We start from the raw sequence: 57,671 nt of genomic DNA on the forward strand, positions 1-57,671 counted from the left end.
TTTTCCGTCGTCGCCCCGATAAGGATGATGCTTCCTTTTTCTACAAAGGGTAGGAAGGCGTCCTGCTGGGCCCTGTTGAAGCGGTGAATTTCGTCGATAAAGACGATGGTCCGCTGGCCAAACCGCGTCTGTTCATCCGCCCGCTGCATGACCGCGCGGATTTCCTTGATGCCGCTGGTCACAGCCGAAAAAGTGATGAAACTGGCTTTTGTCGTATGGGCGATGATCTTTGCAAGGGTTGTCTTTCCCACGCCGGGCGGGCCCCAGAAAATCATGGAAGAAATCTGGTCCCTTTCAATCAAGTTGCGCAGGACTTTGCCTTTACCCAGTAGGTGCTGCTGCCCCTGGAACTCATCCAGCGTCTTGGGTCGGAGCCGTTCCGCCAACGGTTCATGGTGAGGGGTCTTAAACAGACTGTCTTCTTCCATGGCCATACCTCCTTATGTTTCGTACTTTTTATTATAACATAGGAAGGCAGCGAAAAACGCAGGGAATCCAGAAGGAAGGTTCATGACGAAAAAACCCTGCGGCAGCCGCAGGGGAAAAACCTTATTCTTTTTCTTGGGTCTTGAGCAGGCCAGTCAGGTCTGAGATCCGTGCCTCGTTAGGGAGAATGTAAAGATAATCACCTGGCATAAGCACAAGGCTGGCGTCGGGGATGAGGGTACTGTCACCACGCCGCACGGAAACCACCAGGGCTTTGCCAGGAAACTTCAACTCCTTCAAGCTTTTGCCTTCAGCAAGGGAACCGCTTTCCACAGCAGCTTCATAAACATAGGGATTGCGCTGCAGCTGGTCCTTTTTGGCCGTTTTCGGGAAGCGGACCTTAAGGTCATCTTCGAGAATAGCGTCAAAGATGGGCCGATCGCGGAGCAGTTCACCTGCAGCATAGGCAAAAAGTGTAACGATACCGAGGGGAACCATATGATAGAACCGGCCTGTCAGTTCCAAGAGAAGCAGGATCCCCGTAACAGGAGCCCTGACAGAGCCCGTGAAAAAGCCGGCCATGGCAAAGACCACCATATGGAGCCGATATTCCGGCGGCAAAAGGCCAAGGCCTGCAGCAAGGTTACCGTAAAGGCCTCCGCAGATGGCCCCTAGTACGAGCATAGGCTGAAGGGAGCCGCCTGGCGCGCCGGAACCGGTACTGAACATGGTAAAGGCAAATTTCCCGACAAGGAGCAGGATGATGAAGGGAACCGTTCCCTTAAGTTCCACCATATCTTCTATGACCCCATCCCCGGCCCCCAATACGTAGGGAAAAAAGAACGTGAGAGGGATGGTAAGAAGGAGCGGGAAAAGGAGCTTTATCCACGGTGCCTTGAAAAAAGAGAGGCCATAGAAACGCCCCATGTTCAGGGATGCCTTATTGAAAAGCACCCCGATTGTCCCCGTAAAAAGCCCCAAAAGGGCCAAATGGGGCAAATAGGCCGCATCGAGGATGGGCATACGCGGAATAGCAAAAACCGTTTCCGTGCCAAACACGAAGTGAGCCACTACAGCGGCCGTCAGGCTGGCCATAAGGGTTGGCAGCATGACAAGGGCGGAAAGGTTTTTATGGATGACTTCCATCGTAAAAAGGCAGCCTGCCATCGGCGCATTGAAGGCGGCGGCAAGTCCGGCCCCCGCACCACTGCTGATGAGGGCCCGAGTCTCCACATTGGAGTTACGGAAGAGTTTGCCTATGCCCTGACCTGCCATACCGCCAATCTGGACGGAAGGTCCTTCCCGCCCCATGGACAGCCCCGCTCCAATCCCCAGTGCGGTTGTGATGAGTTTGACCACGATGACACGAAACCAATGGAGGCTGGAATAAACGCCAATGACGATACCGCGCACTTGAGGGATGCCGCTGCCGCCAGCGATGGGGACCCATTTAACAAGGCCGCTGATGACAAGGCTCGTCATCACAAGGGCAAGGACCCAGAAGAAGGCGTAGGTCATGGAGACGTTCTGCAAAAAAGCCACCATGAGGGAGCGCCGTTCCGAAACGTATTCAAGGCAGCTGCGCAAAAGGGCAATACAGCCACCGGCAAACAGGCCAACGAGAATTCCTTCAAGGGCAAGGCGCAGGTTCAGTGTCGGGATATGGATCATCCCTTCCAAGGTTCTTTCCGTGTCATTTTTCTTCATCATTCCACTCCATCAAAAAGACCAGTAAAGTCGAGGGTTGCAAAATAGTCTTTCGGAGTCTGGGCGCGGCGGATCATCTTGACGGTTCCGTCTTCCTGGAGCAGGAGTTCTGCGCACCATAGCTTACCGTTATAATTGTAGCCCATGGCGTAGCAGTGGGCGCCGGCATCATGAAGGAAAAGATAGTCACCTTCTTCAATTTCCGGCAGCATCCGGTCAACGGCGAACTTATCATTGTTTTCACAGAGGCCGCCCGTCACGTCATATTTATGATCGCAGGGGGCATTTTCCTTGCCAAGGACCGTAATATGATGGTAGGCTCCGTACATGGCAGGACGAATCAAGTTGGCCGCGCAGGCATCAAGACCGACATATTCCTTATAGATATGCTTGAAATGGATGGCCCTTGCGATAAGTGCTCCATAAGGCCCCGTGACAAAGCGGCCCATTTCCGTCATGAGACGCACGTCTGTCATGCCTTCAGGACCAAAGACCTCATCATAGACGCGGTGAACCCCTTCACCAATGGCCAGGATATCATTTGGCGTCTGGTCCGGACGGTAAGGAATGCCGACGCCGCCGGAAAGATTGATGAAGCTGACGGCAATCCCCGTTTCATGTTTGACTTCCACGGCCAGTTCAAAAAGCTGGCGGGCCAGTTCCGGATAATATTCATTGGTCACGGTATTGCTGGCAAGGAAGGCATGGATGCCAAACTCCTTGGCGCCCTTCTTCTTGAGGATCTTGAAGGCTTCCATGAGCTGGGCCTTGGTCATCCCATATTTGGAGTCGCCAGGATTATCCATGATGTCATTGCCAAGGGCAAAGGTACCGCCCGGATTATAGCGGCAACAAATTGTTTCCGGGATACCGACGAGACGCTCTACCGTGTCAATCATGGTAAAGTCATCAAGGTTGATGATGGCTCCCAGTTCAGCGGCCAGGCGATAATCCTGGTCCGGTGTATCATTTGACGAGAACATGATGTCACGGCCGGAAAATCCGCAGACCTTACTCATCAAAAGTTCCGTGTAGGACGAACAATCGGTCCCGCAGCCTTCTTCTTGGAGGATCTTCAAAATATAAGGGTTGGGCGTTGCCTTGACAGCAAAATATTCCTTATAGCCCTTGTTCCAGGAAAAGGCTTGGTTGATTTTCCGTGCCGTTTCGCGGATACCTTTTTCATCATAGATGTAAAATGGCGTTGGATAAGTCTTTGCAATTTCCTCGACCTGTGCTTTCGTAACAAATGGTACTTTCTTCATGGAAGTCATGTCCCCTCTCGTTCAATTATTGATCCCAGATCAGCCCAGGATCATTCGATCATTATCAAGTTCTTCTCCCGAGGCCTTTTCAAAGAGATTCAGGAGGTCCGGGATGGTCAGCCGCTTTTTTTCTTCGCCGCCCACATCGACAACGATGCGGCCGGCATTCATCATGACGAGGCGGTTGCCAAAACGCAGGGCATCCCGCATATTGTGCGTAATCATGAGGCTTGTCAGATGGTCCCGGGCAATGACTTTTTGCGTCAGGGCAAGGACCTTTTCGGCCGTTTTTGGATCAAGGGCCGCCGTGTGCTCATCAAGAAGGAGCAATTTAGGATGGTTCATGGCGGCCATAAGGAGCGTCAGAGCTTGGCGCTGTCCGCCGGAAAGCAGTCCCACCCGAGCAGTCAGGCGGTCTTCAAGTCCTAGGTCCAGTTCCTTTAACAGTTCCCTGAAATGGGAACGTTCCTCTTCCTTAAGGGCCCAGGAGAGCCCCGGCCTTTTGCCGCGGCGGCTGGCTATGGCGAGATTTTCTTCAATCATCATGCCGGCTGCCGTACCCATCATGGGATCCTGGAAAACGCGGCCAATATAGCGGGCCCGTTGATGTTCCGGCATCTGGGTAAGCTCCACATCATCAATGGTGATGGATCCTTCATCAATGGGAAAGACACCGGCAATGGAATTTAGGAGTGTCGATTTCCCCGCACCATTGCCACCGATGATAGTGATGAAATCCCCCGTTTCCATATGGAGATCGACGCCGCGCAAAGCTTTTTTCTCATTGATGGTTCCGGGAAAAAAGGTCTTACTGATATTTTTCAGTTCCAGCATGGTCAGCCCACCTTTCTTCTCTGGACCTTATCCCGCATCATGGGCAGAGCAAGGGCAATGACGACAAGCACACTCGTAAACAGCTTGAGATCGTTGGGTGGCATTCCCATCTGGAGCACGATGGCAATGACAAAACGGTAAACGATGGATCCGAGGATAACGGAAACCAAGCTGTTCTTGAAACTCCGCGTGCCAAAGAGGACTTCCCCAATGATGACAGATGCAAGGCCGATGACGATGGTGCCTACGCCCATCCCCACATCGAAAAAGCCATTGTTCATGCCAATGAAGGCGCCAGCCATGGCGGTGAGGGCATTACTCAGGAAAAGCCCCAAAAGAAGCATGACATTGGTATCGATGCCTTGGGCGCGGATCATTTGCGGGTTAAAACCCGTGGCCCGGATGGCGGCTCCGATTTCCGTACCAAAGAACCAGTAGATCAAGGTCCCGATGACCACCGTGGCCAAGAGCCCTACGATAAAGACGGACTGGGCATAGTCAAGGCCCAAGGTTTCCATATAGGTAAACGCTGTTTCCTTTCCCAAAAGGGAAACATTGGCTTTACCCATAATACGCAGGTTGACGGAATAAAGGGCAATCATGGAAAGGATTCCTGCAAGCAGCGACGGGATGCGAAGCTTCGTGTGAAGAAGTCCCGTCACGATGCCTGCAACGCCGCCCAAAAGACCAGCGGCAAGCAGGGCCAGCAAGGGATGATGGTCCCGGATCAGGAAATAGACACAAATGGCGGCACCCAAGGGAAAGGACCCTTCGACGGTCATATCGGCAAAATCAAGGACCCGGAACGTGATGTAGACACCAAGAGCCAAGAGGGACCACAAAAGTCCTTGGGAGAGAGTGGGAATTATCAAATCAATCATAACGGATGCTGCCTCCTTTATCGCTCATAAATCAGAACGAAGCTGCAGTGCTCTTACCAGCTGCAGCTCCGTCATGGATCTTTTTTGACCCATTTTCTTCTTATTGGACAACATCGGCACCGTTACGGATGGATTCCGGGATGGTGATTCCCAGAAGTTTAGCTGCCGTATCATTGACCGTTGCCTTGACATCCTTTTGGGTTTCAATGGGCATATCCTGGGGTTTTGCTTCCCCGCGAAGCACCTTCACGGCCATCAGTCCCGTCTGGTAACCTAGTTTGTAGTAGTCGATCCCGATGGTCGCAAGAGCGCCCTTCCGGACCTCCCCCGGTTCACCGGCAATCACAGGAATCTTGGCAGCGTTGGTCACCTTTGTAAGAACCGGTACGGCCGAAGCCATGACGTTATCTGTCGGGATATAGATGACGTCGACCCCTTGGGCCACAAGGCCTTGGGCAGCCTGCTGGATATCATTGACGTTGGTTACCGTCGCTTCCTTGACGGTCAGTCCCTTTTCCCCGGCAATCTTCTTCATGATGGAAACTTGGAGCTGGGAATTGACTTCGCTGGAGCAGTACATGACACCGACCGTCTTGGCCTTGGGCAGGAGGGTCTTTAAGAGGTCAACCTGCTTATCAATAGGGTTCATGTCCGTCGTGCCCGAAACATTGGTCCCCGGCTTTGCGTTATCCTTGACGAGCTTGGCTTCTTTGTAATCCGTAATGGCCGTTCCTAAAATAGGGATGGTCTTTGTTGCATTAGCTACGGTTTGGGCAGCCGGCGTTGCAATGGCACAGATCAGGTCCACTTTGTTGTTGACAAAACGCTGGGCAATGGTCTGCAGATTGGATTGGTCAGCCTGGGCATTTTGCTGGTCCACTTCAAGATTCTGCCCTTCTTTGTAGCCATTGGCTGCAAGGGCATCGATAAAGCCTTTATTGGCAGCATCAAGGGCATCGTGGGTCACGAGCTGGACAACGCCAATCTTGGCACTGTCTTTTTGGGCTGGTGCGGACCCCTTATCGCCCCCACATCCTGCCGTAAGGCCCAAAACAGCAACGGCAAGGAGGATCAAGCCTTTTTTTGCATTGGTCAAGTTTTTCATACTTCCCATCCTTCTTTCCTTCTTTTCTACTGTGGTCAGTCAAGTTCCATAATGAACTGCTGTATTTGGTAATCATACCATATTCCGTCTTAGGGTACAACAGAATGATTCCTTTTAGAGAAGAATATAAGAAAAACTGCTTCATTTTGTTAACTTTTATATAGTGCAGAAGAAATTGATTTCCCAGCACGGCACATAAGGGTGGCGGCGGAGATAGATACGATACTCCGGTACCAGCTGCCAAATGGATAGGGGCAGGCGCCACAGGTCATCATCATGATGGTAGCCAGCAATGAGCATCTTGGGATGCCACGTATGGATGCTTTCCGCACCACCCAAAAGGGCCTCTTTTTCCGCGCCTTCCACATCCATCTTGATATAGGTGACGCGCTCCTTCCCCACGATTTCATCAAGGCTTACCCCTTCCGTGACGGTTTTTCCCGTCTGCGCAAGATAGGACATCCTGCCGCCCTTGGCAGCGAGCGGCAAAGAGGTCATCCCGCTCCAAATAGCCTTTTGATGGAGGGCGCATTTGCGAATCTGCTGGGATTCCACAAAGATCCGCAGTTTCTTAAAGTTCTTCGGGTCCGGCTCTACGGCATCCAGATGCTCATATTGACCATCCGTAAGGGCAAGGAACTCCCGCAGTGTATCGCCGTTATAGGCGCCAAGATCCACATAGCGTTCCCGGTCGGACCAGGAAAAAAGGGTCAAAAGATCGTCCCACCGCCGTGAGACCCCTTCCAGATAGGTCAGTTTCCCGCTGAGTTTATAGTCAAGGATATCGCAAAAAACACGGCGGCTCTTGCTGTCGGCAAGGCGTTCATAGACAGCTTCCAGTTCCGTTTCATGGGCAAGGAGCCAAGCCGGCGAGACCACTGATTCATCGCCAAATAAAGGCAGATGGGGTGCGTAGGTCTCATGCTGACGGCTGATGGCAAAAAAGCGGGCAAGGATCTCAGGCCGCTCGCTAGCAAAGGCAATGAGCACGATGGCGTCCGGATAGGCCGCGTGAACCTTGGCGTAGGTCAAGACGGGAAACCCCCGGAAAACCTGCCCCCGGACAAATTCATCGCTGGCAAAGACGGCATTGACGGGAATATCCAATCGGTCCAAGCGATCAAGAATGGCATCCGCCCCATTTCCCATGCCATAAAGGACGATGGGACGCGTCTGCTTTTTCAGGTACTGCCAAAGGGTTTCATGTTCTCGTAAAGGCACCATGGTGAGTCCTCCTTAGGCTGCTTTTTTAAGAGGCGGATGGATACTGACTGCTTTTTGCGCCTTTTGCCGATCAGCCGCAGCTGCCGCCCATTTCTGGAGCTGTTCCGTAATGCGCATCGCTCCATCACTGAGGCTTTCTCCCAGCGCGCGGTCACTGTCATAAAAACGCAGGATGCGGATATCCTCATAATAGATATCACTTGAGCGGTCGCTGTCAATGGAAATGAAATGAGTCCCGTCCACAGGGCCTCTCTTTTCGACCAGATACAGGGCCCCTGCCATGAGGCGGGCCCGATAAAGGGGCTTATCATAGCCATTGGCTTTGCTGAATGTATAGGAAAACGCCCCATCAGATACAGTGGCACTGCCATCTGCATTTTCCGTTACTTTTTCCGGCAGATGAAGGGCGTCCACCTCTTTGAGGGCAGCTTTAAGACGGGCTTCCGGTTCTGGATGGGATGAATAAAGACCATACTCGGGATTGCCATAATCCTTGGCAAGGTCTTCGAGTTTTGCCATCGTAACGGCAGCACCATAGGGATTGAAGCCAGCTTCTTTCACAAGACGGAAGCCCTCCTGATCGGCTTCCCGCTCATCTCCCCGACTGTAGCTTGCCATGAGGGCCGAACTGACCGTGGAAGCAAGGGCCAGTCCTGCGCCAGGATCCCCGCTGGCCGCGCCAGCAAGGATGGTAAGAAGGGACAGGGCCATCTGTTTTTCAATCTGATGGACGGTATGGCGCTTTTCAATGTGGCCAATTTCATGGCCCAAGACAGCGGCAAGCTCATCATCACTGGTCATGGTATCCACAAGGCCCTTATAGACATAGATGAAGCCGCCGGGACAAGCAAGAGCATTGACGTCCTGTGTATTGAGGACTTTGAAGGTATAGGGAATCTGCCGCGTCGAATGAGCGGCAAGGGCTTTTCCGATGCGGTCGATGCGGCTTGCCACTTCATCATCCTGATAGAGTCCATATTGGGCTTCCAGGGCTTTTCCCGCCCTTTCCCCCATTTCAATTTCCTGTTTTTCACTGATCATAGCCGCTTGGGCCGTCGGGACAAAAGAAAGTCCAAAAACAAGGCAAAAAAGAAGCAGGATCTTTTTCATCATCGAGGTGTCCTTTCCTAGGTTCTTCCCCTATTATACACGACGAAAGGGCAAGCGTCATGATTTGTCCTTTTTTCTTCACAAACCGGGCCGGGCCCCTTTTTTTGCCTCCCAAAGTAGGCTATACTAAGGAAAGCAGTTCCATTCCATAAAAAGAGGTCATGACCATGAAATCCTTTTGTCTTACCTTATCCGCGTTTTTTGTTGCCTTGGGAACCCTTACGGCGGGTCTTTTCTATATCCCCGTCGGCGTCAGCAAATGCTTTCCCATGCAGAGCCTTATCAACTGCCTGGCTGGTGTCCTGATAGGTCCCAAGAAAGCCGCTATTGTGGCCTTTCTCATTGCCCTTTTGCGCAATCTATTGGGGACCGGCTCCCTTCTGGCTTTTCCAGGAAGCATCGTCGGGGCGTACCTTGCAGGAATGTTCTTTACCCGCACAAAAAAAGAGGGAGCTTCCCTTCTGGGTGAAATGATCGGTACGGGTCTTGTTGCCGCGCTCATCGCCTCGTTCATGAGTACCTACCTCATGGGAAAGACCGTACCCTTTTACTTTTTTGTCATTCCCTTTGGCATGAGTGCCTTAGGCGGTGCCCTGCTAGCGGGACTCATCATGAAGTCACCCCTGATGACGGCCGTAAAAAAAAGATTAGAAAAATGAGCTTGGGCCCTAGAATAACGACCCGGACAAGCGGCTGCCGTTCCTTTTTATTGATGAAACCATAAAACCACAACAGACGAAGAAAGGGCTTCGAAGAGATGATTGGCTCATTTTTTCACAGCCCTTTTCTTTTTTCCATGTACAGAAAGGATGGGTATCATGCGTTTTCTCCACACATCGGACTGGCATCTGGGGCGCATCTTTCATGGCCTTCATCTCCTTGAGGACCAGATGGCGGTCCTTGGCGAGCTTATGAGCATCATCAGGGAGGAAAAGATCGATGCCCTCTTCATTGCAGGCGATATCTATGACCGCTCCGTCCCGCCCACGGAAGCCGTACGCGCCCTTGATGAAATCCTCGTCCAACTCATCCTTGGAGAAAAGATCCCGACCGTCATCATTGCAGGCAATCATGACAACCCTGACCGGCTTAATTTTGGCAGGGCCCTGTTTGCGTCGGAAAACCTCTTTATCACAGGGCCTGCAAGTGCCAAGCCAAAACCGGTCATCCTTTCCGACAAAACAGGTCCCATCTACGTGGCCCCGCTTCCCTACTGCGAGCCCCTTACGGCAACGGAGCTTTCGGGGGATAAAAAGACCACCCACGAAGCTGCCCTTTCCTGGCAGATTGCAGGGATTCTTTCGGAAATCCCGCAGAAGTCACGCAAGATTGCCCTGTCCCATACTTTTGTCACGGGGGCGCAAGTCACCCCTGACTCGGAGCGGCCCCTTGCTGCCGGTGGCTCCAGTTCGGTTGCCCTTTCCTTATATGACGCTTTCCACTATACAGCCCTGGGCCATCTCCATGCCCAGCAGCGCCTGTCAGACCGGGCCTTTTACTGCGGGTCCCTCATGAAATATTCCTTTTCTGAAGTAAGCCAGAAAAAAGGGGTCATCATCGTCGACATGGACGCAGCAGGAAATGTCACGACAACCCCGCTTGTACTCACGCCCCCTCATGAGCTCTCTGTCCTCAAGGGGCGCTTTGAGGACCTTTTGACTCATCCCCGTCTGGAAGAAAGGGAGAATTACCTTAAGATCGTCCTCACGGACAGTACGCCTGTCCTTGACCCCAAAAGCCGCCTGGAAGCCGTCTATCCCCATATCCTGCAGCTGGGGTATGAAGGACTTTCCAAAGAAAAGAAAGAAGATCCGGCTAGGCAGCGCAAGAACCTTACGGAAGTAGAACTTTTTGAACACTTTTTTGAAACCATTCAGAAACGGTCTATGGATGACAGGGAACAAAGCCTCCTTGCCGAGGTCCTTGACGAAACACGACGCGAAGGGAGGAACGCCTGATGAAACCAAGACGACTCATGATGCAGGCCTTTGGGCCCTATGCGGACAAGGAAACCATTGATTTTACAGTCCTTAAGAATCATCAGCTCTTTCTTATCACCGGTCCCACGGGAAGTGGCAAGACGACCATCCTTGATGCCATGACCTTTGCCCTTTATGGAACCGCCAGCGGCGACCTGCGGGAAAACCGCTCCTTACGGAGCGACTATGCGTCCCCCAAAGTAAAAACCGAGGTCCAGCTTGTTTTTACGAACCAGGATCGCACCTATGAGGTGACAAGGACGCCGGAACAGGAACTTGTAAAACAGCGCGGCGAAGGAACGCGGAGCGTTCCTGCCGGAGCTTGCCTTGTTGAAATCGATGATAAGGGGGAACGCACGCTCCTTGCGTCAAGCTACGGCGCCGTCACAAGGGAAGTAGAAGCCATCTTAGGCTTCAAGGCGGCCCAGTTCCGTCAGCTCATGGTCCTTCCCCAAGGTGAATTCCGCCGTTTCCTCATGGCCGATTCCAAAGAGCGCCGCATCATCTTGGAGACCCTCTTCAAGACCCAAGCCTACCGAAAACTGGAAGAAGCCCTCGACGCGCGGGCAAAGGCCCTCAAAAAAGACTACGAAGAAACAGCCGCCCAAAAGACTCATCTGCTGGAACAGGCCCAAACCGCGTCCCTGGAAGAACTGGTCCAGGTGCTCAGCGAAAATAAGCGCCTATTGAAGGAAAAGGAAAAAGAAGCCGCAAAAGCCAATGCCGTCCTTAAAAAAGCGACAGCAGCCCTTGAAGGGGCAAAAAAGCAGCAGGTCCTCTTTGCCTCCTACGAAGCGGTCTGTGCGCGCCGCAAAGCCCTTGAAAAAAAAGAAGGGTCCATCGAAAGTCTGAAAAAGAAGCTGAAACTCCTTGATGAAGCACAAAAACTCCACGCCCCTTATGACAGGGCCTGGCAAAGCCTCAATCGGGCGCGTCAGGCGGAAGCTCTCGAAAAAGAAGCGGAAAAGGACCATGGGCGCGCCCTTTTAGAAGTCACGGCTCGTTCCCAAAAAGCAGCAGGCACCAATACGGCCCTGCTCCAAGAAGAAGTAGCCCGGGCGCGGGAAGAACTGGCCCGCATGAGGGCAGTTTCAGGCGAAATGGTCCGCCTTGCTGGAAGTCTTGAAAAGGGGAAACCATGCCCCGTCTGCGGCTCCCTCACCCATCCCCATCCAGCTACCCAGACCCAGGAAGAAAAGGCCCGTCTGCAAAAAGAGCAGCACGATCTTGAAGAAAAAATCGCGGCCCTGAAAAAAGAACAAGACGCCCTTGAAAAGGCCCAAGGTGCGCTGAAAAAAGCAGCCGGCAGCCTGGAAACGGCAAAGCGTTCCGCAAGGGAAGCCCATCAAGCGCTCAATCAGGACAAAGAGTCCTTCAAAAAGGCTCTTGAAGCCTCTTCTTTCCCCGATCAGCCCGCCTTTCTTGCCGCCCATCATGACCTTGCCCAAAAAGAGGCCATGCAAGAAGAAGTGACCCGTTTTGAAGCGCAGAAAGCCAGCACGGAAGGGGAACTGAAGATCCTTCAGAACGAAATCAGAGGGAAGGAAAAACCCCTGTTGGCGCCATTTGAAGAAAAGGAAAAGGCAGCCCGCAGCTATTATGAAGCCCTGGCAACACAACGAGGTGCCCTTGGCGAGCGCATCGCCCGCGAGGAAAAGGAAAGGGATGCCCTGAAAAGCCTTGAAGAAAAAATTGCAAAACTCCAGGACGACTATGGTCCTATCGGCCTTCTTGCGGCCACAGCAAAGGGGCAAAACAGCGAGAACCTGTCCTTTTCTGCCTACGTTCTCCAATCCATCCTCGACGCTGTTCTCAAGGCAGCCAACCTGCGCCTTTCGTCCATCAGTGAAGGCCGTTATACCCTCTATCGCCGGGAAGGCATATACGATGCCCGGAAGGAGCAGGGACTCGACCTGGAAATCCTTGACGCGTACACGGGACAGGCACGGTCCGTCCATACCCTGTCAGGCGGGGAAAGCTTCTTCACCTCCCTTTCCCTTGCCCTTGGTCTTTCAGATGTCCTTGAGTCCTATGCCGGGGGGCTTCATCTGGATACCATCCTGGTCGATGAAGGCTTTGGTTCCCTTGATCCGGAAACCCTAGACAAAGCCATGAACACGCTCATGGACCTCCAGAAAGGGGGCCGCCTTGTCGGCATCATTTCCCACGTGGCAGAGCTCAAGGAACGGATTCCCGCCCAGCTCATCGTCACGGGCGGGGTTATGGGGTCCCATGCTTCATTCCGGGTCTAGCCCGTTTCATGGGGGTGGGGAAAGACCCCCTCTCCCCCTTTTTTCTTGACAAAAGGACAATGATTCGGTATTATTTATTTGCGTGTGCAAGCAATTTAAAAATTCATTCATTGTTAAAGGAGAAATTTCTTATGACCACTGAACTCAGTAAGCTTCCAGTTCCTGACCGGGCAGAACGCAATGCCTTTTTCCCTTCCGAATACTCCCTGAGCGTCTATACAAGCAAGGTCACCGATTTCAAGGGATACGGCGGCATCACCCCCTATGAAGGGCCCACCAAAAAAATCCTTGTTGTCGCAAGTGATGAACGCTACGTCCTTACGAAAAAGGATAATTTCTTTTCCACGGGGAACCATCCTGTTGAGACCCTGCTCCCCATGATGCATCTCGCCCATGCGGGTTTTGAAATCGAGGTAGCTACGCTCTCCGGAAATCCGGTCAAATTGGAGCAATGGGCCATGCCGACAGAAGACAAGGCTGTCATGGGCTACTATGACAGCATCCTGCCAAAGTTCAAGGAACCTAAACGCCTGTCTGACATCATTGGCGAAGTAACAAAACCTGAGAGCTGCTATGTCGGAGCCTTCTTTCCAGGCGGCCATGCAGCCCTTGTAGGACTACCGTTCAGCCTCGACGTCAAACGCGTCCTTTTGTGGGCCATGAAGGAAAACAAGGTCCTGATTTCCCTCTGCCATGGACCGGCGGCCTTTCTTGCTGCGGCCATTGATGAAAAACCGGAAGATTATCTCTTCAAAGGGTTTGATATGGAAGTCTTCCCCGATGCCCTTGACGAAGGGGCCAACCAGGACATTGGCTACATGCCGGGGTGCCTCCGCTGGCTTCTTGCCGCAAGCCTCGAAAAGCTTGGGGTCCATCTCCTCAATTCCGACATTACAGGGGCCGTCCATGTGGACCGCAATGTAATCACCGGTGACAGTCCCCTTGCTGCCAATAAGCTCGGTCTTGTGGCAGCAAAAGAGCTGGTCATCCGCATGAAGGCATAAAGCTATGGCAACGTTAGCAGATTGGCTTAGCTTCCGCTGCCGCCATGAAGAAATCAAGAAAGCCCTTGAAAAAACCCTTCTTGAGTGTGAGCACAGTGTAAGCCTCAACGAATTCTACACCCTCTACTTTTTAAGTAAAAGTGAGGATAAGGCCCTTGCCATCCAGGACCTTTCCCAGAAAGTCGGACTCAGTCCCAGCGCCACAAGCCGCATGCTCCAGCAGTTTGAGCACTCCTGCGGCGTCATTATGCGCACCACCTGTAAGACAGATAAGCGGTCCACCTTCATCCATCTGACGCCTCTTGGGACAAAACGTCTTGCCATTTTCCTAAAGGCCATTGACCCCGTTCTTAAGCGCTACGATGCGGACCTTACAGCCCTCAAAAAATCATGATTCAAAGGGCCCTGCCGGGAATCATCTCTTGGCAGGGCCCTTTTACTGCTAGTTTTGAATTGTAGGGTGTGCGTTGTCAGTTGTTACGGGGAGGGTAAAGAAGAAGCTTGTCCCTTCCCCCACCTTGCTTTCGGCCCAGAGTTTTCCGCCATGGCTTTGGACTAGCTGACGGGCCAGGGCAAGGCCGATGCCGCTGCCGCCGCTCTGGCGGTTCCTCGAGGTTTCACCGCGGTAGAAATACTGGAAAAGGTGCAGCAGCTTATCGGGCGGAACGCCGTCCCCCGTATCCCGGATTTCCGTAAGGAGATAGGCGTTTTTCCCATCCATCTGGCTAACTGCGGAAATAAAGAGGGCGCGCCCCTGTGGGACATAACGCACAGCGTTGCCCAATAAGTTATAGATGACCTGGTTCATGCGGTCCCGGTCAAACAGAAGATCCGGAAGAGAATCTTCAAGGGACAGGGTCACGGACAGCTTTTTTTCTTCAAAAAGGGGTGCCATCATGGCGACGGCTTTTTTGATGAGCACGACTAGGTCTCCTTTTTCCTTATGGAGCTCCAGTTGCCCCACTTCGGCAAGGGATAGGTCCCGCAGGTTCTGGATCAGGCGCCCCATGCGCAGGGCTTCGTCTTCCATGGAAAGAAGACGTTTCTTGTCAAGGGGAAACACATCGTCAATCATGCCTTCAAGATTGCTGCTGATGATAGCAAGGGGGGTCCGCAGTTCATGCGCCATATTTGCAAAAAGCTGCCGTCTTCCTTTTTCCGCTTCATCGAGGGCGCGGGCCATTTCATTGAAAGTCTCCGTAAGAAGCCCGACTTCGTCATAAAAATAAACCGGAACGTGCTGGTCATAGCGGCCTTTCTTGATGGATCGAGCCGCCTGCGTAAGGTCCTTAAGAGGACGCAGGGCTTCCCGCACCATGAGAAAGCAGATCAAGGCACTTAACAGGGCCATGCCAAAGCCCAGCCAAAAAAGGCTGCTATGGACGGAAGACAGATAGACAGTTTCAGCCGGTCCATGCATCATGCCGTGCATGCCTCTTGCTTGCCCCATCATATGGGATGAATTATATAGGTATTGGGAAAAATGGGCATCCATCTGGAACTTTGTAAGAAACATCATGGCCCCAATGGTCACAAGGAGCAAGACAAGGACCATGACGGTCAAACGAAAAGCAAGGCTGTTTTTATGCTTCATGGTTCGCTCCCTGGAATTTATAGCCAACTCCGTAAACGGTCACAATATAGATTGGTTGGGACGGATCCGGTTCCAGCTTCTTTCTGAGGTTCCGGATATGGGTATCAATGGTCCGTTCCGCACCTTCGTAATAGGCGCCGCCCATGGCCTTTTCCAAGAGCTGCATGCGGTTAAAGACACGATCCGGTGCAGAGGCAAGGATATCAAGCAGGCTGAATTCCGTTGGGGTAAGGGAAATCCACGCCTTTTTCCGGCGTACTTCAAAACGTTCCTTATCAATGAATAGGTCCCGGATCTCGTAGGAAACGACCTGGCTGAGGACTTCCCCGCGGCGGCGCCGGAGAAAGCTTTTTACGCGGGCAATCAGTTCCCGTACATGAAAAGGTTTTACCACATAATCATCAGCCCCCAAATGGAGCCCAACGAGCCGGTCGGCTTCATCGTCCTTGGCAGAAAGGAAAATGATAGGAATATCTGTAAATTGCCGCGCCCTGCGGCAGACTTCAAAGCCATCGATTCCGGGCATCATGATGTCAAGGACCATGATATCGGGATGATCTTCCTTGAGGCGCTTGAGGGCTTCCCCCCCATCGCGGGCCAGATAGACAGTAAACTGCTCGTCCTTGAAATAGGAAAGAAGGACGCTGAGAAGCTTCTCATCATCATCAGCAATGAGTATGGAATTTGCAGGCATCGTGCCACCTCCTTCAGTGCCTGTAATGATAGCATAGGATGGAAAAAAAGAAAATGACCCTTCCCTCGTAAGCCTAGAGAGAAGGGTCGATTCCCAAAGGGATCAGTTGTTATTTTGGTTCTGGTACTGCCAGCCCGGGCAGCCGCCATAGTTTCCATTGCCACCACGATACCCACCCCAACAATAGGGAGCGCGATCAGTCTGCGCCGTGTTGTTAGACGCTGGGCTTTCTGCAGCAAGGACACTGTAGGTCGGAATGGCAAATAGGGTCAAGAGGGCCAGAATCATAATTTTTTTCATCGCTTCCATCTCCTTTCTGCTTCTCCTATATTGTAGCAGATGTCCTTGATCAAGGGGTGGAGAAAATGTGAAGATAATGTCAAGATGGATCAATCAAAAGAAAGGGCCATGAAAAAACGACGTCCTCATTTTCCCATGGCCCCCGGCCTTAATGATTTTGGGCAATAACCTTAAAGAGCGTCCCCACAACGAGGATGGACAAAGAAAGAAGAAGGACAGTCCCCCACTCCCCTAAGGTAAGCGGTACGACTCGCAGTACGCGGCCGCCTACATAGGTCATGATGACCTGAATGACGATGATCATGGCATTGATTTCGATGAAGCCCCGATTCTTTGTGAGGTGATCGAAAAGATTGACAGAATCAACACGCACATTGAACGCGTTCATGACGGCAAGGAACACATAGGTGCAGAAAAATCCCGTATAAAGGGGCAGTGCTTCTGCATGGGGCCGGAAAAGATCCTTCAAGGGCCCCCACAAGAACAGCATCAGACTGAGAAGAGTCGTGTAAGCCCCGCCCAGGATGATCTTCGTCAGCATGGACGAGCTGACAATGGGCGCACTCCGCTCCTTTGGTGCTTCCTCCAAATACCGGTCAAGGGCAGGCTCGCCGCCAAAAGCAAGGGCTGCCAAGGTATCCATGATGAGGTTGATCCACAGGATCTGGATGATGGTCAGCGGCTTTTCAATTCCTAAGAAAGGCGCCAGCAGGTTGATGGCTACAGCCGAGAAATTGATGCTCAGTTGGAAGACAATGAAGCGGCAGATGGAGTTGTAAATGGTCCGTCCGTAAAGAATGGCCTGCTTGATGGATAAGAAGTTATCATCAAGGATCACAATATCGCCGGCTTCCTTGGCAACTTCCGTGCCGCTGCCCATGGCAAAGCCCACATCGGCTTTTTTAAGGGCCGGCGAATCGTTGACACCGTCTCCGGTCATCCCCACGACAAGTCCCATTTCCTGCCCAATCCGGACAAGGCGGGATTTATCCATCGGAAGAGCTCGGGCCACAACACGTAGATGGCGAAGGGATTCCCGCACCTGTTGGTCAGAAAGGCGGGAAAGATCATCACTGGTCCAGACAATATCGGTATCTTCCTTCAGAATGCCTGCATCGCGGGCAATGGCCATGGCCGTTTCCCGGCGGTCACCGGTAATCATGACAACCTGGACACCGGCGCGTTGGACTTCCTTGATGGCCTTTACGGCTTCTGGGCGGACATCATCACGGATACCGACGATGCCGACAAGAATCAGCCCGTTTTGAGGGACCTTTTCACCGGCAATCGCCCCTTCACGGATGAAAAGTCCCAACATGCGGATGGAGTCCTTGGCATAGCCCACCATGGTTTCATCAAGGGACTTTTTCATGTCCCCCGTAAGGACGGCTTTCTTTCCTTCTGCGTCAAGGTACTGGTCAGCGGCGGGAAGGAGTTTTTCCGGAGCCCCTTTGACAAGGCACAGATCATAGGTCCCCGTCACATGGGCCCAGGAATATTTATTGGTACTGTTAAAAGGTACAAAATGGGTCCGTGTCACACCAAGATCCGTCTTATAGCCTTCCATATAAGCGCTCAGGGCCGTTTCCGTCATGTTCCCGCCAATGATCTTGCCCTCTTCGTTCACAGCAGCTGACGTATTGATGACACAGTTGGCATAAGTGGCCTTGCGGAGCATTTCCGGAAGAGCCGTAAATTCTGTGTAGACCGTGCCATCGCCGGCAAGAAACGTGACAACAGTCAGTTTTCCCTTGGTAATGGTTCCTGTCTTATCTGTAAAAAGCAGGTTCAGGCTGCCCGCCGTTTCGATTCCTACAAGTTTGCGGACAAGGACATTATCCCTGAGCATCTTGCGCATGTTGAGGCTCGAAACAAGGGCGACCATAAGGGGAAGCCCTTCAGGAACGGCCATGACGATGATGATGACACCGAGGATGACGGCCTGAACCAGATCCTGGACGAGGGCGCCGCCGCTTGTGAGGTACGCGCCAAGACTCGGGGCCTGCAGCATCTTATGGATCATGACGGCAAGGGCAATGAAGACCCCGCCCAGATACCCGATGCGGCTGATGACGGCAGCCAGGATGCGCAGTTTGTGCTTGAGCGGGGTTTCCCGTTCATTGTCCTTGAGTTCCTGTGTCAGTTTTCCATAAACGGACAGATCCCCAATGCAGTCAGCCCGCATAATGCCTTCACCCTCAAGGACGACGGAACCGCGGTAGACGGCATAGGTCTGGAGAAAATCGACTTTTTCCGGGTCAAGGATAAGGGAAGGATTCCCCGGAATCTTAGGAGCTTCTTCACTTTCCCCGTTGAGGACGGACTGGTCCACCTTGAGGGTGCCGGCGAGCATGACCCCATCGGCAGGGACCTTATCACCCGCCTGGAGGATGATGGCGTCTCCCTTTACGATATCGGCAATGCCTACTTCCTGGGGCTCCCCATCCCGATAGACCTTGCAGAAAATCCGAGAGGCTTCTTCCTGGAGTTTCTGAAAGGCGTTTTCGTTGGCATATTCCGAATAGGTGCTGACAAGAGTCGCCAGAAGGATGGCAAGAAAGATTCCCACCGTTTCCAGCCAGTCTCCATGTCCCGTATAGACAAAGATGATATTGATGACAAGGGCGGCCGTGAGGATCCGGATCATGGGATCTTTGAGGTTAGCGGCAAACTTTTGCCAGAATGTCTCCTTGGGAGGACGGGACAGTTCATTGCGTCCATACTGGGCACGCGAGGCTTCTGCTTCCTGAGTGGTCAGACCATACTTTTGCGACAAGGCAGCATCGCTCCTTTCTTTATATTGTTTGATTATATCATGTTTCAAGGAATAACGGGGAAATTCAGAAAAAGAGTTTACAAATTCTATACAAAAACGAAAAGGCCGATGGATAAATCGTTCCATCGGTCTTAGCAAAGGATTCCTACCGGATGAGGTAAGGCAGGGAGATCTTGGCAAGTCCCAAGAAGATGAAGAAGCCGCACACATCCGTAAAGGTCGTGATGAAAATGCTCGAGGCAACAGCGGGATCGGCATGACAGGCTTTAAGGACCACTGGGATGACAAAGCCAACAAAAGCCGCAATCATCATGTTGGCCACCATGGCCACAAGGATGATGACGCCCAAATAAGGATTGCCATACATGTAGGAAACAACAAAGGCCGCAAGGATGCCACAGACCATACCATTCATAAAGCCCACGAAAATGCTTTTCAGGATGCGTTTTTCATTGCCATGAAGCTTGATGTCCCCAATGGCAATGCCGCGAATGACCACAGCCAGGGTCTGGGTAGCCGCGTTTCCGCCCATACCGGCTACAATGGGCATGGAAGCGGCAAGGGCCACGACTTGAGAAATGGTATCTTCAAACATGGAAACCGTGGCGGACGCCAAAAAGGCCGTCACGAGATTGACAAGGAGCCAGGGCAGCCGCATATGGACCGATTCCAGGGCAGAACTGTCCACATCTTCTTCCTTGTTGACACCGCCCAATTTGAGCATGTCTTCCGTATTTTCTTCTTCAATGACATCGATGATATCATCAACGGTGATGATGCCGATGATGCCCATCCGTTTATTGACAACCGGAATGGCGTGCAGGTCGTATTTTGAGACGAGTCTGGCAACGTCTTCCTGGTCCGTTTCCGGTTCAACGGAAATGACATTGTCTTCCATGATGTCCTGCAGGGTATCATAGTTTTGGGCAACAAGCAGTTCCCGCAGTGAAACGGTTCCAACGAGCTGTTTCTTCTCGTTGGTAATATAAAGGATATTGATTTCTTCCGTTTTGGGGGCGATTTCCTTAACTTTTTCCAGCGCCTGGCTCACCGTCAGTGTATTGCGCATGGAAATGAATTCCGTCGTCATGATCCCTCCGGCGCTCGTTTCCGAGTAACCGAGGAGGTTCCTGATGACCGTTTGGTCACCGCTTTTCATGAGCTTCAACAGTTCCTTACGGCGGTTGACGGGCATATTGCCCAGGATATCGACGATATCGTCCTTTGACATGAACTGGAAGACAGCGAGGATGCGGTCCAGGTCAAGGAGCTTCATGATCCGTATCTGCAGATCCTCTTCTGCCTGTTCCACGATTTCGGCCAGCTGCTCAGCCGTGACCAAACTGTTTAAAAAGAGGATGTCGCTGTCAGAGACCTCTTCAAGGGCAATGGCAACGTCTATAGGGTGGGCTTCCTCCAATAAGGTTGTTACCGCGTCACGATCCTTGCGGTCAAGGGCTGTCGTAAGGTCGTTTTCCACTTGCTCTTCCAAAAGTTCCTGATTGGCTTCATTCTGAGCCGCGACTTCTGAACCCATTTCTTCATGCTTCTCCATCCCTGAAGTGCCTCCCTTTCCTCGGTATTCTGCTGGGAAAATGTCTTTCCCTCTGCCGTCCAGTACGGCTTTCCCCTAGGGGATCTCAGCGTTTTCCTAGAACCACGGTATCTGACACGAGCCACCCCACGGCCCCGTCAAAGCGAATGACAAGATTATAGGTCTTACCTTCGGTTTCATTGCGGCTCTGATTGATGGGCACAAAAAGCGTGCCTTTAGGATAATACCCCATCACGAGGGCGTCCTTGTTAGGTTCGGCAAGGAGTACGGCATTATCCTGGGTCGTCATCATGACAATGCGGGACTGGTGGTAGCGCTGCTCCGTTGTCAGTGCCGCTGCTTCAAGCCGGGGAAGGAATGTGCTTCCCATGACGGTAAAAAGTGCAGTAAGCGCCATGATCATACGTTGTTTCATCGCGTTTTTCCTTCTTTCCTAGACAACCTGAAATAGGTAGAATTTAAGATAGTCCGTTTCGGGCACATTATACAAAATAGGATGATCCGGGGCCTGTTGACGGGCCTCGATTTGGCGCAGGCTCACCTGGGCATCGTGGGCCGCTTCATGAAGCATCTTCACAAAAAGGGCATCTTCCATGAAGTGAGAACACGAACAGGTTGCCAGATACCCACCTCGAGGCAAGAGTTTCATGGCCTTGAGGTTGATTTCCTTATAACCGCGGAACGCACTGCGCACAGTGGAACTTGACTTCGTAAAGGCCGGCGGATCAAGGATGATGAAATCATAGGGAGCATGGCCCTGCGCCTTGAGTTCCGTCAATAGCTCAAAGACATTGGCTTCCCGGGTCGTTACGACATCCACCAAATGATTCCGTAGGATATTTTGCTGGGCCGTCTTCAGGGCCTCACCGGAAATATCGACAGCCGTTACAGAAGCGGCGCCGCCGCGGGCTGCATTCAGGGCGAAAGCCCCTGTATGGGTAAAACAGTCAAGGACATGCTTACCTTTGGCAATACGGGCTACGGCCTGACGGTTATATTTTTGGTCAAGGAAAAATCCAGTTTTCTGTCCATTGACCACGTCAACCATATAGGAAAGGCCATTTTCAACAATGATGGGCATCAGGTCAGCTTCCGTCAGTTCATTTTCCGGAATCTGGGCAATTCCCTTCTTTTCGCTCATACCTTCCAGCTCACGGATCTTGACATCATTGCGTTCATAGACACCTTTGACGCGCTCGCCCATTTCCCGCAGCACGCGCAGGAGAAGGGAAAAGATCTGGTTTTTATGGCGTTCCATCCCAAGGGACAGGACCTGGGCGACAAGGACGTCGTCAAAGCGGTCCACCGTCAACCCAGGAAAGCCATCGGCTTCGCCAAAGATCAGGCGGCAGCAGGCAAAATCCGCACCGGGCATAACGGTCTTGCGATAGTCCACGGCATACCGAACGCGGCGCTCAAAAAAGGCCTCGTCAAAGCGGTCATTGGCATTATAGGAAAGGAGGCGGACCCTGATCTTGGAATGGTCATTGTAAAAACCTGTGCCGATGTATTTGCCTTTTTCACTGACAACATCGACAAGACTGCCATTTTCCGGTTTCTCCGATTCCTTGAGGACTTCTCCCTCAAAGACCCACGGATGACCCATACGGGCCCGATTTTCGCCTTTTTTGGTGATTGTAATCTGAATGAAATTGCGCATGGCTTTCTATCCTTCGTTTTTCTTGAATTACTTCCTTATTGTAACATATGAATCGGAGGGATTAAATAAAAATCTCGTAAAAACATGGCCCCATAAAAGAAAAGACTGTCCCTGCCCGCTTTGAAAAGTTCCCTGAATCTAAGGAAAAAAGAAAGCGTCCCTCCATTTGCAGTCACGTGGACATATCAGATATAATAGAAGAATGATTCTGTATTTTTTACGTTAAAGGCAGGCGATTCCCGCAATGGCTCAAGCAAAAACAATGACAAAAGATATGACCCAGGGCAGCATTCCCAAACTGCTTCTTGAATTTGCCCTCCCCTTGATGGTGGGCAACATCTTTCAAATGCTCTACAATACGGTTGACTCCATTGTAGTGGGAAACTTCGTCGGGACAAACGCCCTGGCAGCCGTCAGCTCCACAACGATGGTCACAAATATGTCGGTCTTCTTCTTTAATGGATTTTCCATCGGAGCCACCGTCATCATCGGGAAATATTTTGGTGCCGGCGACCATAAAAAGCTCCACCGTGCCGTAGAAACGACCATGGCAGCGACCTTTTTGCTCTGCCTGCTGTTTACGGCCTTCTTTCTTTCTGCCAATGATTTTATGCTCCGCTTCATGAAAACACCACCCGACATTTTTGGGGAAGCCTCCCTGTATCTGAGAATCTACTTTGCCGGTGTGACAGGCCTGCTCCTTTATAACATGGGAAGCGGCGTTCTCCGCGCCGTGGGAGATACGAAACGACCCCTTTATTTCCTGGTCCTCACAAGCGTCCTCAACATCATCTTGGATCTTATTTTCGTGCTCCAGTTCCATATGGGCATTGCCGGCGTTGCCTATGCAACCATTCTTGCCCAATTCATTTCGGCCGCGGCGACCATGGCGGTCCTTATCCGTACGGATGACATCTACTGTTTCCGTCTTGGGGACCTCTGCCTTGATTGGGGCATTCTTAAGGAAATTTTCTGTGTAGGCCTTCCCGCCGCCATTCAAAGCGTCATCACCTCTTTTTCCAACATTTTTGTCCAGTCCTATATCAACTTTTTTGGTCCCACCACCATGGCCGGATGGGGCTGCTACAACAAGATTGACCAGTTCGTCATGCTCCCCGTCCAGTCCATGGCCATGGCCTCCACCACCTTTGTGGCTCAAAACGTCGGTGCCCAAAAAGACAAGAGAGCCGATGAAGGCACCGTTTCTTCCATTATCCTGAGTCTTGGCATCGTTGGCGTCATAACAACTCTTCTCGTGCTCTTTGCCGATACGGCCCTGCGCCTTTTTACAAGCGACGAAGGCGTAATCCTGTCGGGAGTCGATTTTATCCACGTGAACCTCTTTTTCATGCTCTTTAACTGCGTGAACCAGGTCCTTGCCGGCGCCCTCCGCGGCCGCGGGGATTCAGTTGCGCCAATGGTCATCATGCTCTTTTCCTTTGTCCTCATCCGCCAGATTTACCTTTTTGTCATGAGCCGCTTTATCAGCAATACGCCTCTTACCATGGGTTTTGGCTACCCCGTGGGCTGGATGACCTGCTGCCTTCTTGAAGTGGCTTACTTCTATTTGTTCTGGAAACATCGGCCGCGGTAAGGGGCCTTTTTTTTCTTTATTTTACTCAGCCCAAAAAACAAGCTGATTTGATGAAGTACGTATGTCCATTGCTTTGAGAAAGATTAATCTGAAGCAATGGGCTCATGGCCTCTCGTACAACAGTGCCCTTCACGGTTGGGGATAGCTATCGCCTGGGCGCTTTCTTTCCTAACCTTCCCTTTTTTTAGTCGCTGCAGAAATCGCGCCGAGTAAATGCAGTTACTTGCCATCCTTGCTTGAGAAATGATTCTTTTGAGAGCAAGGATGGCATGACGATTCGCAAGAAATTACCTACCACAATCTCATATTAAAGTCGCCCGAAAGATGCCTTCGGCGAGCAAGCCACTTCTTGAAATTTTTTCGGATGATCCAGGAAACCTTTTTCGCCTACGGCCCATATCGATCCATCTGCATTGTCAAACGCGGCAGGCTTCCTAGAAGTACCCAAATCTTGTACGACGTCATCAGCCTGCTTCGCGTTTTTCCTAGCATCCGGGCCAATCTGGAACCATATTTGAAAATGGTAAATGGAAAAAGGCAACGGCCTTGAAGGGTAAGGCCCAACAAAAAGCAGGCTGGAAAGAAAGGCAGCCTCCTTTCTTTCCAACCTGCTTTTACTTTTACTTAGAAGCGGTCTACCAGTTTATAGCCCTTCCCCATGAGGAACGTTTCCGTTTCTGCTTCATCGGTCTGCATCACCACAATAGGATTCGATGTCTTGCGGTCAAAGGAGATATAAAGATAGCGGATATTGACATTGGCCTGGTTGAGGCTGTCTAAGATCTTGTTCAAGGTTCCAGGGGCATCAGAGGCCATATCGACAGCAATGACAAAATCAATGCGGCACTGATAGCCGGCCTTGGTAAGCAGGTCCTTGGCCTTATTCGCATCATCTACGATGATGCGAACAATGCCAAATTCCGCACTGTCTGTTGCCAACATGGTATAGATATTGATCCTACCTTTTGCCAATTCGTCCGTCATCCTGCCCAAGGCACCCTTGGCATTGGCGGCAAAAATAGAGATTTGTTTCAGCATGAATATACGCTCCCCTCTCAGCCTTGGACGCGGCCGGCCAGTTCCTTGATGAGGGCTTCCGTCTTTTCCCAGCCCAGGCAGGGATCGGTGATGGATTTCCCGTAGACACCTTCTTCAATGGACTGACTGCCATCTTCCAAATAGCTTTCAATCATGATTCCTTTGACCAGCTTTCGAAGATCCGGATTCATATGGCGGCTGTATAGAACATCATTTGCAATGCGAACCTGTTCCAGGTATTTTTTCCCTGAATTGGCATGGTTGGCATCGATAATGACCGCTGGATGGGAAAGGCCCCGCTTTCCATAGGATTCATGGAGACGGACCAGGTCTTCGTAATGATAGTTGGGCAGACTCCGGCCAAACTGGTCCACATAGCCGCGCAGGATAGCGTGAGCGAGCGGATTGCCCTTGGTCCGCACTTCCCAGCCTCGGAAAAGGAACTGCTGCTCATGCTGGGCCGCCGCAATGGAATTGAGCATAACGGAGATGTCTCCACTGGTAGGATTCTTCATCCCCACAGGAATGCCCACACCGCTTGCAATCATGCGATGCAGCTGATCTTCGACAGAACGGGCCCCAATGGCAGCATAGGAAATCAGGTCCGACAGATAGCGATGATTTTCCGGGTAAAGGATTTCCTCGGCACAAGTAAAGCCCGTTTCCCGAATAACCCGTTCATGCATCTTGCGGCAGGCAAGAATCCCCTTGAGCATGTCCTCCCCACCGTGGGGATCGGGCTGATGAAGCATACCTTTATAGCCAACACCAATGGTGCGCGGTTTATTGGTATAGACGCGGGGAATGAGGAAAAGCGTCTCCTTGACTTCTTCTTGGACGCGGGCAAGGCGCGTGCAGTACTCGGTGACCGCGTCTTCGTTATCAGCAGAACAAGGTCCAATGATGAGAAGGAACCGGGCATCCTTTCCTGTCAGGATGTCCCGGATTTCCTGATCCCGACGCGTTTTGATCTGATAAAGGCCCGGATCCACAGGGTGCTCCATTTTAAGCTCCTGAGGTGACGGCAATTTACGGATGAACTCCATTTCAAGTTCCATAGAAAGCCTCCCTGAAAAAAGTTGGACGTATTATACCATATCTATGAAAAAGATTCATGAATCTGTCCCTAAGAGGTTGTTGTCCCCCACTTTCCGACCCGAGAATGTAACCATTGTTCCAAAAAAGTCACCCCCACTGCGGAAAGGTTCCGCAATGAGGGTTCACTCTTTTATACGATAAGGCCTCCACTCGGTCTTAGAAAGCCGGGATCACAGCGCCTTTATACTTTTCTTCAATGAATTTCTTGACTTCCGGGCTCGTCAAGGCTTTTTTCAGGGCCTGAATTTCCTTGCGGTTTTCATCGCCCTTTCGAACGGCGACGATATTGGCGTAAGGTGAATCCTTCGGTTCGATGAATAGGGCATCCTTCGTCGGATTCAGCTTAGCTTCCATTGCGAAGTTGGAATTGATGACGGCAAGGTCCACATCATCCAAGGTGCGGGGCAGCATCGCAGCTTCTGCTTCGGTGATCTTGAGGTTCTTCGGATTTTCCACGATATCCCCGACCGTTGCCGAAATGCCGACGCCATCCTTTAGTTTGATGAGGCCTGCTTTAGCAAGGATATTGAGGGCACGGCCGCCGTTGGTCGGATCATTCGGGATTGCGACTTTGGCCCCGTCGGGAACGCTCTTGATGTCTTTCAGTTTCTTGGAATAGACCCCCATCGGTTCGATATGAACGGCAACAAGGTTCACCAGGTCAAGCTTACGGTCAGCAGCAAACTTCTTCAGATAGGGTTCATGCTGGAAGAAGTTGGCGTCAATTTCCTTGTCGTTCAAGCTGAGGTTCGGCTTGACGTAATCCGTAAATTCAATAATCTGGAGATCGATGCCATCCTTGGCAAGGAGCGGTTTGATCTCATTTAGGATTTCCGCGTGCGGAACCGGCGTGGCACCGACTTTCAGCACGACTTTCTTGTCACTGCTTTGGGCTGCTTCTTTCTTTTCACCGCTGCATCCGGCAACAAGTGCGCCGAGGGCGAGGAGGCCAGCGAGGGCCCAAACTGTTTTCTTCATTGTCATCAACATCCTTTCAGTGGTCCCCGTCTGGGGCTTTGTCTGCATTATGATGTGATTATACCGTTATGCATGAAAAGGCACAAATACATATAAGTTATGTCTTGTTATGCATTCCAGTTATGGAGAACTCGTTCAGCCGCTTCCTTCTCGATATCCTGCACTTCCCGTTTCAGGCGGGCAATGCCCGCACTCATGGCCACTTTTGCCACAGCGCCGGCAATAGCCGGTACAATACGGCGGTCAAACGCTCCGGGGACAACGTAGTCCTCGCGCAGTTCATCCTCAGGAATGAGGCCGGCAATGGCACGAACGGCAGCCACCTTCATCTCTTCCGTAATGGCAGAGGCGCGGACAGCGAGGGCCCCGCGGAAAATACCAGGGAAGACGCAGACATTATTGACTTGGTTCGGAGCATCGCTGCGGCCCGTTCCCGCCACAAGTACGCCGGCAGCTTTGGCTTCTTCATAGGTCGTTTCAGGAACGGGATTTGCAAGGGCGAAGACAACCGCCTTGGGAGCCATACTTTCCATGATATCCTTCGTGAAAAGACGCGGTCCCGATACACCGATAAGGACATCCGCACCCTTGGCGGCCCCGGCAAGGTTTCCTTTATAGTGGGCCTTATTGGTGACGCTTGCCAGATACTTTGTTGCCATGTCCATGTCCCCGGGACGGCCCTCGTAGACCGCACCGTCAATATCGATCATCGTCAGGTCTGTTACGCCCAAGCGATAGAGCAGTTTGCCAATGGCAGAACCTGCGGCGCCGCAGCCGTTCACCACAACCTTGACCTTTGTAATGTCCTTTTTGGCAAAGCGCAAGGCGCCAAGGACGGCAGCGCAGGCAATGATGGCGGTTCCGTGCTGGTCATCATGGAAAACCGGGATGGAGCAGCGTTTGATGAGTTCATTTTCAATCCAGTAGCATTTTGGTGAAGCAATGTCTTCCAAGTTGATGCCGCCAAAAGAAGGCTGGAGTTTTGTGACAATGTTCACAAATTCTTCCGGATCTTTGGTATCGATACAGATGGGGATAGAATCAATATCGCCAAATTTCTTATAAAGGACGGACTTGCCTTCCATGACAGGCATGGCCGCCTCCGGACCGATGTCCCCCAGCCCCAGGACACGGGTGCCATCACTGATGACGGCGACCATATTGCCCCGACAGGTGTACTCAAAGGAAAGGTCAGGGTTTTCCTTGATCTTGCGGCACGGCTCGGCAACGCCCGGCGTATAGGCAAGGGCAAGGTCATGGCCATTTTCAAGGGGCGCCTTGCAGCGCACTTCCAGCTTCCCATGGAATTTCTTGTGAAGCGCCAGGGCTTCGGCATTGATTTTTTCCGTATCTGCCATAAGGGATTCCTCCTTTTCCAAGAGGCCTAGGGCCTTTTACAGCGAAAGGACCCAAGGTCCTTTCTGGTTCAGTAGTTATTTGGCGAGTTCCCGCACTTCAAAGAAGGGGGCTCTGCCCTTTTCGAGGGTTAAGATACCATAGGTCGGCACATCGCCCCGCGGTTTGGCTGCACTGCCGGGGTTGATGACAAGGATTCCGTCAATCACTTCATTGACAGGTGTGTGAATATGGCCAAAGACAACAACCTGGGCGTTTTTTTCCTGTCCCCAGTAAATGAGATTGTCCCAGCGGGAACGGGATACATAGCGGTTGCCATGCACCATGGCAAGAGTCGTTCCTTCAAGTTTTGTGACAAGTTCCACAGGACCCCGGTCCTCATAGACGTCGCAGTTGCCGCAGACAGCATAGACAGGTACGCCGGTCTTTGCTTCCAGATAAGGTGCGTCCTGACTGTAATCACCGGCATGAAGCCAGAGATCGACCTTTCCCGCATCAAGGATGACGCGGTCCATGGCCTTTTTGACGCCATGGGTATCACTGATGACTCCAATCCTCATTTCATCTTTCTCCATTGGCTGACAAGTTTTTTTGCCGCTTTAGCGCGGTGACTGATGCCGTTTTTTTCTTCCATAGTAGCTTCTCCCAACGGTTTATGGAGCTCCGTCGACCAAAAAAGCGGATCGTAGCCAAAGCCATTGGTGCCATGGGGCTCATGGAGCAGGATACCATCACAGATGCCGCTTGATTCAACGACAATCTTGCCTTCGGGACTTGCAACGGCAAGGGCACAGAAAAAACGGCAGTTGCGACGAACCTGCATCTTCATGTTAGCAAGGAGGAGTTCGTTGTTTTCCTCGTCCGTGGCCTCTTCGCCTGCATACCGGGCAGAACGGACACCGGGTGCACCCTTGAGGCTTAGGACCTCAAGTCCGGAATCATCAGCCAGGCACATCCGGCCTGTTGCTTTGGCGTAGTATGTAGCCTTCAGGCGTGCATTGGCGGCAAAAGTCTTCCCTGTTTCTTCCGGTTCGGGGATATCCGGGAAATCATTGAGACAGCAAAAATCAAGTCCCAAGGCTTCAAGAAGAACCTTGAATTCTTCCATCTTGCCTTGGTTATGGGTCGCAATAACGACTTGTTGCATGTATGGTTCACCCACTTTCTATACGTTATATTGTAACTGGTTTTGGGGGGATTGACAACAAATTAAGAAGGAGGGGAAGAAAGGGTGTCCGCTGGTACGCTTTTTCAATAATGTTGACTCAGCCCCAGAAAGTGGGCTGGGTTGAGGCAGTGTGTAAGGCCTTTGCGTAAAGAAAAGGCCTTGAGCAGACTCAAAGGCGCGGCGCCAAACTGCCCTCACCTTTCCCTTTTTATTTGGCGCACAAAATGCGCCGAGTCAAAAGAAAGGGGCCGAGTAAAAAACAAAGCCCCCGCCAAAGCGGGGGCTATCCATTAGCGGATGAAGTCCTTGATGATGCAGATAGGAGTCTTCTGGCTGGCGTTGCCGAAGGGGTTGTCGATGAGGATCTTTTCCACAAGACGGGGATCGACGCCTTTGGTTGCGCCCAAAACGCAGGAACGCTTGAGGTCGTTGACGTCAGCTACAGCTGCGCCAAAGCAGCCCAAACCGCGTTTGATGCTTTCCGCCACTTTGGAAGCATGTTTCGGACCCAAGACAATGTGCTTGTCATACGGTGGCATAGTTCCTGTAATATCATCGACGAGACGGGCCTGTTCCCCGCCTAGGCGGTAGAACCAGCCAGCCTTGCCGATAAGTTTCATGAAGAAGCCGGCAACGACGGCAAAGGTGATGCGCAGCGTGCCTTCTTCATTGATAAGGCTCTGCATGGCACTCCAGTTAGAAATGCTGCCATAACCAGGAAAGAGCTGGGAAAAGACTTTGGCCGCAAAGCCAATCTTCAGCGTTTCCGGACGGATGGCCCGATTTTGGGTAATAGCCACGACACTTTCCGCCACGCAGACCACATCGCGGGGGCCAATCATGGAACCGCCAAATTCCTTGATGGCATCGACGATATTATCATGGACCGTCAGGATACGGGTCGGCACAGGAAGGATTTCATATTTCTCAGCCATGGTAAGCACCTCCAACCAATTTCTTGACATCTTCCGCATAGATCGTTTCAAAAGCCTTGCGGACGTAATGATCTTTGCGGCCCACACCAGTCAGGTAGATGCAAAGGTCCATGTCGACCATATGACGCAGGGTATCGCGGATATTCTTTCCATTGCGAGCTTCAAAGAAAAGGGTCACGACAAGGGTCCGTTCCACACCGGGGTTCATGATGACCGCTTCAAAATAGTTGTCATCGCGGCGGGCCGTATCAAGTTCCAATCGGCCCCAGCACATGGCATCGGGGAACTGTTCCCGCGGCAGATAAGGACGCACAAACGCATCCGTAATGGCTGCAATCTGGTTGCTCGTGTTCCGCATAGGTACGGTGAAACTAAAGACAGCGCGGTCTGTTTCGATTTTCTCGAGTTTCAAGGCCGATCGTTCATCGACGCAGACGTGAGTGTCGTCCGTCGGTTTCAAAAACGCGTAGACCGTCATGACCAAAGCTCCCAGGACGCACAGGCCCAGGATGAGATAAATAAAATTCAGCATTCCTTTCTCGTCTCCCTTTCTTCTTCCAGCATTTTATTCAAACGTTCCATATAGGAATCACTCAGCCGCGCAACCTTTCCTTCGGCCGTCGTGATGCCGTTTGTGGTCTTTCCTTCGGCAAGGAGCACGCCATCCTTGGCACGCAGGGCTCGATAGGAAAAGCTGAGCTTTACTTTGCTGAGTTTTTCAAGGACAGTTTCAATAATGACTTCATCATCAAAACGGGCCGACTGACGATAGCGGCAATTCACATCGACAATAGGAACCATGAACCCTTCCCCCATCATCTCATTGAGGTCAATGCCCGCCTGCCGCAAATATTCCACCCGTCCCATTTCAAACCAGCGCAGGTAATTGGCATGGTGAACAACACCCATGAGGTCGGTTTCATAGAACCGGACCTTGAGTGAGAAAGATACCATCGTGTCATCTCCTTTACCCTGGAACACGTAAAACAACAGAAATCCCCATAAAACGCTGTGGCGATTCATGGGGTCAAATCCAATATGGTACGCCTGGGCGGAATCGAACCGCCGCACACGGCTCCGGAGGCCGTTGCTCTATCCACTGAGCTACAGGCGTATGTCATGTCTGACGGAGGCTATTATAGCATAAATGATGGGCTTTATCAAATTCTTTTCGCTTTAGCTCCAAAAAAGTTTTTGTAAAATAGTCTCTCTCCCGCCTCTTACCGTTTCATGAGGGAAAGGAAGCGCTCCACGGGAAGGAGCCGGTAAAAGACAAGACAGATTACAAGGTTTGGCAAAAGATAGGTCAGGTTGGTCACAAAGGAATAGAGATAGATCGAAGTGCCTGCCGGAGCGTAACTGCCAAAAAAGACCACGCCCGAAAGAAAATGGAAAAAAAGCCGTACCGCCACGGCGGCCGTGATGCCTGCCATGTGGTGCCGAGGGAAACAGCCTGCAAGACCCAAGGCCATAAAAGGCAGGGGATAGTCGAAAAGGACCTGAACAGGATGCAGGATATATGGTGCCATCACAAGGTTCATGAGACTGTAGGCAAAACCTGCCAGCATGCCCACTTCCGGTCCATAGGCAAAGCTTATGAAAAAAAGGGGCAGCATGCCGCCAAGCGTAACCGATCCGCCATTCGGCATGCGGTAAAATGGAAAGGCCGTAAGGATCACAGCCATGGCAAGCATAAGGCCACTACTTGCCGCCATGGATACAGACAGCCGCACCTGTTTAATCTTTAGGAGCGCTACCAGCAGGAAAAAAAGGGCAAAAAGGCAAAGGGCTGCACTCGGCACCTTCATGAGCTGCGTCAAAAGTTCCATCTTACTTTGCTGCCTCCTGCCGCATCATGTCAATTTCGTGGGCATAGCCCGAAAGTTCATTCGGTGTTTCAAGGATAAAGGGCAGGCCCGCTAAGGAAGGATGGCGGACGACGCGGGAAAGGGCAACCTGTCCGATCATGCCTTCGCCGATTTTTTCATGCCGATCCTTATGGGCACCTAAGGGATTCTTGCTATCGTTCAGATGGATGGCTTTCAGCCGGGACAGGCCAATGACGCGGTCAAATTCGCGGATAACACCATCAAGGTCAGAGACAATATCATAGCCCGCATCCCAGATGTGGCAGGTATCAAGGCAAACGCCGACCTTATCCTGAAGTGCAATACGTTCCAAGATGGCGCGGATTTCCTCAAAGCTGCGCCCCACTTCCGTACCCTTGCCAGCCATGGTCTCAAGAAGCAGCGTCGTCTGCTGTTTTTCATAAAGGACGCGATTGAGGCAGGCCGCAATGAGTTCAATACCGATTTCCGCGCCCTGTCCCAGGTGGTTTCCTGGGTGCATGTTGTAATAATTTCCCGGCAGGGCCTCCAGTTTATGAAGGTCATCGGCAATGGTTTCAAGGGCAAACTGACGCACTTCTTCCTTCGTAGAGCAGGGATTTAAGGTATAGGGTGCATGGGCCACAAGGGGAACTGTCCCATAAGGGGCCCATGCCTTTTTGAAAAGATCCGCATCCTTGGGATCAAAGGCCTTGGCCTTGCTGCCGCGCGGATTGCGAGTAAAAAAAGCAAAGGTATCTGCCTTGATACCGCGGGCCGTCTCCCCCATGGCCGCAAAGCCTTTGGAAGAGGAAAGATGGCAGCCAATATGTAACATAAAGAAAGATCTCCTTTCAGTTTCTGGCATGACAAACGGCAAAGGCCGCTCATAGGCCCCATTGTACGCTAAAGCGCGGGCCCATTTCAATGGGGCCGCGCTCGGCTGTGTATTTACTTTTCGATGAAGGTGGTTAAGGTATGGAGCAGGTTTTCCTTTTCAAGGGGTTTCCGGATCTGACCGTTCATGCCGCTTGAAAGGGCCTCTGCCACGTCTTCGGAAAGGATGTTTTCTGTAAGAGCCAAGATAGGAATGGTCTTGGCATCCTTGTGGTCAGCCATGCGGATGAGGCTTGCCGCTTCGCAGCCATCGACACCAGGCATATCAAGGTCCATCAAAATGGCTGCATAATAGCCTTCGGGACTCTTGCCAAACATCTCACAGGCTTCCCGCCCATCGTGGGCCCGTTCCACGAGGATGCCCGTGTTGGTCAGGAGCTTTTCCAGGACTTCCATGCTCAGGTCGTTGTCATCAGCAGCAAGGAGGCGTTTTCCCGCAAGGGGCATAAGCTTTTTATCACTTTCCGGAAGCTGGTGATACGTAAAGGGCAGTTCCATGGTAAAGCGGATACCCTCGCCGCTTTGGTTGTCAGCCTTGATGAGCCCACCCAGGATGTGGACAAGGTTATGGGTCACGACGAGGCCCAGACCGCCGTGGAAGCTGGACCGTTCTTCCAGCTGGGAAACCATTTCAAAGGGCAGGAATACCTTATCCATGAGGTCCTCAGGGATACGCTTTCCTTCACAGGTGACGACCACTTCCAGAATCACTTTGCGTTTTTTCTGTTCCCGCCGACGAATCTCACAGCGCAGCTGATGATGCTCGCCTGTAAAGAGCATGGCATTGGCCAATAGGTTCATCATGACCTGCTCGAAACGGACCCGGTCACCATCAAGGGACAGGTGCTTTACGCCGTCTGTTTCCATGGTAAATTCAATCTGGCGGCGCTGCGCTTCCTGACTAAAGAGCGACTCAATGCGGCTGAGGACCCCATCGAGTTCAAAGGGTTCGCTTTTAAGCGACAGGGTGCCATTTTCCATGGCGGAAAGGTCAATGACGTCGTTCAGGACCGAAAGGAGATAGCGGACCTGATCCTGACTTCCTTTCACGTAAGCCCGGCGCTGGTCCACATTGTCTTCTTCGCCGGCAAGGGTCAGGTAGCCCATGATGGAATTGAGGGCTTCCCGCGTGTCGCGGCTGATGCGGCTCATGAACTTACCTTTTGTTTCTGCATCATCACGGGCTTGGCTCATAGCCGAATGCAGCTGGGCACGGCGCTCCATTTCAAGGCTCTTCTGATCATCGATGCGGCGGCGCAGGAAGAGTACGTCCCGATGATGGCTGCGCCCTTTTTTCACGCCCTGAAGCAGGAAGCTGGCCCAATGATAGGTGCCATCCCCGTCCTTGACGCGGGCCATGAATTCATAAGAGGAACAGGTCTTGCGCGTCCGTTCCAGATTTGTCTGGAGCACTTCCTTCGTGTATTTCAGCTGGTCGCTGGGATGGAGCTCGCCAAAAATGGCATCCACTGAATCAATGGGTACAGCCTTGACCGTAACTTTTTCTCCCTCATCTTCATAGCAATAAGCTGTATGATGGTTAAGATCTAGCTCGGCTACCCGGTCATAGGTTTCCACAAAATAGCCAATGAGACGACTAATCCGATAGCGTGCCTTCCGTTCCCTGCGGACCTGCCGGGTCCGAAAAAAGTAAAGGAGTGCAAAAAAGGCAATGAGGACCACCGCGGCCACGAGAAGATGACCGGCATTACGTTCAAGGAACACAGACGCGGACGCTTCTGCAGGAAGGATGGCGGAAAGCGATTCCAGCCAAGATTTGATGAGATTCATAACGACTCCTTTCGGCGATTACTGGGAAATGACCGTTTTCAAATAGGCCTCAGCGGCTTCCAGCTGATTGGTGCCGGCAGCTCCTATTGCTTCCACGGTTTCATCAGGTTCGATGCCGACCTTATCGATGCTGCGCCCACTGGGCGTATAGTACTTTGCAATGGTAAGCTTGACAGCAGTTTTCTGGCTTAACATGAAGACATTCTGGACCACACCCTTGCCAAAGGTCTTGGTCCCAAAAAGTTTGCCTGATCCCGTATCCTGGATAGCACCGGAAACAATTTCCGCCGCGCTTGCCGTTCCATGGTTCACCAATACGGCAATGGGGAAAGGCACCTTTTCAAGCTCTGAGGAGAAGGTTTCAGTCGCCCCCGATTTATCCGTCATGGAAACAATGGGGCCTTTGGGAACAAGGTGCTTTGCGACATTGACGCCACTTTGGAGAAGGCCCCCTGGATTGTCCCGCAGATCAAGGACCAACGCTTTCATGCCCTCCCCCTGCAACTTTCCCAGTGTGGCGGCAAAATCGCGGTCCGTTTCCTCGTTGAAATTCGTGATCCGGATATAGCCGATGCCGCCTTCTTCCATGCGTCCGTAGACGCTCTTGACCTTGATTTCGCTTCTTGTCAGCGTCACTTCGCGGGTGGATCCATCGGCAGACTTCAGTCCCACTGTCACTTGCGTCCCATCTTTGCCGCGAAGCTTTTTTACAACCTCGTTCAGGCTTTCGCCCGTCACGTCCTTCCCGTCAATGGAAAGGATGATGTCCCCTGCCTTGATGCCGGCTTTGTAAGCCGGTGTATCTTCAATGGGAGAAACAACGATAATTTCCTTTGATTCCTTCATGCCCAAGACCATGCCGACACCACCAAAATGGCCTTCAGTCATGGCATTCAAGGCTTCAAAATTCGATGTATCCAAATAGGATGAATACGGGTCACCCAGTTCCTCCACCATCCCGCGGATAGCGCCGTCATAAAGGTTCTTTTCTTCCATGTCTCCCACATAATAGCTGGAAATCAAATGCAGGGTCCGTATCAACTCGAGAAATCCCGCGGGATTGCCGACATAGCGGCCAAGGACCGTGATACTTCCGAAGATAAAGACGCAAAAAGAAACCAAGACGGCCACGATCAGGTGGGCCCAGCCAAATCTTTTTTTACCCATAGACCCTCCTTATGGCAAATAGTTGAGCGGGGACGTGACTTCACCATGGATACGCACTTCAAAGTGGCAGTGCGGCCCCGTCGAATTCCCCGTACTGCCTGCAAGGGCAATGGTCTGACCTTTGGAAACGTTTTCGCCAACGCCGACAGTAAGGGAACTGTTGTGTCCGTAGAGAGTCACAAGGCCGCCACCATGATCGATCATCACCGCATTGCCATAACCGCCCATCCAGCCAGCATAAATCACCGTACCGGAATCAGCGGCCACAATGGGCTGCCCATAGTCGGCACCGATATCGATTCCGGCATGGAAGATTTCCGTACCCCAAATGGGGTGGACGCGCCAGCCAAAAGGAGACGTGATTTCCCCATAACAAGGCCAGGTAAACTGACCAGACCCGTGGGCAGAAGCCATCATGCGGCCCTCCTGCTCCATGCGCTGGATCATGGCCGTAATTTCCTGGCTGTTGCGCTGGAGTTCTTCGTACTCTGCATCAAGACGGGATTTTTCCGCTAGAGCTTCCTGATAGAGCTGCTCCTGCTCAGCTGTTTTTTGTTCCACATAGGCCTTTTTCTGAAGCACTTCCTGGCGCTTCCCATCAAGTTCCGCATGTTCCGCGTCAAGCTCGGCCTTTTTGGCTTCAAGCTCATGCTTTTGCGCATTCAGCGTTTCAATGAGGTTCGTATCACGGCGAATGATGCGCTGCAAGAGATACATGCGGGAGGAAAAATCCCGGAAATCACTCGATCCCAGAAGCACGTCAAGATAGTTCACCTGTCCGTTCTCATAGATGTCGCGAAGCCGTTTTTTGTAGATTTCCCGCGTATTGTCAAATTCCTTTTCCTTGATGACAAGGGCCCGTTCATTACTGCGGATCTTGCCTTCAAGAATGCGCTGCTGGCCTTCGACAACGGCAAGCTGCTGTTTTGCCTCGGCAAGTTCCTGCCGGGCCCTGACAAGGCGGTCCACGGCGTTTGAAATGCGAGCTTCACTTTCCTTTCGCTGGGAAGTGTTCGTGTCCATCTGCCGCTGAATCTCGTCGAGCTCTGCTTTTTTATCCTCTATGGATTCTGCCCACGAAACGGGTCCCATATAGCTCATAAGGGCCATCAGAGCCGTTGCGACGGCAACTTCTTTTTTCATGACAAGGCCCCCTATCAAACATCCAGGAACTTGCGCAGGCTGATGGCACTTCCGGCAGCCCCGATAAAGGTGCCAACAGCCACAAGACCGGCACAGAGGTAGACCATAAAGGGCCAGCTTGGCAGGAGGGGAAAGAAGGCCAGGGTTGAATAGATTTTCACCTGGGCAGCGTCATACATCTTGAAAAGGGCCACAGCGGCAATGAGAGCCCCGACAAAGCCCATGAACATCCCTTCCAGCAGGAAAGGCCAGCGGATGAACCAGTTGGTGGCCCCCACATATTTCATGATGCTCACTTCCCGCCGACGGGCAAAGACCGTAATGCGGATCGTATTGGAAATAATGAAAAGGGTGGCAATGGCAAGCATGATGATGAGGAAAATGCCTCCCAGGCGCAGGATACGTGTCAACTGGAAGAGATGTTCCACCACTTCCTGTCCAAATTTAGCCGTTTCCACTCCGGGCATCTTTTCGATTTGGGGCACGATTTCCTGGATGCGTTCCGGTTTATCCACCTGGACTTCAAAGGAATAAGGGAAGGGGTTGTCCTCTCCCAAGGCATCAAGGAGCTTTTCCTGTTCGCGGAGCCGTTTCTTGAAATTCTGCAGGGCTTCTTCCTTTGTCACGCCCTTGACTTCCATGACGCCCCGCGTCGTCTTGAGCTGCTGCTCTACTTGACGGCGCTGCACGCTCGTTGCGGCATCCGACATATAGACCGTCACCTGGACCTGATTTTCCAGGTATTGGGCAAGGTTATTGACATTGAGAACCATCGTCAAAAAGAGCCCCAGGACAAGGATGGAAAGGGCAACCGTCGTCACGGACGCAATACTCATAAGGGAGTTGCGTTTTAGTGACGTAAAGGTTTCCTTCAAATAATACCATTTTGTACTAAAGCTCATAACCATAGACTCCTTTGATATCGTCACGGACAATGCGACCATCTTCGATGGCAATGACCCGCTTTTGCATATAGTCCACCATGGTCTTGTCATGGGTGGCCATGATGATGGTCGCGCCCCGCTTATTGACTTCGGAAAAGATATTCATGATTTCCATACTGGTTTCCGGGTCGAGGTTTCCCGTCGGTTCGTCGGCAATGACCAGCAGCGGGTCGTTGACAATAGCCCGGGCAATAGCCACACGCTGCTGCTCACCGCCGCTCATTTCACTGGGATAGTTCTTTGCCCGGTCGCCAAGACCAACAAGGGTCAGGACTTCCATGACCCGTTCCTTGATTTTCTTGGAAGGGGCCTCGATGACCTGCATGGCAAAGGCCACATTTTCAAAGGCCGTCCGGTCATTCAGCAGTCGGTAGTCCTGGAATACGATACCCAGCTGACGCCGCAGGTAGGGGATCTCGTCATTGCGAAGCTTCATGACATCGACGCCGTCCACAAAGATCTGCCCGCTTGACAGTTCAATCTCACGGGAAATGGTCTTGATGAAGGTTGATTTGCCGGCCCCGCTGGGACCGACGAGAAAGACAAACTCACCTGGCTTGATATGAACATTCACGTCCTGGAGTGCAGCGGCTCCGCCAGGATAGATCTTGCTGGCATGTTTCATTACGAGCAATGGGATCCACTCCTTTTTTCGTTGGATTCATGCATAAGGGCAAGGGCACGCAGGATATTGGAACGTGCTTCCTTTCTAAGAGCGGCAAGTTCCGAAGCTTCCTGGGCTCCTGAATCGGCAGGCATCGAATCGGCAAGGGAAACGATTTCACCGGCCGTGATGGCATCGATGGTATCGACAACGGTTCCTTTCATCCCATCTACAAAACGGTCCACTTTGGGATCATAAGAAACCGCCATAAAAGGCACGCCGGCAAGGGCCGCAAAGACCAGGGCATGGAGCCGCATCCCCACCAAAAGGCGCAGGCTGGCCATGAGGTCAAGATATTCCTTTGTGGAAAGTTTTCGCGGCAGGATAAAGACGTCGCGGCTATTTTCCATTTGCCCAAGCACCGCATCGGAAACTTCCCTGTCAGACGGAAACTGAAACGGGACAAAGAGAATCTGCGCCCCAAAGGCGGCCTTGAGACCATCGGCCGCGCGGGCAAATTCAGGAATAAAGCGATCCTCTCCCTTCCAGTGCCGCAGGGCAAAGCCAATGACGGGCCGTTCAGGATCGATGCCCATGCCTCGCAGGATGACTTCTCCCACCTTGCGATTGCCGTCAGGAAGGGAAAAGACAGCATCACTTGTGACGAGGATATCCTTTCGCTCAAAGCCCATCTCACAAAGGTCATCCAAGGACCCATCGTCACGGACCGTAATCAAATCGGCGTGGCGGCAGACGAACCGGGTCAGGAAGCGGGAAAAACAGCCCTTGATCGGACCGATTCCCTGGGCAAAGAGCATCACCTTTTTCCTCATAATGACGCCAAGAGCGATGATGGAAAGATAATAAAAGAGACTGAAATGGCTCGTTACGTTCTGGAGCAGGCTGCCGCCGCCCGATAAGAGCAGGTCCGTCCCTGCCATGGCCCGCAGGATGGCGGGAAAATCAAAGCGTCCGATGCTCTTTACGTCGTGGAGGGCACAGGTTGAGCGGGGATGGCCGCTAATGACCGTAATGACCGTATCAGGGGCCTCCCGTTTAAGGCTGTCCACAATGGCCGTCAGCATGGCTTCGTCACCGGCATTGGAAAATCCGTAATATCCGGATATGAGCACCTTAGCCACGGGCGTCCCTCCCCTTCTTGTAACCCCCATAGGCACGATAAAGTCCTTCAAACACAACAACGGCCAAAACGCCTAGGATCACGCCCAGTGCATAACCATCAAGGGCCCGGACATAGCTCATGAAAATAGGGGTCCGCATATGGCAGAACGTCTGGACGAGACTTGCCTGTCCAATGGTCGCGGCTACGGCAAAAAGGCCATAGGCCCAAGTCGGAAGTTTCCGCAAGACGCACCAAGCCGTCAGGTAAAAAGCCGGATGACCAATGAGAAATTCCTTTTCCCGGGGCCGGGCGTACATGGTCTCTTCAAGGAAATAGCGAAGCTTTTCCTCAAAGGCCGGAACGGGAACCCCTGCCGTATGGCCGCTGCGGCCAATAAAGACCCACGCCACGATGGCAAAGGCAAGGAGAACAATGAGGGTCGACAGCGTAAATGGGCGGTTAAGAAACGCCCGGATCCTTGATAAGGGAGCCGTAAGGCGTTCCCCTTCGTTCCACAGGCCATGACGTTTGACAAAGAGTAGGAACGTAAGAAGAACGGGCATCATGAAGGTGACCTTCACGCCGCGGTAGATATCAATTTCAAGGAGAAAACGTGTATCTCCAAGGACTGCCCCCAATAAAGAGGCACCAATGAGGGACAGAATCACGGCATAGCCTAGCTGGACCGTCGTCATGGCAAGAAGGCCTTTCATCGTCCTTTCTCCTTTACGGCGGTCCCACAGCGTGATCATGCGGGCCATGGAAAGGACGGGAAAGATGATGGCACTCAAAAGGGCCGTCACCTGGCGGAACAAGAGTGCGTGGCTGCCTGTAAAGTAACCAGCAGATAGGACCAGCCCGCCCAAAAGGACCAGCTTGCCATAATGGCGTTGGGGCACGATGCCAAGGAGAAGGAAATAAAGGCACCAAGCGGCCACGACAGAAAAAGCCATGGGCACATAGAAAAGACGGGACGAATGGTACGGGGCAAAGACGCCGGCCCGTCCGCTTATATATCCATGGGATGCCACGTCACGCGTCACATCACTTACGTATTCAAGGTTCGTTTCAAGGGCCGTGTTGCCATTAAGACCGGTAACAAAAGGACGGATGTAGTTGACGCGGATATTGCGCTCATCATCGGCAAGGGACCAGCGGCGGAACGCATCAAAGACCTTCATCTTGCGCTGCTCGTCTTCGGCAATGGTATAGACGCGGGCAGCATCATAGTCCATGACTTCCGAAAGGGGTACAAGTCCGTCCATCTTGATGAACTGGAGCTGTACATCGGCTTCGACCATACCCAGGGTGATATGCCGCTTTTTGAGCGCGTTCGCCACATTTTTGAGATAGCGAGGCTCGCCGAGCATGCTGCGGCCGCTGCCAATGATGAGCGAAACATCGGCTCCCGTTTCATCAATTTCCTTAAAGAACACAGCAAGCTGCTGCTGAGCTTTTTCTTCATCCTTGGTGGTCTTTACAAAATTATTGGGACGAATGGCCACCATAAAGCCATTTTCCTTGGCGGCAAGAAGCTCGTCCGGCACAAGGATCAAGGGCGTTTCCTGGATGCCCAGCTGGTCCTGGCTGAAAGGATTCTTATTGAGGGCCGTCGGAGCCTTGAGCATGTAGACACGGGGCGTATCGGAGACCTTCTGGAAGCGGTCCCTGTCAAAACGGGCGCCCAGTGTTTCAATGAGGGCATCAAAGGTGCGGCGGCTCGTTCCATCGGCCAGGTAGACAGCCTGATAGGTAAAATCCGGTGAGGATACAATGGCCTGCCAGCTCGGGCTCAGGCCGCCGATTTCCTTTTGACGCAGGAGCTCGCCGCCCGTATAGTAAGTAACAAGGCCTTCGCCTGCCATATCCATGATGGTGCGGTCTGAAACGGCAAGGGTCGTGACGCCGGCGTCCTTGAACTTTTTGAAGACGCTCTGCCTCGATAGACCCTCACTGTCCGCCATACGGACCAGGGCCTGATAATCCATGACCGTTTCCATACTCCGATTGGCCTGTTCCACCTGATGCCGGCTCCAGTTAAGACAAAGGGAGGCCAAAAGGCCGAGACTGACGAGGACCACAAATAGCTGTTTGATTTTCTTCACGGCTTACCCCTTTCCCCTGATCAATGTTTCAGGCTGCGGAGATAGCTTTCCACAAAAAGATCCAGGTCCCCGTCCATAACGGCTTGGATATTGCCGGTTTCCGCGCCAGTCCGATGATCCTTGACCAAGGTATAGGGCTGGAAAACATAGGAGCGGATCTGGCTCCCCCACTCGATGGCCTGATAGTCTCCGGCAAGGTCGCTGATTTTTTGATCTTGGATGGCCTTTTCGTATTCAAAGAGTTTGGCACGCAGCAGCTGCAGGCAGCGTTCCTTGTTCTGCAGCTGGGACCGTTCGTTCTGGCACTGGACAACAATGCCCGTCGGCAAATGGGTCATACGGACAGCCGAAGACGTCTTGTTGACGTGCTGTCCGCCAGCACCGCTGGCGCGGTAGTAGTCAACGCGGACATCGTCCATGTTGATGTTGACTTCCACCGTATTATCGATTTCCGGCATAACGTCCACCGCCGCAAAGGAGGTGTGGCGGCGGGCATTGGAGTCAAAAGGAGAAATACGGACAAGACGGTGCACGCCCTTCTCGCTTTTGAGGAACCCATAGGCATTATGTCCCTTGATGGCAAGGGTAGCACTCTTGGTTCCTGCTTCTTCACCGGGCAGGACATCGAGCAGTTCCACTTCAAAACCCTTTCCTTCGGCATAGCGCGTGAACATCCGCAGAAGCATGCCCGTCCAATCCTGGGCTTCCGTTCCGCCCGCACCAGCATGAAGGTTCATGATGGCATTGTTGGCATCGTATTCATCACTGAGCAGCATGCCCAGTTCCAGTTCCGAAAGGGTATGCTTGGCCCCTTCCAGTTCCGATTCCATTTCGGAAACCAGGGTGTCGTCCTTTTCTTCCATGGCCATTTCCCAAAGGGTATCGAGGTCGTCGACCTTCGTTTCAAGGCTCGTAAAGGTATCCACTTCTGATTTCAGGTTATTGGCTTCCTGGGCGACTTTCTGGGCCTTATCGGGATCATCCCAAAAGCCCGGTGCCGCCATCTGGTAATCAAGGTCCTGGATGCGTTCCTTCTTGGGTTCGATTTTAAGGCCCGTCTTGAGTTCGCCAAGACGGTTTCTGAGTTCGCCGATCTGCGGTCTTAATTCTTCAAGTAACACGATTCGTTCAATCCCTTTCCTATTGAATGAGGAGCCACAGGGCCCCATGTTGGATTCTTCCCTTCAATGTCCGAAAGGGGCTGCCGCCAAGGCGGCATCCCCTTTTCTGTCATGCGCCGCACGAAAAAAGGCGCAGGCCTTTTTTCCGGACCTATGGCAAGGTCCCGTTCTTCATGACTGTGCGGTGTCAGCTGTTTTGATTTTTACCACAGCAATTCTTGTATTTCTTGCCGCTGCCGCAGGGGCAGGGATCGTTCCGCCCCACCGTGCTGTCATTTCTGACCGGTTCCTTCGGCGTTTCTGTACTGCCGTCGACGTTCGGGTTGTTCGTCGAGGCTTCGCTCAAATGGTCTTCCACAACAGGCTGGGTAACGACGTTGACGCGGTACATATAACGGACCACATCATCGACGATGGCTTCCTTCATGGCTTCGAACATTTCATAGGCTTCGAACTTGTATTCAACCAACGGATCACGCTGTCCATAGGCGCGCAGCCCAATGCCTTCGCGCAGGGCATCCATGGCATCGAGATGTTCCATCCAGTGGGAATCAACAACCTTCAGCATGACCAGGTTTTCCAATTCGCGCATGATGGGAGCCGTGTTATTTTCCTCGCGGGCATTGTAGTAATCAACCGCGACCTTGTGGAGGAAGGTTTCCAGTTCATCACGGCTCATTTCCTGCAGTTTTTCTTCCTTCAGGAAACCGGCCGGCGCATAAAACTCCTCTGCATAGCTGATGAGGCTCTTGACATCCCAATCTTCGCTGTAAGCCTCTTTTGGTGCATACATATCCATGGAGCGGTCAACAATATGGCTTGCCATGTCAAGGACGGTCTCCTTGAGGTCTGCTTTTTCAAGGATCTGGCGGCGCTGGTCATAAATGACTTCGCGCTGCTGGTTCATGACATCGTCATATTCAAGGACCTGCTTACGAATTTCAAAGTTGCGCGCTTCGACCTTCTTCTGGGCCGACTCAATGGAACGGGTCACAATCTTATGCTCAATGGGCTCGTCTTCTTCCATGCCGAGCTTATCCATGATGCCCGAAATGTTATCCGAACCAAATAGACGCATCAGGTCGTCTTCAAGGGAAAGATAAAAACGCGTAGACCCTGGGTCTCCCTGACGGGCACAGCGTCCGCGGAGCTGGTTATCGATGCGGCGTGATTCATGGCGTTCCGTACCGATGATATGCAGGCCGCCAAGTTCAGCGACCCCATCCCCCAGGACAATATCCGTCCCACGGCCGGCCATGTTGGTGGCAATCGTAACAGCCCCCATTTGCCCGGCATCAGCGACGATTTCAGCTTCTTTTTCATGGAACTTGGCATTGAGGACATTATGTTCAATGCCGCGTTTTTTAAGGAGTTCGGACAACTCTTCCGACTGCTGGATGCTCGTCGTTCCTACAAGGACCGGACGGCCCTTCTTGTGAAGTTCCTCAATAGCATTTGCCACGGCGCGGTACTTAGCACGGCGCGTTTTATAGATGACATCTGGATAGTCGATACGGATATTGGGTTTATTTGTCGGCACAACCACAACATCAAGGCCGTAGATCTTCTGGAATTCCTGCTCTTCGGTCTTGGCCGTACCGGTCATACCAGAGAGCTTATCATACATACGGAAGTAGTTCTGGAAAGTGATGGTGGCAAGTGTCTGGCTTTCCCGTTCGACCTTGACATGTTCCTTTGCCTCAATGGCCTGATGCAGCCCTTCGCTGTACCGGCGGCCAAACATGAGGCGACCCGTAAATTCATCGACAATGATGACTTCCCCATCCTTTACGACATAATCGCGGTCACGGTGCATGAGGGCCTTGGCCTTCAGGGCTGCCATGAGCTGATGGGAATAGTCGACGCCATTTTCCCCGTCATACATATTGGAAACGCCGAGGAGTTTTTCCGTCTTGGCAATGCCGGTTTCTGTCGGGGCAACGGTCTTTTGCTTTTCATCGACCGTATAGTCCTCCCCTTCCTTCAGTTTGGCCGCCACATCCGCCATGACCTGATAAAGGCTCGTTGACTGGGCGCCAGGGCCGGAAATGATAAGGGGAGTACGGGCTTCATCAATAAGGATGGAGTCCACTTCGTCGACGATGGCATAATGCAGGGGACGCTGCACCATTTGGTCAAGGGAAATGACCATGTTGTCACGGAGGTAGTCAAACCCGAATTCATTGTTTGTTCCATAGGTAATATCGGCAGCATAAGCGGCCTTACGGGCAGGGTAATCCATTTCGTGAGTAATAAGGCCGACAGAAAGTCCCAGGAAACGGTAAACACGGCCCATATCCTCACTGTCACGGCGAGCCAGGTAGTCATTGACCGTCACAACATGGACGCCCTTGCCTTCAAGGGCATTTAAATAAGCCGGCAGCGTTGCCACAAGGGTCTTCCCTTCACCAGTACGCATTTCCGCAATCTTTCCACGGTGAAGGATGCAGCCGCCCATGAGCTGAACGTCAAAATGACGCAGACCCATGACACGTTTGGCGGCCTCCCGAACAACGGCAAAAGCTTCCGGCAGGAGATCATCGAGCGTTTCTCCCTTGGTCAGGCGCAGACGAAACTCATCCGTCTTGGCGCGCAAACGGGCATCACTAAGACCAGAAATTTCCGGTTCCAGCGCATTGATTTTATCTACATAGCCTTGGCACACCTTCAGTTCTTTTTTATTGGGGTCACCAAAGACCATTTTCATTAGCTGTTCCAGCAACTAAAATCACTCCTCATGGACGCATAGATAGCCTATTTATTCATCGTTTCATTTTATCAAATGCATATAGGAAAGTCAAAGAAAGGCACGCAAAAAGCGTGTCAAAAGAGAGAACTTTTTATTTTTTTGCTGGGTCTGCAAATTACGCCGAGTGGGTACATAGAAAGCCGCGTTCAAGCTGTCTATTGGCCGAATGGCTGTCCTGCATGCAAGGCTGCGGCTGTCGAGTAAAAAAAAACTAACGCTCTAGCTTTGATGCTGTGGTTCTTAAAGACCGTGAGGGAAACTAAAGGTCGAGCCGACACCAAAGCCCCCCTCCCCTTTTTACTCGGTGTGCAAATCGTGCCAATTTGATGCAGTGACGCGCTCCCATTGCTTGAGAAAGATTCGTTCGATTGCAACGGGAGCATGCCGATTCGTAAGAAATCGCGTACTGCATTTTCATTCCTAAATCGTCCGAAAAAGTGGAGTCCTTGGGCGAGCCCGTCTTGGTATTATTTCGTTTTCTTTAGAGGAAGCATGATTTGCCTGAGTCCCCTATTCAAAAAAAGGAATTGAAAGAAAACGCGAAGGCTTTAACCAACCGCATTAGACAAGTAACTTACGTCGTCGATGAAAACATGAGCTCTTCGCAACGGGAACCATCTGATCGGAATTTGTAAAAAGCAAATGGAATAAAAGACCGGAAGGCAAAAACATGACAAAATGATTGCAAATCGTCTTGGTAAGTCGGATTGATGCCGCACATCGAGTACAAAAGGAAAACACGAAAGCGGGACGATCTTGCCGCTATTGTGATTTCTATATTTCAAAAAGATTGTCTTCTTATAAAAGTCAAATACAATTCCAGAGCCCTAAACCGGGCATCAGCGTGGATCCAGTTTATGATTTCTCAGATTTGGCAGCGGATGTGAGGCGCCCCTTCTTCATCAATCCAGCCCGATTTTTGGGCTAGTTAAAACAGCTCCTAAAAAAAACATGCCGCCCGAAGGCGGCATGTTTTTTGATTAGACAAGTTCCGGATTGATGAGACCATAGTCACCGGCTTTACGGCGGTACACAACGGCCATGGATTCCGTTTCGTCATTGAAGAAGACGAAGAAGTCGTGGTTCAGCATGTTCATCTGCATGATGGCTTCCTGCACATTCATGGGGCGCATCGCATAGGTCTTGGTGCGAGCGACCTTGAATTCGCCGTCAGCCGAGGCCTCTTCAACATCACCAGAAACCGGCGGAACCGCGGCATCACGGAAATTGTTGTATTTCCGCTTCATGAGACGGGTTTTATATTTATGGATCTGGCGCTCAATCTTTTCCACACAGTTATCAATGGAAGCATACATGTTTTCGCTGCCTTCCTGGGCGCGGAGAACGATGCCGCTTGCAGGAACCGTAATTTCCACAATGTGCTTATTGCGTTCAATTCTCATGACGGCCGTGATTTCACCAACGGTCTTGAACTGCTTCGTAATGGTTTCAACCTTTTTTTCCACATAATCTTTCAATGCAGGCGTTACTTCAAGATTCTTACCACGAACTCTAACTGTCATAATGATTACCTCCTAACTCACAGGATATTTCCTGTTCGTTCTTATTATCCTATTTCTACAAATGAAGCGAAATTCCTCTAAAAATCTTGAAAAATTTTCTAAAAATGTAACAAAGAGGAAGCTCCGATTCCATCGGGCTTCCCCAGTAATAACTGAAACCTTTTTTAATTGTTGGCCGGCTGGATTTGTTTCCTTACAGGATTTTTGACAAAAAGAGCTGCGCCCTTTCGCTTTTTGGATGGGAGAAAAATTCCTGTGGATCCGCTTCTTCCTGGATGACGCCTTGGTCAAGGAAAATCACGCGGTCCCCCACTTCCCGGGCAAAGCCCATTTCATGGGTCACAACAACCATGGTCATCCCTCCTTCAGCAAGGTCTTTCATGACGTCCAAGACTTCCTTGATCATTTCCGGGTCAAGGGCGCTTGTCGGTTCATCAAAGAGCATGGCTTTGGGGTTCATGCAAAGTGCACGGGCAATGGCAACGCGCTGCTGCTGACCGCCGGATAGAGAATCAGGATAAGCAGCGGCCTTGTCAAGGAGCCCAACCTTTTTAAGATACATCTCGGCCTTTTCCATCGCTTCTTCCCGCGAGGCGTGGCGCACCTTCATCGGCGCAAGGATCAAGTTTTCCATGACCGTCATATGCGGGAAAAGATTGAAGCGCTGGAAAACCATGCCGATTTCCTTGCGGACTTCGTTGATGTTAGCCTCGCCATTAAGAGGAATGCCATCAAAGACAATTTCGCCGCCTGTAGGCACTTCCAGATAGTTGATGCAGCGCAGGAATGTACTCTTGCCGCCGCCTGAAGGGCCGATGACAACGACCACTTCCTCTTCCTTGATATTGATGTCGATGCCCTTTAGGACCTCGTTCTTGCCATAGCTTTTCCGAAGGCCGGTAATCTTGATGAGATCATTTTTCATTTTTCTTATACCGCCTTTCCAGAAGCCCTACGAGACGAGCCACAGCAAATGTCATAATGAGGTAGATAAACGCGACGGACAGCCAGATTTCAAAAGAGGCATAGGTCCTGGCAATAATGAGCTGGCCGCGGCGGGTCAGTTCCTCAAAACCAATGACGGAGACCAAGGACGAATCCTTCAGCATGGCGATGAATTCATTGCCAAGGGGCGGAATGATCCGCTTAAAGGCCTGGGGCAGGATGACAAACCGCATGGTCTGCCACCAGTTCATGCCCAAACTGCGGCCCGCTTCCATCTGCCCTCTGTCAATGGATTCAATGCCTCCGCGGAAAATTTCCGCAACATACGCCCCACTGTTGATGGAGCACGCAAAGACCGCAGCAAAAAAGGCATCCACCTGATGATGGATGAGTGCCGGCAAGGCAAAGTAAACAAGGAAGATCTGCACAAGAAGCGGCGTCCCGCGTAGGAAATCGACATATACATTGCCCAAGATCCGCAGGAGGCGGATACCCGTCATGCGGATGAGGGAAATGACAATTCCGATGGCCATGCCAAAACCAACGCTCAGTGCTGTAATTTCAATGGTTACGCCCGCCCCTGCCAAAAGCAGGGGAAAGGACGACGTAATAATTTCTAGATCCATACCCACCAATCCTTACTCTGCCATTATTTTTCTTTTGGCGCTTCGCCGAACCATTTCTTGTAAATCTTATCGTATTCGCCGTTTTTCTTTAGTTCGCCCAGGGCTTTATTGATTTCGCCAGCCAGTTTGCTGTCCTTCTTGACGGCAAATCCATACGGTTCAGCATCCATCGTTTCACCGACAATCTTATCCTGGCCCTTGCCTTCCTTCGTCAGGAAGTAAGCCCCAACAGGACGGTCAATGATGACCGCATCGGCATTCTTATTGTTGAGTTCAAGGAAGACTTCCGCATTCGTGTTGAAGGTCTTGACCTTGGCGCCCGGTACGGAAGCGGCCTTATCGGCCCCCGTCGTCCCAATCTGGACGGAAATCGTTTTGCCTTCAAGGTCCTTCAGGCTCTTGATGTTGTTTTCATCATTTCTGACAATGATAGCAAGACCGGACGTATAATACGGATCGGAGAAAGTCACGGCTTTTTTACGTTCTTCCGTAATGCTCATGCCAGAAGCTACAACATCGATATTGCCCGAATTGATGGCTGGAATCAGGGCATCAAAGCCCATATTCTTAATTTCCACGTCACGGCCCATTTGCTTGCCAATGGCGCGGATCAGATCCATATCAAAGCCCGTGAAATCCTTGGAATCCTTTTCCTGGAATTCAAAAGGGGCAAAGGTCGGTTCCGTGCCTGCACGAAGGACCTTGGATTCCTTAGCTGCATCCTTACCGCCGCAGCCAGCAGCAAACATCGTCAAAGCGGCTAACATTCCAACAAGTACGGTACGTTTTTTCATGGCTGTTCCTCCAGATAGACTTGATATTTTTAAGAAGCATATGACATTATACATCTGAATGAATTTTTATACAATGGGAGATTTTAAAAAAAGCAGCCTAAGCTAACAGCAAGGCGTAGGCTGCGGCGTCTATGACCGGGGGATAAGAGTCAAGGAAAAAAACGAAAGGGAAAAGATGACGAAGCGTTTCGAAATCACCTTGGTGAGGCGAATCGGTTTTCGCCGCCCTAAAGCAAAAAAACTGCGGCAACGGTTTGCTCATTCTGCATCAAGCCTTAATAAGAAGAGCGCACCGCTCTGAACGATTGACAGGTGTTCAGATCGGTGTTCTTTACGTTTTTCATTGATTGCCTTCCATAAGTTTTCAGCCTGACAGCCTCCTATACACATAGAACGCCCCTGCCGATTATTCGGCAGGGGCGTTCTCACTTATTTCATTTCACCAAACCATTTGGTATAGATTTTCTTGTATTCACCGGAGTCTTTCAGTTCCTTCAGGGCTTTATTCATGCCGTCCACAAGGTCTTTCTTGTCCTTCGGAGCTGCAATGCCGTAAAAGTCGCCTTTTTTCGGCGTGCCAACGGCTTTGGCATAGCTGGACCCTTTCTGTTTCAGGAAGTACTGAAGCACGGGCAGATCACTGATGACAGCATCAACGTTGCCATTTTTGAGTTCGATGCAGGCAAGATCCGACGTATCAAAATTCGTAACTTTGGCGCCTTCAATCTTTTCAGCTTCCTGGGCGCCCGTTGTGCCTAGCTGGACACCGATGCGTTTGCCTTTCAGATCATCAAAGGACTTGATTTCATTGTTGTCTTTCTTGACGATGACCATCAGTCCCGATTCATAATAGGGATCTGTAAAAAGGACCTGTTTTTTCCGTGCGTCCGTAATAGACATACCGGAAATGATTACATCAATATTGCCGGCATTCATGGCAGGAATCAAGGCATCAAAGCCCATGCCCTTGATGGTCACTTTTTCATAGCCCATCTTCTTACCAATGGCTTCTATGAGTTCCATATCAAACCCTGTCGGTTTATCCGCTTCTTCGCTGGGGAACTCAAAGGGGGCAAAAGAAGGGGCCGTCCCGACGACAAGTTCCTTCTTTTGGGGCGCGGCTGCCTTTTTGTCATCTTTGGCCGCATTGCCGCCGCAGCCAGCCACACCCAAAATAAGCGCTGCGAGGAGGCACATCATCTTCAGACTTTTTTTCATGGTTTTCATCCTTTCTTTCCCATCTTATTTTGTTTCTGCGCCAAACCATTTGTCATGGATCTTTTGATACTCGCCGGAATCCTTCAGTTCCTTGAGGGCTTTATTGAGTCCATCAATGAGCTCCTTTTTCCCCTTAGGTGCCGCGATTCCGTAAAAATCACCCTTTTTCGGGGTTCCAACGGTCTTTGCGTAGGAAGCGCCGCCCTTTTTAAGGAAATACTCCAGTACCGGCAGGTCACTGATAACGGCGTCCACATTGCCGTTTTTAAGTTCCAGGCAAGCAAGGTCCGACGTGTCAAAATTCGTGACCTTGGCACCTTCAATCTTTTCGGCTTCCTGGGCGCCCGTAGTGCCTAGCTGGACACCAATGCGTTTACCTTTCAGATCAGCAAGGGAATGGATAACCGTATTATCCTTACGAACAATGGTCATGAGACCGGATTCATAGTAGGGATCGGTGAAGAGAAACTGTTTTTTTCGCTCTTCCGTAATGGACATACCTGCCATGGCTACATCAATCTGGCCGGCATTCATGGCCGGGAAGAGGGCATCAAAGCCCATGCCCTTAATGGTCACTTTTTCATAGCCCATCTTCTTTGCCATGGCCTTGATAAGATCCATGTCAAAGCCCGTGATTTCCCCATCCTTCCCATCAGGGAATTCAAAAGGAGCAAAGGAAGGCTCCGTGCCTACAATGAGTTCCTTCTTTTGTTGTGCCGCATCCTTACTGCCGGAATTTCCACACCCAGAAAGGCTGGTTACAACCACTGCAGCAAGAATGCCTGTTAAGGCCAATTTTTTCACCCAACTTTTCATCCGTCTCAACCCCTCATCTTATTTATAAATATACAATTCAGCTGACCTGGTCTTCGCCCCCACACTCGCCTGCTGGAAGGTTCGCTCCTAAGCGTTCTGGCTCCCCACTACTGCTCCTCTCGCATTTTGCGGCAGGTCTTACTTCTAAGCTGCACCGTGCTCACAGCGGATTCCGCTGCTTACGTGGATCGTTTTGCCTGCAACTGGCATCGACTTTCAACCACAGACCTGAATTGTATATTTATTTATTATAATGAGGAAGTTAAGGAAACGCAAGTATTTTTATTCATTTTTCACGAATTTTTTTCAGAGTGTTTTCAATGTCAAATTTTTATAGTATACTATAAGCCCCGAGAGGATTTTGGCAGAAAAAAAAGGTGGGGCATTTTTCCCCTATTTTTCTATTTTATATGTAAAGGTCGTTTTACTATGCTGACGATACCCCAATTTTTGGAGTTTCCAACAACTGAAGACACCAGCGCTCTCGTATCCTTCTTTTTGAAGCTTCTGGAGCATAAAAACAAAGGACTCTTCCTCCACAGCCAGCAGGTTGCCAACTACGCTGTCTGCACCGCAATCAAGATGGGGCTTCCCCTGTCGGAAGTGGCTGCTATCAAAACCGCAGCACTCCTTCACGACATCGGCATGGTTTCCGTACCGAACACCATTCTTGCCAAATATCCCTATTTCAACGTCAAAGAACGGGCTGCGTACCGGCGTCACTGCCTGGCCGGCGCCAGTATGATGGAAAATATCCCGGGCTTTGGTCACATCATGAAGATGGTCCTCCATCATCATGAACATTGGGATGGCAGCGGTTATCCCAAACGCCTCAAAGGGGTGAACATTCCCTTGGGGGCCCGCATCATTGCCGTCTGTGACTATTATGATCGGCGCTGCAAGCCCTGCACCCATAACTGGCAGTGGCAGAGCGCTGTCACGCCAACAAGGATTCGTGACCTTTCCGGGATCTATTTTGATCCCGATGTCGTCAAAGCCTTCTTTGACGCGGTTGCGCAAAACGATCTGATTCTGGAACAAGGCTCGGCCCACGCTTAATGGAAAGTAAAAAGGAAATCGGCGATGGACTTACCGCCTTACCAAAGCGAAAGATTCGAAAGCAAAAGACCTAAAAAAAGATAACGAGAGCACTGCTCCGAACAATTGACACGCGTTCGGAGAGGTGCTCCCTTTTTATTGTTTACCATTTTTCGTTTGACAGTCTCCCGGTCTTTTATCCTGCCATCGCAGATGACATCAGCCAAGGACGGCCATCTTATCGTTGCGCCTTCCACTTTACCCCTTACTGCTTGACCGCTAGAGCCGCAGACTCGCAGCCACCCTTTTCCGTCTTAACCAGCCGCCTCTGGCGTCCTTTACTTCACAATCTTTTTATCACTTCCATGGCCAGCTTTGACCGTTCACGCTCGCTTTCCAGCATGATGATCTGGAAGCAAAGAGGGGCTTTCCTTCATTTTTCCCGAGGCATAGCTCAGGCCATTGACGCGCTCATCAAGGAAGGGCCGGTCAATCTGATGGGGACCACCCATAAGGATTATTTTTGTTCCCCTGCCGGCACAGGTAATGATGCCTTTAGCCTGCCTGGTGTCATATTCTGTGCTAGTCGATAATGAGGCAGGTCTTTTCAAGGGTCCTGCTGCAGGTAAACCACTGGAAAAGCAGTTATATGTGGAGATTTGTCACCACAAGGGCGACACCGGAAAGAAGCAGGAAGAAAATGATGACGCGTCGGACGAGCGTCCCGCCTAGACGGGATGAAAGCATGGTGCCGCCCAAAAGCCCGGCCAGCATGAAAGGAACCAAGGTAAGGGAGATATTGAAAGTTTCTGCCGTCAGGATTCCCGTCCGAATGTAGATGGCAAATCGAAAAAGATTCGTCATAATAAAAAGGAGCGACAGATTGCCCCGAAAAGCTTCGAGGGAATTGGTCACACGGGCCATATAGATGCTGATAAGGGCACCGATGCCCAATAGGCCGCTGATAAAACCTGCAAGGATAGCGATGAGCGCATGACTAAGAGCGCTCCCTGCCCCGCCTGCGGATTTTTTCTTAAGAAGCATTTGAAGAGCAAGGCCCATGGTAAGAAAGCCTAGGATAATCTTGATGAGAGCCGGATCACCCGCCTTGAGAAAGAATGTGCCAGGGATGATGCCAAGAATCATGAAAAAAGCCCCGGAGCCCCAGATTTTCACGGAAAGAGCCTTGTGATCATGAAAGACGAGGAGCAGGTTCGATATGAGACTAAGAGGCAGGTCAATGGGCGTAATGTAGATGTTATCCTGCCAGAAACTTAGAATGGAACTAAAGACCAGAGTGTTGGCAAATCCGCAGAGGCCTTTGACGAAGTAGGCCAAAAAGGCCGAAAAGGCATATAGCATGGATGTCACTTCTTTCAAAAAGGTTGAAGCCGTAGGCTAAGGCAAGAAAAGCCATCAAGCTATCACGAGCCTTCAGCTTTTTCTATTTCACACCTATGGTGCTGGCGGTCAAGCGGGAAAGACGGAAAGTGCTTTGATGCTAAAAGACCGTAACGCCGGACCCAAACCGCCCCCTGACGGGGGAACGGGTCCGAAATAATTCGCCCTCAACCATGTTTCTCGGACTTTTGTTGACGCTCTCTTCTCATTATTCGGAGAAAAATCGCGCCGAACACATAAACCGCACATGCCTCATCCTCAGCCTCTTATACACCTTCACATCTTCATCCACGGGATGCATGCCGTTGCGGCGGGCAACGTTCTTGGAGGCTTCGTTGGTATCGCGGATGAGGGACGACACTTCGTCCGCTCCAAGATTATTAAAGGCATAATCCATAAAGGCCCGAGCTGCTTCCGTGGCATACCCATGATGCCAATAGAGCCGCTCAAAGAGGTAGCCCACTTCAAGGACCTCCCCACCCCGCCAAGGCTGGTAGGTGAGGCCGCACTGACCGATAAAAGCGCCCGTTTCTTTAAGGATGACGGCATAAAGGCCAAAGCCCCATTTTTCGTACCGTGCCAACTGGCGCGTAAGCCAGGCCGTTACTTCTTCGTCCGTAAAGGCGCCTTCATAGGCGTACATGGCTTTTTCGTCCTGTAAGGTCCGTTTGAGATTTATTTCGTCCTTTTCTGTTAAGGGTCTCAAGATGAGCCTTTTTGTTTCCAGTGTAAACAAAATGCACCTCATTTTTCTCATGAATTGACAGAGATTCCCTCTGTAAGCTATGATTTAGGGCAGCGACATTGTTGATAAATTCCCTTTAAGAAAGGATGGATCCATATGGCAAACTTTTGTCCTCAGTGCGGCGCTCCCCTGACGCCGACAAGTAAATTCTGCCCCCAGTGCGGCGCAAAGATTGCTGCCGCCGTGCTCCAAGAAGCAGCGCTGAACGCGGACGCCCGTCAGGAAGCAGCCACAGCACATACGGCAGAGGAACAAGCACCTGTACAGCAGCCGGTTACGGAAACATCAAAAGAGGAATCCGTTTCTCCTCATTTTACCACACCGCAGTCCCCCCAGAAGCCCAAAAATGCGGAAGATTATCTGCAAATGCTGCGCGCCGACCTCACCATTGAAGGCCGCCTCAACCGCAAGCGCTATTGGGTCCGTACGGGGCTGTGCATTGTGCTCAACATCATGGCGGCCATCTTCATGGAGATTCCCGCAGAGCTTCCCATCTTTTTTGGAGCCATCCTGACCATCGCTGTTTCGATCTACCAAATCATGTTCACTGTGCGCCGTGCCCATGATCTCGGAAGATCCGGCTGGTATCTCCTTTGGAGCATCGTTCCCCTCGTCAACATTTATATTGCAATCCGTATCTCCTTCATTGAAGGCGAAAAAGGGCCAAATCGGTTCGGGCCGGATCCGCTCACCACGCCGGGGGCGTGGTGAGAATAACAACGCAAGCGTGAGCTTGCGTTATTTTTGGTTTGGGAAAGACTGTCTCTCTAATTTTTTACTCGAGGCAAAAAATTGCTCCGATTCATCATGGTTGTAAGTTTTGCGTTGTGAGTTTTGAGTAAAAACCCCTAAAAAGCCCCAACTCCGGCGCCAAACCGTGTCCCTGCGTGACTCGGCGCCGAACAAGTTTTTCGATAATACAGTCCTGCAACCGAATCGCTTCAACGATGTCTTGCGATTAGCAGTTTTGGCCCATCGAAAAAATGCTCCTTGCTCCCGCTCGTTTGGAGACGTCGGGCCCCTTACTTTTTACTCGGAGCAAAAATCGCTCCGAGTCGATGCAGTTACGTGCCTTCCTTGTTTGAGAAAAGATTCTTTTGAAAATAAGGAAGGCATGACGATTCGTAAGAAGTGGTGTACCACAATTTCATTCCTAAGACGCCCGAAAAAATACCGTCGTCGGGCGGGCCGCTCCTAGGAATTTTTTCGGATGACAGAAGAAACCTTTCTCGCCTACGGTCCCTATCGACCCATCCGCGTTGTCAAATGCGGCGAGCCTCCTAGCAGAAACCCACTTCTAGTACGGCGTCGTCGGCCCGCTTCGCGTTTTTCCTAGCATCTGGGCTAATCTGGAGCCATATTCGAAAAAGGCAAATGGGAAAAAGACCGGAAGGGAAAACGTAACGTTGCTTCCTAAATCGTCCTAGCTGGCGGCGGATTGCCGCTATGCGGCAAATGTGTTGTAGAGGCCACGTTTCTTATCGATGAAAAACATTTCAAAGGCGTTTTTAAGGCAAAAGACCAAACGGCGACGGTTCGATGCATCCTGCATCGAGCCTAAAGAAACTGTGCGTAATGAGAACACCGCTCCGAACAATTGACACGCGTTCGGAGCGGTGCTCTTTTTTTATTGCTTTCTCTTTTTCGTGTGGCAGTCCTTCTGTTTTTTGCACCACAGCATCAAAGCGTCATAACACCACAGCAAACAAAAAACAGAGCCACCCTACGGCTGGCTCTGTTTTTTGTTTTTCTTTCATTTCATTTTCTGCTGCAATTCTGCAACAATCTTCATGAATTCCTGGATCTTTTGGTCCAGGAGGGTGTCGTTGCATTTCAGTTCTTCGTTTTCGGCAATGAGCTGGGCTTTGCTGACGCCTTCGTACTGACTGGTGCAGCCGAGTTTGACGGAGACGCCGAAGTTCCACATGTTTTCGCCGCCCGTCGATCCGCCGAGGCTCAGTAAGGTGCGGTTATCAGGCCGATAGAAGGCACCGATGGCAAGGGCCGTGTTGCCGCGGCAGCTGCCGGTACCAACGGCAAGGTCAAGTTTGTTGCCCCGATCAAAGTCAAGGGGATAGAAGGCTGCAAGGGCTGCGGCATGAGCGCCGACTTTATCGACGCGGTCATCAAGGCGTTCGACGCGGCTGCTGACGTCACGAACTTCTTTGGTCGCTTCATAGAGCTGACTGCCGTTGATGGCCTCTTTCGAAGTCGGGCTCACTTCCCCATCGGTGACGTTCGTGATCTTGTTGTGATTCATATCGATGCCGGGGTTGGAAATGGTCGGTCCGCCGTTCTTGATGCTGACTTTGCTGACGCTGATGTTGCCTTTGAGGGCGACGTTGACATTGCTGTCGGGCCGTTGCAATATTTTCGCTTCTTATAATGCCAAGCTTGCCGTCTTTTTCAAGTTTCGTTTCGCCTTTGTCGTCAGCTGTGAGTTTCGTTTCAATGGCAGCGGGTATGCCGGCATCGACGGCCTTTCCCGTATCGTTGATATCCGTGCCAGTGCTGCCCGCATCGGCATTCCCCGTATCGGTATTACCCGTTTCAGTGCCGCCT

At 51.5% G+C, this 57,671-nt stretch carries 53 protein-coding genes, 1 tRNA gene and 1 pseudogene (2 of these 55 cut by a window edge); 8 read left to right on the plus strand and 47 right to left on the minus strand.

The genetic code is table 11. The features are described from left to right. The 8 genes from H503_RS0100245 to H503_RS0100280 form a co-directional block, all read right to left on the minus strand. On the minus strand, window positions 1-428 hold the 5' end (the start) of the coding sequence (locus tag H503_RS0100245; protein WP_016459618.1) for a replication-associated recombination protein A. The gene continues 895 nt to the left of window position 1, outside the view; the window shows 428 of its 1,323 coding nt (coding positions 1-428); it begins with the start codon at window positions 426-428; its stop codon lies beyond the left edge, outside the window. 121 nt (window positions 429-549) lie between these two features. Further along, the gene (locus tag H503_RS0100250; RefSeq protein WP_026385362.1) at window positions 550-2,136 is read right to left on the minus strand and encodes a ClC family H(+)/Cl(-) exchange transporter; all 1,587 of its coding nucleotides are present in this window, start codon (window positions 2,134-2,136) and stop codon (window positions 550-552) included. Continuing rightward, window positions 2,133-3,398 (minus strand): diaminopimelate decarboxylase, encoded by a 1,266-nt coding sequence (locus tag H503_RS0100255; protein WP_009016422.1) that lies wholly within the window; start codon window positions 3,396-3,398, stop codon window positions 2,133-2,135. Before H503_RS0100255 ends, H503_RS0100250 begins: the two co-directional genes overlap by 4 nt. 39 nt (window positions 3,399-3,437) lie before the next feature. Beyond that, window positions 3,438-4,232, minus strand: coding sequence for an ABC transporter ATP-binding protein (locus tag H503_RS0100260; protein WP_009016421.1), 795 nt, complete (start codon window positions 4,230-4,232; stop codon window positions 3,438-3,440). A gap of 2 nt (window positions 4,233-4,234) precedes the next feature. Next, window positions 4,235-5,113, minus strand: coding sequence for an ABC transporter permease (locus H503_RS0100265; RefSeq protein WP_009016420.1), 879 nt, complete (start codon window positions 5,111-5,113; stop codon window positions 4,235-4,237). 100 nt (window positions 5,114-5,213) lie between these two features. After that, entirely contained in the window at window positions 5,214-6,218 is a 1,005-nt protein-coding gene (locus H503_RS0100270; protein ID WP_009016419.1) for an ABC transporter substrate-binding protein, read from the minus strand. A 156-nt stretch (window positions 6,219-6,374) separates the two neighbouring features. Then, the gene (locus tag H503_RS0100275) at window positions 6,375-7,442 is read right to left on the minus strand and encodes an FkbM family methyltransferase (protein WP_009016418.1); all 1,068 of its coding nucleotides are present in this window, start codon (window positions 7,440-7,442) and stop codon (window positions 6,375-6,377) included. A 12-nt stretch (window positions 7,443-7,454) separates the two neighbouring features. Then, entirely contained in the window at window positions 7,455-8,555 is a 1,101-nt protein-coding gene (locus H503_RS0100280) for a M48 family metalloprotease (RefSeq protein ID WP_009016417.1), read from the minus strand. 164 nt (window positions 8,556-8,719) lie between these two features. On the opposite strand from H503_RS0100280, the gene thiW reads away from it, so the two are divergent. The 5 genes from thiW to H503_RS0100305 all read left to right on the plus strand — a co-directional run bounded on the left by thiW (window position 8,720) and on the right by H503_RS0100305 (window position 14,181). Beyond that, the gene (gene thiW, locus H503_RS0100285) at window positions 8,720-9,211 is read left to right on the plus strand and encodes an energy coupling factor transporter S component ThiW (protein WP_009016159.1); all 492 of its coding nucleotides are present in this window, start codon (window positions 8,720-8,722) and stop codon (window positions 9,209-9,211) included. Window positions 9,212-9,370: 159 nt separating this feature from the next. Beyond that, the gene (locus H503_RS0100290; protein ID WP_016459622.1) at window positions 9,371-10,510 is read left to right on the plus strand and encodes an exonuclease SbcCD subunit D; all 1,140 of its coding nucleotides are present in this window, start codon (window positions 9,371-9,373) and stop codon (window positions 10,508-10,510) included. Further along, window positions 10,510-12,783 carry an AAA family ATPase gene (locus tag H503_RS0100295; protein ID WP_009016161.1) on the plus strand — a complete coding sequence of 758 codons (2,274 nt, stop codon included), beginning with the start codon at window positions 10,510-10,512 and terminating at the stop codon, window positions 12,781-12,783. The genes H503_RS0100290 and H503_RS0100295 overlap by 1 nt, the downstream gene beginning before the upstream one ends. Before the next feature lie 131 nt (window positions 12,784-12,914). Further along, window positions 12,915-13,787 (plus strand): glyoxalase III HchA, encoded by an 873-nt coding sequence (hchA, locus tag H503_RS0100300; protein WP_009016162.1) that lies wholly within the window; start codon window positions 12,915-12,917, stop codon window positions 13,785-13,787. 4 nt (window positions 13,788-13,791) lie between these two features. Then, window positions 13,792-14,181 (plus strand): MarR family transcriptional regulator, encoded by a 390-nt coding sequence (locus H503_RS0100305; protein ID WP_009016163.1) that lies wholly within the window; start codon window positions 13,792-13,794, stop codon window positions 14,179-14,181. A gap of 48 nt (window positions 14,182-14,229) precedes the next feature. Here the strand turns inward: H503_RS0100305 and H503_RS0100310 are convergent, their stop codons facing one another. The 7 genes from H503_RS0100310 to H503_RS0100340 all read right to left on the minus strand — a co-directional run bounded on the left by H503_RS0100310 (window position 14,230) and on the right by H503_RS0100340 (window position 22,366). Beyond that, complete coding sequence (locus H503_RS0100310) at window positions 14,230-15,381, minus strand: HAMP domain-containing sensor histidine kinase (RefSeq protein WP_009016164.1); 1,152 nt, start codon at window positions 15,379-15,381, stop codon at window positions 14,230-14,232. Then, window positions 15,371-16,075, minus strand: coding sequence for a response regulator transcription factor (locus H503_RS0100315; RefSeq protein WP_026385363.1), 705 nt, complete (start codon window positions 16,073-16,075; stop codon window positions 15,371-15,373). The genes H503_RS0100310 and H503_RS0100315 overlap by 11 nt, the downstream gene beginning before the upstream one ends. A 102-nt stretch (window positions 16,076-16,177) precedes the next feature. Continuing rightward, window positions 16,178-16,375 carry a hypothetical protein gene (locus H503_RS0100320; protein WP_016459623.1) on the minus strand — a complete coding sequence of 66 codons (198 nt, stop codon included), beginning with the start codon at window positions 16,373-16,375 and terminating at the stop codon, window positions 16,178-16,180. 148 nt (window positions 16,376-16,523) lie between these two features. After that, window positions 16,524-19,277 carry a calcium-translocating P-type ATPase, PMCA-type gene (locus H503_RS0100325; protein WP_026385364.1) on the minus strand — a complete coding sequence of 918 codons (2,754 nt, stop codon included), beginning with the start codon at window positions 19,275-19,277 and terminating at the stop codon, window positions 16,524-16,526. 19 nt (window positions 19,278-19,296) lie between these two features. Continuing rightward, on the minus strand, window positions 19,297-20,706 hold the full coding sequence (gene mgtE / locus H503_RS0100330; RefSeq protein ID WP_009016167.1) for a magnesium transporter: 1,410 nt from the start codon (window positions 20,704-20,706) through the stop codon (window positions 19,297-19,299). Between the two features lie 85 nt (window positions 20,707-20,791). Continuing rightward, a complete protein-coding gene (locus tag H503_RS0100335; protein WP_009016168.1) occupies window positions 20,792-21,121 on the minus strand; it encodes a hypothetical protein in 330 nt (109 codons plus the stop codon). 18 nt (window positions 21,122-21,139) lie between these two features. Next, window positions 21,140-22,366 carry a class I SAM-dependent rRNA methyltransferase gene (locus H503_RS0100340; protein ID WP_009016169.1) on the minus strand — a complete coding sequence of 409 codons (1,227 nt, stop codon included), beginning with the start codon at window positions 22,364-22,366 and terminating at the stop codon, window positions 21,140-21,142. A 244-nt stretch (window positions 22,367-22,610) separates the two neighbouring features. Between H503_RS0100340 and H503_RS0100345 the strand changes: the two genes are divergently transcribed. Further along, complete coding sequence (locus H503_RS0100345; protein WP_026385365.1) at window positions 22,611-23,960, plus strand: MATE family efflux transporter; 1,350 nt, start codon at window positions 22,611-22,613, stop codon at window positions 23,958-23,960. 624 nt (window positions 23,961-24,584) lie between these two features. On the opposite strand, the gene H503_RS0100355 is transcribed toward H503_RS0100345, so the two are convergent. The 27 genes from H503_RS0100355 to H503_RS0100490 form a co-directional block, all read right to left on the minus strand. Further along, window positions 24,585-24,998: an amino acid-binding protein gene (locus H503_RS0100355; protein ID WP_014128768.1), complete on the minus strand. Its 414-nt coding sequence runs from the start codon at window positions 24,996-24,998 to the stop codon at window positions 24,585-24,587. A gap of 17 nt (window positions 24,999-25,015) precedes the next feature. Next, window positions 25,016-26,056 (minus strand): 3-deoxy-7-phosphoheptulonate synthase, encoded by a 1,041-nt coding sequence (locus H503_RS0100360; RefSeq protein WP_009016172.1) that lies wholly within the window; start codon window positions 26,054-26,056, stop codon window positions 25,016-25,018. A 196-nt stretch (window positions 26,057-26,252) separates the two neighbouring features. Next, window positions 26,253-27,074: a MetQ/NlpA family ABC transporter substrate-binding protein gene (locus H503_RS0100365; protein ID WP_021736389.1), complete on the minus strand. Its 822-nt coding sequence runs from the start codon at window positions 27,072-27,074 to the stop codon at window positions 26,253-26,255. A 107-nt stretch (window positions 27,075-27,181) separates the two neighbouring features. Beyond that, complete coding sequence (locus H503_RS0100370; RefSeq protein WP_009016174.1) at window positions 27,182-28,432, minus strand: NAD(P)-dependent malic enzyme; 1,251 nt, start codon at window positions 28,430-28,432, stop codon at window positions 27,182-27,184. A 75-nt stretch (window positions 28,433-28,507) separates the two neighbouring features. Continuing rightward, on the minus strand, window positions 28,508-28,990 hold the full coding sequence (locus H503_RS0100375) for a metallophosphoesterase (protein WP_014128771.1): 483 nt from the start codon (window positions 28,988-28,990) through the stop codon (window positions 28,508-28,510). Next, the gene (rdgB, locus tag H503_RS0100380; RefSeq protein WP_014128772.1) at window positions 28,987-29,577 is read right to left on the minus strand and encodes an RdgB/HAM1 family non-canonical purine NTP pyrophosphatase; all 591 of its coding nucleotides are present in this window, start codon (window positions 29,575-29,577) and stop codon (window positions 28,987-28,989) included. Before rdgB ends, H503_RS0100375 begins: the two co-directional genes overlap by 4 nt. Window positions 29,578-29,888: 311 nt before the next feature. After that, window positions 29,889-30,533 carry a hypothetical protein gene (locus tag H503_RS0100385; protein WP_014128773.1) on the minus strand — a complete coding sequence of 215 codons (645 nt, stop codon included), beginning with the start codon at window positions 30,531-30,533 and terminating at the stop codon, window positions 29,889-29,891. Further along, window positions 30,526-31,065, minus strand: coding sequence for a hypothetical protein (locus tag H503_RS0100390; protein WP_014128774.1), 540 nt, complete (start codon window positions 31,063-31,065; stop codon window positions 30,526-30,528). Before H503_RS0100390 ends, H503_RS0100385 begins: the two co-directional genes overlap by 8 nt. Further along, window positions 31,059-31,487 carry an acyl-CoA thioesterase gene (locus tag H503_RS0100395; RefSeq protein ID WP_009015781.1) on the minus strand — a complete coding sequence of 143 codons (429 nt, stop codon included), beginning with the start codon at window positions 31,485-31,487 and terminating at the stop codon, window positions 31,059-31,061. Before H503_RS0100395 ends, H503_RS0100390 begins: the two co-directional genes overlap by 7 nt. An 85-nt stretch (window positions 31,488-31,572) precedes the next feature. Then, window positions 31,573-31,647, minus strand: a tRNA-Arg gene (locus tag H503_RS0100400). Window positions 31,648-31,753: 106 nt separating this feature from the next. Continuing rightward, a complete protein-coding gene (thiT, locus tag H503_RS0100405) occupies window positions 31,754-32,362 on the minus strand; it encodes an energy-coupled thiamine transporter ThiT (protein WP_009015782.1) in 609 nt (202 codons plus the stop codon). Between the two features lies 1 nt (window position 32,363). Then, complete coding sequence (locus tag H503_RS0100410) at window positions 32,364-33,197, minus strand: deoxyribonuclease IV (RefSeq protein ID WP_016459627.1); 834 nt, start codon at window positions 33,195-33,197, stop codon at window positions 32,364-32,366. A 113-nt stretch (window positions 33,198-33,310) separates the two neighbouring features. After that, a complete protein-coding gene (locus H503_RS0100415) occupies window positions 33,311-35,047 on the minus strand; it encodes a hybrid sensor histidine kinase/response regulator (RefSeq protein WP_009015784.1) in 1,737 nt (578 codons plus the stop codon). An 18-nt stretch (window positions 35,048-35,065) separates the two neighbouring features. Continuing rightward, window positions 35,066-36,214 carry a S41 family peptidase gene (locus tag H503_RS0100420; protein ID WP_009015785.1) on the minus strand — a complete coding sequence of 383 codons (1,149 nt, stop codon included), beginning with the start codon at window positions 36,212-36,214 and terminating at the stop codon, window positions 35,066-35,068. 9 nt (window positions 36,215-36,223) lie between these two features. Then, window positions 36,224-37,357, minus strand: coding sequence for a murein hydrolase activator EnvC family protein (locus H503_RS0100425; RefSeq protein WP_009015786.1), 1,134 nt, complete (start codon window positions 37,355-37,357; stop codon window positions 36,224-36,226). Between the two features lie 14 nt (window positions 37,358-37,371). After that, on the minus strand, window positions 37,372-38,259 hold the full coding sequence (gene ftsX / locus H503_RS0100430) for a permease-like cell division protein FtsX (RefSeq protein WP_009015787.1): 888 nt from the start codon (window positions 38,257-38,259) through the stop codon (window positions 37,372-37,374). Further along, window positions 38,249-38,935, minus strand: coding sequence for a cell division ATP-binding protein FtsE (gene ftsE / locus H503_RS0100435; RefSeq protein WP_009015788.1), 687 nt, complete (start codon window positions 38,933-38,935; stop codon window positions 38,249-38,251). Before ftsE ends, ftsX begins: the two co-directional genes overlap by 11 nt. Then, on the minus strand, window positions 38,926-40,047 hold the full coding sequence (gene csaB, locus H503_RS0100440) for a polysaccharide pyruvyl transferase CsaB (RefSeq protein ID WP_009015789.1): 1,122 nt from the start codon (window positions 40,045-40,047) through the stop codon (window positions 38,926-38,928). The genes ftsE and csaB overlap by 10 nt, the downstream gene beginning before the upstream one ends. Continuing rightward, on the minus strand, window positions 40,040-42,133 hold the full coding sequence (locus tag H503_RS0100445) for a DUF5693 family protein (RefSeq protein WP_009015790.1): 2,094 nt from the start codon (window positions 42,131-42,133) through the stop codon (window positions 40,040-40,042). The genes csaB and H503_RS0100445 overlap by 8 nt, the downstream gene beginning before the upstream one ends. A gap of 20 nt (window positions 42,134-42,153) precedes the next feature. Then, window positions 42,154-43,254 carry a peptide chain release factor 2 gene (gene prfB, locus H503_RS0100450; RefSeq protein WP_014128780.1) on the minus strand — a complete coding sequence of 367 codons (1,101 nt, stop codon included), beginning with the start codon at window positions 43,252-43,254 and terminating at the stop codon, window positions 42,154-42,156. A 187-nt stretch (window positions 43,255-43,441) separates the two neighbouring features. After that, window positions 43,442-45,961, minus strand: a complete 2,520-nt coding sequence (gene secA / locus H503_RS0100460; protein WP_014128782.1) for a preprotein translocase subunit SecA — start codon at window positions 45,959-45,961, stop codon at window positions 43,442-43,444. A gap of 1,022 nt (window positions 45,962-46,983) precedes the next feature. Then, the gene (gene hpf / locus H503_RS0100465; RefSeq protein WP_009015793.1) at window positions 46,984-47,526 is read right to left on the minus strand and encodes a ribosome hibernation-promoting factor, HPF/YfiA family; all 543 of its coding nucleotides are present in this window, start codon (window positions 47,524-47,526) and stop codon (window positions 46,984-46,986) included. Between the two features lie 193 nt (window positions 47,527-47,719). Then, a complete protein-coding gene (locus H503_RS0100470; RefSeq protein WP_009015794.1) occupies window positions 47,720-48,451 on the minus strand; it encodes an amino acid ABC transporter ATP-binding protein in 732 nt (243 codons plus the stop codon). After that, window positions 48,441-49,097, minus strand: a complete 657-nt coding sequence (locus H503_RS0100475) for an amino acid ABC transporter permease (RefSeq protein ID WP_021736345.1) — start codon at window positions 49,095-49,097, stop codon at window positions 48,441-48,443. The genes H503_RS0100470 and H503_RS0100475 overlap by 11 nt, the downstream gene beginning before the upstream one ends. A 23-nt stretch (window positions 49,098-49,120) precedes the next feature. Next, a complete protein-coding gene (locus H503_RS0100480; protein WP_016459630.1) occupies window positions 49,121-49,891 on the minus strand; it encodes a basic amino acid ABC transporter substrate-binding protein in 771 nt (256 codons plus the stop codon). Window positions 49,892-50,320: 429 nt separating this feature from the next. Further along, on the minus strand, window positions 50,321-51,109 hold the full coding sequence (locus tag H503_RS0100485) for a basic amino acid ABC transporter substrate-binding protein (protein ID WP_412316484.1): 789 nt from the start codon (window positions 51,107-51,109) through the stop codon (window positions 50,321-50,323). A 24-nt stretch (window positions 51,110-51,133) separates the two neighbouring features. Next, complete coding sequence (locus tag H503_RS0100490; RefSeq protein WP_009015797.1) at window positions 51,134-51,925, minus strand: basic amino acid ABC transporter substrate-binding protein; 792 nt, start codon at window positions 51,923-51,925, stop codon at window positions 51,134-51,136. Between the two features lie 429 nt (window positions 51,926-52,354). Between H503_RS0100490 and H503_RS11705 the strand changes: the two genes are divergently transcribed. After that, window positions 52,355-52,984, plus strand: a complete 630-nt coding sequence (locus H503_RS11705; RefSeq protein WP_016459632.1) for an HD-GYP domain-containing protein — start codon at window positions 52,355-52,357, stop codon at window positions 52,982-52,984. Window positions 52,985-53,306: 322 nt separating this feature from the next. Here the strand turns inward: H503_RS11705 and H503_RS12900 are convergent. From H503_RS12900 to H503_RS0100510, 3 genes and pseudogenes are all read right to left on the minus strand, one after another. Continuing rightward, window positions 53,307-53,575, minus strand: a pseudogene (locus tag H503_RS12900) (PhoH family protein); the annotation flags it as partial. A 33-nt stretch (window positions 53,576-53,608) separates the two neighbouring features. Next, the gene (locus tag H503_RS0100505; protein ID WP_016459633.1) at window positions 53,609-54,325 is read right to left on the minus strand and encodes a sulfite exporter TauE/SafE family protein; all 717 of its coding nucleotides are present in this window, start codon (window positions 54,323-54,325) and stop codon (window positions 53,609-53,611) included. Between the two features lie 247 nt (window positions 54,326-54,572). Continuing rightward, window positions 54,573-55,112 (minus strand): GNAT family N-acetyltransferase, encoded by a 540-nt coding sequence (locus tag H503_RS0100510; protein WP_035195826.1) that lies wholly within the window; start codon window positions 55,110-55,112, stop codon window positions 54,573-54,575. Window positions 55,113-55,205: 93 nt separating this feature from the next. Between H503_RS0100510 and H503_RS0100515 the strand changes: the two genes are divergently transcribed. Continuing rightward, window positions 55,206-55,820 (plus strand): DUF805 domain-containing protein, encoded by a 615-nt coding sequence (locus tag H503_RS0100515; RefSeq protein WP_009015801.1) that lies wholly within the window; start codon window positions 55,206-55,208, stop codon window positions 55,818-55,820. A gap of 1,042 nt (window positions 55,821-56,862) precedes the next feature. On the opposite strand, the gene H503_RS0100520 is transcribed toward H503_RS0100515, so the two are convergent. Beyond that, window positions 56,863-57,369: a YadA-like family protein gene (locus tag H503_RS0100520; protein WP_016459634.1), complete on the minus strand. Its 507-nt coding sequence runs from the start codon at window positions 57,367-57,369 to the stop codon at window positions 56,863-56,865. Further along, window positions 57,284-57,671 carry the 3' portion of a hypothetical protein gene (locus H503_RS12905; RefSeq protein WP_009015803.1) on the minus strand. The gene runs 377 nt beyond the window's last position, so 388 of the gene's 765 nt are visible here — the last part of the coding sequence; its start codon lies off the right edge, out of view; it ends in the stop codon at window positions 57,284-57,286. The genes H503_RS0100520 and H503_RS12905 overlap by 86 nt, the downstream gene beginning before the upstream one ends.

The sequence above is a fragment of the Acidaminococcus intestini DSM 21505 genome (assembly GCF_000425045.1).
GTDB lineage: Bacteria > Bacillota > Negativicutes > Acidaminococcales > Acidaminococcaceae > Acidaminococcus > Acidaminococcus intestini.

Coding starts and splice junctions, on each gene's coding strand:
- H503_RS0100260 (WP_009016421.1), bottom strand. CDS start 4,232: ATGCTGGAACTGAAAAATATCAGTAAGACCTTTTTTCCCGGAACCATC.
- H503_RS0100505 (WP_016459633.1), bottom strand. CDS start 54,325: ATGCTATATGCCTTTTCGGCCTTTTTGGCCTACTTCGTCAAAGGCCTC.
- thiW (WP_009016159.1), top strand. CDS start 8,720: ATGAAATCCTTTTGTCTTACCTTATCCGCGTTTTTTGTTGCCTTGGGA.
- H503_RS11705 (WP_016459632.1), top strand. CDS start 52,355: ATGCTGACGATACCCCAATTTTTGGAGTTTCCAACAACTGAAGACACC.
- H503_RS0100320 (WP_016459623.1), bottom strand. CDS start 16,375: ATGAAAAAAATTATGATTCTGGCCCTCTTGACCCTATTTGCCATTCCG.
- H503_RS0100420 (WP_009015785.1), bottom strand. CDS start 36,214: ATGGGTAAAAAAAGATTTGGCTGGGCCCACCTGATCGTGGCCGTCTTG.
- H503_RS0100270 (WP_009016419.1), bottom strand. CDS start 6,218: ATGAAAAACTTGACCAATGCAAAAAAAGGCTTGATCCTCCTTGCCGTT.
- H503_RS0100510 (WP_035195826.1), bottom strand. CDS start 55,112: ATGAGGTGCATTTTGTTTACACTGGAAACAAAAAGGCTCATCTTGAGA.
- H503_RS0100410 (WP_016459627.1), bottom strand. CDS start 33,197: ATGTTACATATTGGCTGCCATCTTTCCTCTTCCAAAGGCTTTGCGGCC.
- ftsX (WP_009015787.1), bottom strand. CDS start 38,259: ATGAGCTTTAGTACAAAATGGTATTATTTGAAGGAAACCTTTACGTCA.
- secA (WP_014128782.1), bottom strand. CDS start 45,961: ATGAAAATGGTCTTTGGTGACCCCAATAAAAAAGAACTGAAGGTGTGC.
- H503_RS0100485 (WP_412316484.1), bottom strand. CDS start 51,109: ATGAAAAAAAGTCTGAAGATGATGTGCCTCCTCGCAGCGCTTATTTTG.
- thiT (WP_009015782.1), bottom strand. CDS start 32,362: ATGGAACTTTTGACGCAGCTCATGAAGGTGCCGAGTGCAGCCCTTTGC.
- H503_RS0100390 (WP_014128774.1), bottom strand. CDS start 31,065: ATGCTGAATTTTATTTATCTCATCCTGGGCCTGTGCGTCCTGGGAGCT.
- H503_RS0100310 (WP_009016164.1), bottom strand. CDS start 15,381: ATGAAGCATAAAAACAGCCTTGCTTTTCGTTTGACCGTCATGGTCCTT.
- H503_RS0100375 (WP_014128771.1), bottom strand. CDS start 28,990: ATGAGGATTGGAGTCATCAGTGATACCCATGGCGTCAAAAAGGCCATG.
- H503_RS0100315 (WP_026385363.1), bottom strand. CDS start 16,075: ATGCCTGCAAATTCCATACTCATTGCTGATGATGATGAGAAGCTTCTC.
- H503_RS0100385 (WP_014128773.1), bottom strand. CDS start 30,533: ATGGCTGAGAAATATGAAATCCTTCCTGTGCCGACCCGTATCCTGACG.
- hchA (WP_009016162.1), top strand. CDS start 12,915: ATGACCACTGAACTCAGTAAGCTTCCAGTTCCTGACCGGGCAGAACGC.
- H503_RS0100345 (WP_026385365.1), top strand. CDS start 22,611: ATGGCTCAAGCAAAAACAATGACAAAAGATATGACCCAGGGCAGCATT.
- mgtE (WP_009016167.1), bottom strand. CDS start 20,706: ATGGAGAAGCATGAAGAAATGGGTTCAGAAGTCGCGGCTCAGAATGAA.
- H503_RS0100325 (WP_026385364.1), bottom strand. CDS start 19,277: ATGGAACGATTTATCCATCGGCCTTTTCGTTTTTGTATAGAATTTGTA.
- H503_RS0100370 (WP_009016174.1), bottom strand. CDS start 28,432: ATGGCAGATACGGAAAAAATCAATGCCGAAGCCCTGGCGCTTCACAAG.
- H503_RS0100305 (WP_009016163.1), top strand. CDS start 13,792: ATGGCAACGTTAGCAGATTGGCTTAGCTTCCGCTGCCGCCATGAAGAA.
- H503_RS0100425 (WP_009015786.1), bottom strand. CDS start 37,357: ATGAAAAAAGAAGTTGCCGTCGCAACGGCTCTGATGGCCCTTATGAGC.
- H503_RS0100250 (WP_026385362.1), bottom strand. CDS start 2,136: ATGATGAAGAAAAATGACACGGAAAGAACCTTGGAAGGGATGATCCAT.
- H503_RS0100295 (WP_009016161.1), top strand. CDS start 10,510: ATGAAACCAAGACGACTCATGATGCAGGCCTTTGGGCCCTATGCGGAC.
- H503_RS0100395 (WP_009015781.1), bottom strand. CDS start 31,487: ATGGTATCTTTCTCACTCAAGGTCCGGTTCTATGAAACCGACCTCATG.
- H503_RS0100415 (WP_009015784.1), bottom strand. CDS start 35,047: ATGAATCTCATCAAATCTTGGCTGGAATCGCTTTCCGCCATCCTTCCT.
- H503_RS0100365 (WP_021736389.1), bottom strand. CDS start 27,074: ATGAAGAAAACAGTTTGGGCCCTCGCTGGCCTCCTCGCCCTCGGCGCA.
- H503_RS0100340 (WP_009016169.1), bottom strand. CDS start 22,366: ATGCGCAATTTCATTCAGATTACAATCACCAAAAAAGGCGAAAATCGG.
- H503_RS0100520 (WP_016459634.1), bottom strand. CDS start 57,369: ATGAATCACAACAAGATCACGAACGTCACCGATGGGGAAGTGAGCCCG.
- H503_RS0100515 (WP_009015801.1), top strand. CDS start 55,206: ATGGCAAACTTTTGTCCTCAGTGCGGCGCTCCCCTGACGCCGACAAGT.
- H503_RS0100280 (WP_009016417.1), bottom strand. CDS start 8,555: ATGATGAAAAAGATCCTGCTTCTTTTTTGCCTTGTTTTTGGACTTTCT.
- H503_RS0100255 (WP_009016422.1), bottom strand. CDS start 3,398: ATGAAGAAAGTACCATTTGTTACGAAAGCACAGGTCGAGGAAATTGCA.
- H503_RS0100275 (WP_009016418.1), bottom strand. CDS start 7,442: ATGGTGCCTTTACGAGAACATGAAACCCTTTGGCAGTACCTGAAAAAG.
- H503_RS0100475 (WP_021736345.1), bottom strand. CDS start 49,097: ATGGATCTAGAAATTATTACGTCGTCCTTTCCCCTGCTTTTGGCAGGG.
- H503_RS0100360 (WP_009016172.1), bottom strand. CDS start 26,056: ATGGAACTTGAAATGGAGTTCATCCGTAAATTGCCGTCACCTCAGGAG.
- H503_RS0100470 (WP_009015794.1), bottom strand. CDS start 48,451: ATGAAAAATGATCTCATCAAGATTACCGGCCTTCGGAAAAGCTATGGC.
- H503_RS0100480 (WP_016459630.1), bottom strand. CDS start 49,891: ATGAAAAAACGTACCGTACTTGTTGGAATGTTAGCCGCTTTGACGATG.
- hpf (WP_009015793.1), bottom strand. CDS start 47,526: ATGACAGTTAGAGTTCGTGGTAAGAATCTTGAAGTAACGCCTGCATTG.
- H503_RS0100355 (WP_014128768.1), bottom strand. CDS start 24,998: ATGCTGAAACAAATCTCTATTTTTGCCGCCAATGCCAAGGGTGCCTTG.
- H503_RS0100265 (WP_009016420.1), bottom strand. CDS start 5,113: ATGATTGATTTGATAATTCCCACTCTCTCCCAAGGACTTTTGTGGTCC.
- H503_RS0100490 (WP_009015797.1), bottom strand. CDS start 51,925: ATGAAAAGTTGGGTGAAAAAATTGGCCTTAACAGGCATTCTTGCTGCA.
- H503_RS0100290 (WP_016459622.1), top strand. CDS start 9,371: ATGCGTTTTCTCCACACATCGGACTGGCATCTGGGGCGCATCTTTCAT.
- rdgB (WP_014128772.1), bottom strand. CDS start 29,577: ATGCAACAAGTCGTTATTGCGACCCATAACCAAGGCAAGATGGAAGAA.
- H503_RS0100335 (WP_009016168.1), bottom strand. CDS start 21,121: ATGAAACAACGTATGATCATGGCGCTTACTGCACTTTTTACCGTCATG.